General features: G+C 54.9%; 53 protein-coding genes, 2 tRNA genes and 1 pseudogene (2 of these 56 only partly in view). 31 read left to right on the forward strand and 25 right to left on the reverse strand.

Annotated elements, in window-relative coordinates; all coding sequences use genetic code 11:
• From MTP36_RS00550 to MTP36_RS00600, 11 genes are all read right to left on the reverse strand, one after another.
• Nucleotides 1–288: the 5' portion of a hypothetical protein gene (locus tag MTP36_RS00550; protein ID WP_249250852.1), read on the reverse strand. 177 nt of this gene lie to the left of the window's left edge; the window shows 288 of its 465 coding nt (coding positions 1–288); it begins with the start codon at nucleotides 286–288; the stop codon falls past the left edge of the window.
• Nucleotides 289–452: 164 nt separating this feature from the next.
• On the reverse strand, nucleotides 453–737 hold the full coding sequence (locus MTP36_RS00555; protein ID WP_117949378.1) for a hypothetical protein: 285 nt from the start codon (nucleotides 735–737) through the stop codon (nucleotides 453–455).
• A 389-nt stretch (nucleotides 738–1,126) separates the two neighbouring features.
• A complete protein-coding gene (locus MTP36_RS00560) occupies nucleotides 1,127–1,501 on the reverse strand; it encodes a hypothetical protein (RefSeq protein ID WP_249252754.1) in 375 nt (124 codons plus the stop codon).
• Between the two features lie 138 nt (nucleotides 1,502–1,639).
• Nucleotides 1,640–2,605, reverse strand: coding sequence for a hypothetical protein (locus MTP36_RS00565; protein ID WP_249252756.1), 966 nt, complete (start codon nucleotides 2,603–2,605; stop codon nucleotides 1,640–1,642).
• Nucleotides 2,606–2,617: 12 nt separating this feature from the next.
• Nucleotides 2,618–4,153: a relaxase/mobilization nuclease domain-containing protein gene (locus MTP36_RS00570; RefSeq protein WP_249252758.1), complete on the reverse strand. Its 1,536-nt coding sequence runs from the start codon at nucleotides 4,151–4,153 to the stop codon at nucleotides 2,618–2,620.
• Complete coding sequence (locus MTP36_RS00575) at nucleotides 4,125–4,559, reverse strand: plasmid mobilization protein (RefSeq protein WP_249252760.1); 435 nt, start codon at nucleotides 4,557–4,559, stop codon at nucleotides 4,125–4,127. Before MTP36_RS00575 ends, MTP36_RS00570 begins: the two co-directional genes overlap by 29 nt.
• A gap of 1,027 nt (nucleotides 4,560–5,586) precedes the next feature.
• Entirely contained in the window at nucleotides 5,587–7,026 is a 1,440-nt protein-coding gene (locus MTP36_RS00580) for a glycoside hydrolase family 1 protein (RefSeq protein WP_249252761.1), read from the reverse strand.
• Nucleotides 7,027–7,047: 21 nt separating this feature from the next.
• Nucleotides 7,048–7,605, reverse strand: a complete 558-nt coding sequence (locus MTP36_RS00585; protein WP_249252763.1) for a chromate transporter — start codon at nucleotides 7,603–7,605, stop codon at nucleotides 7,048–7,050.
• Nucleotides 7,602–8,183 (reverse strand): chromate transporter, encoded by a 582-nt coding sequence (locus MTP36_RS00590; protein ID WP_249252765.1) that lies wholly within the window; start codon nucleotides 8,181–8,183, stop codon nucleotides 7,602–7,604. Before MTP36_RS00590 ends, MTP36_RS00585 begins: the two co-directional genes overlap by 4 nt.
• 80 nt (nucleotides 8,184–8,263) lie before the next feature.
• Entirely contained in the window at nucleotides 8,264–9,727 is a 1,464-nt protein-coding gene (locus MTP36_RS00595; RefSeq protein ID WP_249252767.1) for a sulfatase, read from the reverse strand.
• Between the two features lie 26 nt (nucleotides 9,728–9,753).
• Nucleotides 9,754–11,226, reverse strand: coding sequence for a PTS transporter subunit EIIC (locus tag MTP36_RS00600; RefSeq protein WP_249252769.1), 1,473 nt, complete (start codon nucleotides 11,224–11,226; stop codon nucleotides 9,754–9,756).
• A gap of 286 nt (nucleotides 11,227–11,512) precedes the next feature.
• On the opposite strand from MTP36_RS00600, the gene MTP36_RS00605 reads away from it, so the two are divergent.
• The 3 genes from MTP36_RS00605 to MTP36_RS00615 all read left to right on the forward strand — a co-directional run bounded on the left by MTP36_RS00605 (nucleotide 11,513) and on the right by MTP36_RS00615 (nucleotide 15,178).
• Nucleotides 11,513–12,259 carry a MurR/RpiR family transcriptional regulator gene (locus tag MTP36_RS00605; protein WP_249252771.1) on the forward strand — a complete coding sequence of 249 codons (747 nt, stop codon included), beginning with the start codon at nucleotides 11,513–11,515 and terminating at the stop codon, nucleotides 12,257–12,259.
• Between the two features lie 27 nt (nucleotides 12,260–12,286).
• Complete coding sequence (locus tag MTP36_RS00610; RefSeq protein ID WP_249252772.1) at nucleotides 12,287–13,414, forward strand: anaerobic sulfatase maturase; 1,128 nt, start codon at nucleotides 12,287–12,289, stop codon at nucleotides 13,412–13,414.
• A gap of 120 nt (nucleotides 13,415–13,534) precedes the next feature.
• Complete coding sequence (locus MTP36_RS00615; RefSeq protein WP_249252774.1) at nucleotides 13,535–15,178, forward strand: recombinase family protein; 1,644 nt, start codon at nucleotides 13,535–13,537, stop codon at nucleotides 15,176–15,178.
• On the opposite strand, the gene MTP36_RS00620 is transcribed toward MTP36_RS00615, so the two are convergent.
• Complete coding sequence (locus tag MTP36_RS00620; protein WP_242821922.1) at nucleotides 15,161–15,334, reverse strand: hypothetical protein; 174 nt, start codon at nucleotides 15,332–15,334, stop codon at nucleotides 15,161–15,163. The two genes, MTP36_RS00615 and MTP36_RS00620, sit on opposite strands and share 18 nt — an antisense overlap.
• Nucleotides 15,335–15,557: 223 nt before the next feature.
• Here MTP36_RS00620 and MTP36_RS00625 point away from each other — a divergent pair, with 223 nt between their 5' ends.
• From MTP36_RS00625 to MTP36_RS00655, 7 genes are all read left to right on the forward strand, one after another.
• Nucleotides 15,558–15,821: a hypothetical protein gene (locus MTP36_RS00625; RefSeq protein ID WP_118658475.1), complete on the forward strand. Its 264-nt coding sequence runs from the start codon at nucleotides 15,558–15,560 to the stop codon at nucleotides 15,819–15,821.
• 57 nt (nucleotides 15,822–15,878) lie between these two features.
• Nucleotides 15,879–16,745: a MerR family transcriptional regulator gene (locus MTP36_RS00630; RefSeq protein WP_118658476.1), complete on the forward strand. Its 867-nt coding sequence runs from the start codon at nucleotides 15,879–15,881 to the stop codon at nucleotides 16,743–16,745.
• Between the two features lie 250 nt (nucleotides 16,746–16,995).
• Complete coding sequence (locus tag MTP36_RS00635) at nucleotides 16,996–17,403, forward strand: hypothetical protein (protein ID WP_249252776.1); 408 nt, start codon at nucleotides 16,996–16,998, stop codon at nucleotides 17,401–17,403.
• The gene (locus MTP36_RS00640) at nucleotides 17,400–18,080 is read left to right on the forward strand and encodes a response regulator transcription factor (protein WP_112146629.1); all 681 of its coding nucleotides are present in this window, start codon (nucleotides 17,400–17,402) and stop codon (nucleotides 18,078–18,080) included. The genes MTP36_RS00635 and MTP36_RS00640 overlap by 4 nt, the downstream gene beginning before the upstream one ends.
• A gap of 9 nt (nucleotides 18,081–18,089) precedes the next feature.
• Complete coding sequence (locus MTP36_RS00645; protein WP_249252778.1) at nucleotides 18,090–19,127, forward strand: HAMP domain-containing sensor histidine kinase; 1,038 nt, start codon at nucleotides 18,090–18,092, stop codon at nucleotides 19,125–19,127.
• 101 nt (nucleotides 19,128–19,228) lie between these two features.
• Nucleotides 19,229–19,912, forward strand: a complete 684-nt coding sequence (locus MTP36_RS00650) for an ABC transporter ATP-binding protein (protein ID WP_147610143.1) — start codon at nucleotides 19,229–19,231, stop codon at nucleotides 19,910–19,912.
• 11 nt (nucleotides 19,913–19,923) lie between these two features.
• On the forward strand, nucleotides 19,924–22,263 hold the full coding sequence (locus tag MTP36_RS00655) for an ABC transporter permease (RefSeq protein ID WP_442900294.1): 2,340 nt from the start codon (nucleotides 19,924–19,926) through the stop codon (nucleotides 22,261–22,263).
• A gap of 73 nt (nucleotides 22,264–22,336) precedes the next feature.
• Here MTP36_RS00655 and MTP36_RS00660 read toward each other — a convergent pair whose 3' ends face one another.
• Complete coding sequence (locus tag MTP36_RS00660) at nucleotides 22,337–22,531, reverse strand: DUF6061 family protein (protein WP_435387736.1); 195 nt, start codon at nucleotides 22,529–22,531, stop codon at nucleotides 22,337–22,339.
• On the opposite strand from MTP36_RS00660, the pseudogene MTP36_RS00665 reads away from it, so the two are divergent.
• From MTP36_RS00665 to MTP36_RS00675, 3 genes and pseudogenes are all read left to right on the forward strand, one after another.
• A pseudogene (locus MTP36_RS00665) lies at nucleotides 22,493–22,594 on the forward strand (DUF6061 family protein); the annotation flags it as partial. The gene MTP36_RS00660 and the pseudogene MTP36_RS00665 overlap by 39 nt on opposite strands.
• 316 nt (nucleotides 22,595–22,910) lie before the next feature.
• Nucleotides 22,911–23,591: a TetR/AcrR family transcriptional regulator gene (locus tag MTP36_RS00670; RefSeq protein ID WP_112091680.1), complete on the forward strand. Its 681-nt coding sequence runs from the start codon at nucleotides 22,911–22,913 to the stop codon at nucleotides 23,589–23,591.
• 28 nt (nucleotides 23,592–23,619) lie between these two features.
• A complete protein-coding gene (locus MTP36_RS00675) occupies nucleotides 23,620–25,572 on the forward strand; it encodes a hypothetical protein (protein WP_249252782.1) in 1,953 nt (650 codons plus the stop codon).
• Between the two features lie 209 nt (nucleotides 25,573–25,781).
• Here the strand turns inward: MTP36_RS00675 and MTP36_RS00680 are convergent, their stop codons facing one another.
• Nucleotides 25,782–25,964 carry a hypothetical protein gene (locus MTP36_RS00680; protein WP_249254452.1) on the reverse strand — a complete coding sequence of 61 codons (183 nt, stop codon included), beginning with the start codon at nucleotides 25,962–25,964 and terminating at the stop codon, nucleotides 25,782–25,784.
• 127 nt (nucleotides 25,965–26,091) lie between these two features.
• Here MTP36_RS00680 and MTP36_RS00685 point away from each other — a divergent pair, with 127 nt between their 5' ends.
• The 7 genes from MTP36_RS00685 (at nucleotide 26,092) to MTP36_RS00715 (ending at nucleotide 37,205) form a co-directional block, all read left to right on the forward strand.
• Nucleotides 26,092–26,802 (forward strand): LytR/AlgR family response regulator transcription factor, encoded by a 711-nt coding sequence (locus tag MTP36_RS00685; RefSeq protein WP_249252784.1) that lies wholly within the window; start codon nucleotides 26,092–26,094, stop codon nucleotides 26,800–26,802.
• Nucleotides 26,799–28,073, forward strand: a complete 1,275-nt coding sequence (locus tag MTP36_RS00690; RefSeq protein ID WP_249252785.1) for a GHKL domain-containing protein — start codon at nucleotides 26,799–26,801, stop codon at nucleotides 28,071–28,073. Before MTP36_RS00685 ends, MTP36_RS00690 begins: the two co-directional genes overlap by 4 nt.
• Nucleotides 28,074–28,337: 264 nt before the next feature.
• On the forward strand, nucleotides 28,338–31,409 hold the full coding sequence (locus tag MTP36_RS00695; RefSeq protein ID WP_249252787.1) for a glycoside hydrolase family 3 N-terminal domain-containing protein: 3,072 nt from the start codon (nucleotides 28,338–28,340) through the stop codon (nucleotides 31,407–31,409).
• Nucleotides 31,410–31,480: 71 nt separating this feature from the next.
• Nucleotides 31,481–33,898 (forward strand): glycoside hydrolase family 3 C-terminal domain-containing protein, encoded by a 2,418-nt coding sequence (locus MTP36_RS00700; protein ID WP_249252789.1) that lies wholly within the window; start codon nucleotides 31,481–31,483, stop codon nucleotides 33,896–33,898.
• Between the two features lie 13 nt (nucleotides 33,899–33,911).
• Nucleotides 33,912–34,466: a GtrA family protein gene (locus MTP36_RS00705; protein WP_097779324.1), complete on the forward strand. Its 555-nt coding sequence runs from the start codon at nucleotides 33,912–33,914 to the stop codon at nucleotides 34,464–34,466.
• A gap of 453 nt (nucleotides 34,467–34,919) precedes the next feature.
• Nucleotides 34,920–36,491, forward strand: a complete 1,572-nt coding sequence (gene rny / locus MTP36_RS00710; RefSeq protein ID WP_097785208.1) for a ribonuclease Y — start codon at nucleotides 34,920–34,922, stop codon at nucleotides 36,489–36,491.
• Nucleotides 36,492–36,662: 171 nt separating this feature from the next.
• Nucleotides 36,663–37,205, forward strand: a complete 543-nt coding sequence (locus MTP36_RS00715; protein ID WP_249252791.1) for a hypothetical protein — start codon at nucleotides 36,663–36,665, stop codon at nucleotides 37,203–37,205.
• Nucleotides 37,206–37,923: 718 nt separating this feature from the next.
• Here the strand turns inward: MTP36_RS00715 and sstT are convergent.
• From sstT to MTP36_RS00765, 10 genes are all read right to left on the reverse strand, one after another.
• Entirely contained in the window at nucleotides 37,924–39,162 is a 1,239-nt protein-coding gene (gene sstT, locus MTP36_RS00720) for a serine/threonine transporter SstT (protein ID WP_249254446.1), read from the reverse strand.
• Nucleotides 39,163–40,028: 866 nt separating this feature from the next.
• Entirely contained in the window at nucleotides 40,029–40,508 is a 480-nt protein-coding gene (locus MTP36_RS00725; RefSeq protein ID WP_249252792.1) for a GNAT family N-acetyltransferase, read from the reverse strand.
• Nucleotides 40,509–40,702: 194 nt separating this feature from the next.
• Nucleotides 40,703–41,101, reverse strand: coding sequence for a helix-turn-helix transcriptional regulator (locus tag MTP36_RS00730; RefSeq protein WP_097779329.1), 399 nt, complete (start codon nucleotides 41,099–41,101; stop codon nucleotides 40,703–40,705).
• Nucleotides 41,102–41,487: 386 nt separating this feature from the next.
• A complete protein-coding gene (gene phoU, locus MTP36_RS00735; protein WP_217296979.1) occupies nucleotides 41,488–42,156 on the reverse strand; it encodes a phosphate signaling complex protein PhoU in 669 nt (222 codons plus the stop codon).
• Nucleotides 42,157–42,175: 19 nt separating this feature from the next.
• Entirely contained in the window at nucleotides 42,176–42,943 is a 768-nt protein-coding gene (gene pstB / locus MTP36_RS00740) for a phosphate ABC transporter ATP-binding protein PstB (protein ID WP_006735359.1), read from the reverse strand.
• A 17-nt stretch (nucleotides 42,944–42,960) separates the two neighbouring features.
• Nucleotides 42,961–43,818, reverse strand: a complete 858-nt coding sequence (gene pstA / locus MTP36_RS00745; RefSeq protein ID WP_117527591.1) for a phosphate ABC transporter permease PstA — start codon at nucleotides 43,816–43,818, stop codon at nucleotides 42,961–42,963.
• Entirely contained in the window at nucleotides 43,811–44,725 is a 915-nt protein-coding gene (gene pstC / locus MTP36_RS00750) for a phosphate ABC transporter permease subunit PstC (protein WP_249252794.1), read from the reverse strand. The genes pstA and pstC overlap by 8 nt, the downstream gene beginning before the upstream one ends.
• A gap of 208 nt (nucleotides 44,726–44,933) precedes the next feature.
• Nucleotides 44,934–45,827: a phosphate ABC transporter substrate-binding protein gene (locus tag MTP36_RS00755; protein WP_249252804.1), complete on the reverse strand. Its 894-nt coding sequence runs from the start codon at nucleotides 45,825–45,827 to the stop codon at nucleotides 44,934–44,936.
• A gap of 242 nt (nucleotides 45,828–46,069) precedes the next feature.
• Nucleotides 46,070–46,585: a twin-arginine translocation signal domain-containing protein gene (locus MTP36_RS00760; protein ID WP_249252806.1), complete on the reverse strand. Its 516-nt coding sequence runs from the start codon at nucleotides 46,583–46,585 to the stop codon at nucleotides 46,070–46,072.
• 37 nt (nucleotides 46,586–46,622) lie between these two features.
• Nucleotides 46,623–47,150: a twin-arginine translocation signal domain-containing protein gene (locus tag MTP36_RS00765; protein ID WP_097779336.1), complete on the reverse strand. Its 528-nt coding sequence runs from the start codon at nucleotides 47,148–47,150 to the stop codon at nucleotides 46,623–46,625.
• 270 nt (nucleotides 47,151–47,420) lie between these two features.
• On the opposite strand from MTP36_RS00765, the gene MTP36_RS00770 reads away from it, so the two are divergent.
• The 11 genes from MTP36_RS00770 (at nucleotide 47,421) to MTP36_RS00820 (ending at nucleotide 55,303) form a co-directional block, all read left to right on the forward strand.
• Nucleotides 47,421–47,495 (forward strand) — tRNA-Glu (locus MTP36_RS00770).
• 41 nt (nucleotides 47,496–47,536) lie between these two features.
• Nucleotides 47,537–47,613: transfer RNA gene (locus MTP36_RS00775), tRNA-Asn, on the forward strand.
• A gap of 220 nt (nucleotides 47,614–47,833) precedes the next feature.
• Complete coding sequence (gene trpS / locus MTP36_RS00780; protein ID WP_249252808.1) at nucleotides 47,834–48,895, forward strand: tryptophan--tRNA ligase; 1,062 nt, start codon at nucleotides 47,834–47,836, stop codon at nucleotides 48,893–48,895.
• A gap of 152 nt (nucleotides 48,896–49,047) precedes the next feature.
• A complete protein-coding gene (locus MTP36_RS00785) occupies nucleotides 49,048–49,821 on the forward strand; it encodes an SDR family NAD(P)-dependent oxidoreductase (protein WP_015537143.1) in 774 nt (257 codons plus the stop codon).
• A 323-nt stretch (nucleotides 49,822–50,144) separates the two neighbouring features.
• Nucleotides 50,145–50,954: a gluconate 5-dehydrogenase gene (locus MTP36_RS00790; protein WP_006735344.1), complete on the forward strand. Its 810-nt coding sequence runs from the start codon at nucleotides 50,145–50,147 to the stop codon at nucleotides 50,952–50,954.
• 97 nt (nucleotides 50,955–51,051) lie between these two features.
• A complete protein-coding gene (locus MTP36_RS00795; protein ID WP_249252810.1) occupies nucleotides 51,052–51,396 on the forward strand; it encodes a cupin domain-containing protein in 345 nt (114 codons plus the stop codon).
• A 43-nt stretch (nucleotides 51,397–51,439) separates the two neighbouring features.
• Nucleotides 51,440–52,075: an RpiB/LacA/LacB family sugar-phosphate isomerase gene (locus MTP36_RS00800; RefSeq protein WP_015537141.1), complete on the forward strand. Its 636-nt coding sequence runs from the start codon at nucleotides 51,440–51,442 to the stop codon at nucleotides 52,073–52,075.
• A gap of 15 nt (nucleotides 52,076–52,090) precedes the next feature.
• Nucleotides 52,091–52,507 (forward strand): DUF1622 domain-containing protein, encoded by a 417-nt coding sequence (locus MTP36_RS00805; protein WP_015537140.1) that lies wholly within the window; start codon nucleotides 52,091–52,093, stop codon nucleotides 52,505–52,507.
• A gap of 237 nt (nucleotides 52,508–52,744) precedes the next feature.
• A complete protein-coding gene (locus MTP36_RS00810) occupies nucleotides 52,745–54,484 on the forward strand; it encodes an ammonium transporter (RefSeq protein ID WP_117554668.1) in 1,740 nt (579 codons plus the stop codon).
• A gap of 259 nt (nucleotides 54,485–54,743) precedes the next feature.
• On the forward strand, nucleotides 54,744–55,016 hold the full coding sequence (locus MTP36_RS00815) for a type II toxin-antitoxin system RelB/DinJ family antitoxin (protein WP_112091363.1): 273 nt from the start codon (nucleotides 54,744–54,746) through the stop codon (nucleotides 55,014–55,016).
• The gene (locus MTP36_RS00820; RefSeq protein ID WP_118658513.1) at nucleotides 55,013–55,303 is read left to right on the forward strand and encodes a type II toxin-antitoxin system YafQ family toxin; all 291 of its coding nucleotides are present in this window, start codon (nucleotides 55,013–55,015) and stop codon (nucleotides 55,301–55,303) included. The genes MTP36_RS00815 and MTP36_RS00820 overlap by 4 nt, the downstream gene beginning before the upstream one ends.
• Nucleotides 55,304–55,379: 76 nt before the next feature.
• Here the strand turns inward: MTP36_RS00820 and thrS are convergent, their stop codons facing one another.
• Nucleotides 55,380–57,128, reverse strand: the 3' portion of a protein-coding gene (gene thrS, locus MTP36_RS00825; RefSeq protein WP_249252812.1) for a threonine--tRNA ligase. The gene runs 36 nt beyond the window's last position; the window shows 1,749 of its 1,785 coding nt (coding positions 37–1,785); its start codon lies off the right edge, out of view — the gene reads right to left on this strand; its stop codon occupies nucleotides 55,380–55,382.

Raw genomic sequence — 57,128 nt, forward strand, 5'->3', positions numbered from 1 at the left:
ATGGAGGTTGCCGTTCTCGTCCACATAAGAGCTGTGTTTCTTCTGCTCTTCGGTCAAGGGCTTCCGCTTGAAATAGATTTCATTTTCGGAGATGTTCACAGTCTCGCTGGTCTGCTCTTTCGGGGCATCATCATACAGCTGTGCGAAAAATGCCAGTGCATCTTCGGGTGGTTCTCCCTCCATGAGCTGCTCGAAAACTCGCTGTTCCTCTGCCGAGAGGTTATTCCATGCGGCTTCCAACTCCTGCTCGTTGGCTGCGTTGACAAAGGCTTCGATTTCTTTTTTCATGGTGCATCCTCCTTTGGCTGCGAAAAGCGGATTTTCAAAAAGTATGGGTTTTCGTGAGAGCAAGAATCGTCCCGTGGCCACAAATTTTCAATTCTTGAAAATTCTTGCCCTTTTGGGACAGCTTCTTGTTGGGGCGTGCCTGCCCCAAACCCTGCTAGGTGATTTCATTCTTGGTGGTTGCTATATTGCTTATATGCCTTTTCAAATCCTGATTTGTTATATATGATAAATTTATAACATTCTCCATCTTTCATGGAAATTGCTGCAACAGGAACGACCATCTGACTCCATGAAAGTTCCCTTATCTCGTTCATGGGCAATACAAGGTTGCGATACAGTGGACTGACTGTGAGCTTTTGAGTTGAATATGTAACGCTCTGTTCATCAATGTACAAACCACCGCCAATGATTCCATTACGGCATAAGCTACACACAAAAGTTTTTCCCATAATATTACCGCCTCCTATTAGTTGATGGTTGGTTAAGTTGAGTATATCATATTGATTTCCAGAAGAACACCCCTATATAGGAGATTTTAGCCGTTTTACTGCGTACGTGCGTACGAGAGATTGGTACGCACGTACGCAGCGATTTGCCCGAAGCGCACCCTATATAGCCGTTTCCCCCTCGGAGAGCCCACTACACTTTGCAGACCGCAGGGCTGAAAGCGTCATAGTGGGTTATTACACTTCCGCAGAAGTGCCTTTTCCTCGCCGCAGACAGCCCGGTGCACCTTTGTGAGAGCTTTCTGTCCGGCGAATCCACATCGCCCACAGGCGATGTGAGCAGGGATTCCAAAGGGGCGCAGCACCCTTGGCACACGACTTTGGTACAAAGTCTAGTGTGTTACACCTTTCCAGAGGTGTATACGTTCCTGAAATGCAAAAAGCCCCATACCCAACACCTTAACGGTGCGGACATGGGACTTGATGCTTCCTCGGCCTAGCCGGGTACTCCGTAACCAATCCTGACAGGCAGTTGCCGTGTCATTTTTCGAAAACTGTTTTACGGATACCCAGCAGTCGGGAACGCTCTGTTTTTCTTTGCCGGAGATATGAGCCTGTTCCGCCTGCCATGCGGCAAACTCCCTCTGGCCTTCCTCGCTGTTCCAGCAGGCAAGGATGGCCGGGTAGAATGCCCGCGCCAGACGGTCGATGACTTCATCGGGATAGGGGGAAGTGTTTGTGGACTTTTTCTTTTTGTTCAAACGCACGCTCCTTTGATCGTCCCACCGTGGCAAAGTCGGGCGAGAAAATCAAAGTTCCAATTTTTTATCAGGCGCAAGGGCGCGGATGTTTTCTGCCCTGCACTTGCGGCTGGTGGCTCGTTGATGGCTTACAGGTGTCTGCTGCTATGCGGTCTTTTCTTCTTCAAGGGCTTCTGCAAGAGCCTTTTCCAGATAGGTTTCGATTTCAGTCAGGTAGTTAGCAGGTCGCTGCATTGCGAAGCGGAGAACCTTCTGCTTTTCCGGGTCAGTGAAATAGCTTGGATTATTTTTGAGCGTTTTCTTCCATGAGTTTTTCATCATTTCGGTCGCACGGCTCAAAGATTTGTAAACCTTCATAAACTCGTCCGGTACATGATAGTACCGAAATTCTTCTGTTTGTGGTGTGGGCATGGGAACGGGTTCTGCTTTTTCAGGTTCAAATTCTGCGCTGGCAGATTCCAACACTTCCAATGCCTCTGGATGCAGGATTTGAGCAAGGACATCTGAACGATGCTCGGCACTTGCCTGCACGAGTTTGGACATTTCTTCGTTGGTAAACTTCACTTCGCCGGAAAAGACTTTCTGCTTGATGCCGGGAGAGAGGTTGTCTGCGATGTCGATGCCTCGTGTATAGTGGCTGGCGCGGAGAACGGAGGCGCGGCTGACACCGTTTTCCTCTGCGATCCGGTCACAGGTTTTCTTCCCGGAGTGGTGGTTATCACCGTGATCACCACCACTTTTCTTTGCTAAAGTGTACTGATTGCCCCGAAAGATTTTTGCAGCTTTCTTCTCGGCTTCGTACTGCTTCCCAAGCAGATAGCGTTTCTGTTCAGGACTCAGGTTTCGCCGTCCCAACTGATTCCGGCAAATCCACGCAACGGCTTCTTCGCGGTTCTCAAATCGGAGCGGCATGGTGGAAAAATAAATCTCAGGATGCTTCTGGAGGATGGCATAACGATTGTGGCCATCAACAAGGGTATTGCCCCAGACAATCAAAGGAGAGAGCAGCTTGCCCTCTTTCAGGATGTTTTCTTCAAGCTGCTTGAATTCATCATCGGTCAGAGGAGGAATCTGGGACTGAAACTCCGGGTCAATTTTCAGATTGATCATTCGCACACTCCTTTATCTCTCCTGCTGCGCCGGTTCGTCCTCCCGGAAAAACAGCGCAACATTCTGCTTTGCGGTTTTCAGTTTGAGCAGTTCCTCTTTAGCTTCCTTGTACTGCTCATAAAACTTTGCCTTTTCGGATGCCATTGCATTGTACTCAGCTTCCAACTTTTTCGGACTGGGCAGCTTCGTGATGTTGTTTGCCTTGAGATAGGCTGCTGCCGTCCGGTATGCTGTCAGTTCTGCACGATGCTGTTCCTCAAAGGCTGCGGGTCGCTTGGCGGTCTTTAACTGCTGTGCGACATTCTTGGTGCTGGTATAGGCTGCGACATGATAGCGCAGCTCTTTGTTGGCTTTCATGCGTCCTTCGAGGTCTTTCACCACCGCCAGTGCGTCGTGATACTTGGTTTCCAGTTCAGCGATGCGCTGGTTCAGGGCGTCCTCATCGGTCAAGCCCTTTTCTTCTAAGAGGATCAAGGTCTGTGCCATGGCTTTGAGGTTGTGCTTCTTCGCCCAACGCTCGTAGCCGATGCCCTTGCCCTCGGTCATCCTCGACTGGATGTCGATCAATTTCCCGATGGTATCCTGCTTGAACTGAACCTGGGGTTTGCGTTCGGCATTTGCCTGCAACGTGGCAAGCACTGCCGCCTTATCGAACTTGTCACCGAGATGCTTCGCCCGGATAAACTTGGTTCTGCCAGCAGGCAGATAGCTGAGCTGCCCACGGCTTTCCTTGACGGTGATGCCGTACTGCTGCAAGAGCCTGTCAGAGAAATCTTCAAAGCTCGTGGCACGGTACAGCACTGAAGAAATCTGTTTCCGCAGGGTATCCTTTACGGTTTCAAACTTCTTCTGCCGGGGCTGCTGTCCAGCTGCGGTGAGGGCTGCGTTTTCACGGTCAAGTTTCAACTGCCCACGCCGCCTTGCCCAATATTCGGCCTCGCTGACACGTTCTTTCGAGCCGTTGAGCAGGTCGATCTGGTACAGTCCGGCACTTTCGCACAACTCCATTACCTCGACACGGAGGTGCCGCATGGTCTGGGCGGTGCTGGAGTGCTTCATGCCCTCGCGCCAATCGCGGGGCTTCTGCATATAGGGCTTACGTTCCACTTCTCGCATTCGGATGCTGCCGATCACGATGTGGACATGGATGTTTCCAGAATTGTTGTGCCCATCCGGGTGAGTGCAGACGATGGCAGGATGACCGGGGAAGTTTTCTTCGCAGAATTTCAGGCCAAGAGCCTGTGCCTTTTCCATGGTCAAGCCGTTGTCGGCTGCATCTCTGGGATCAAAGCTGATGATATATTGATGGCTCTTGATATCGCCATGCTGGGTGTTCTTACCATACTTGCGGTTTGCCAGCAGACAGGCCGTTGCGAACGAGAAATCGCCGCACTCAAGGGTGTCGAGTAGGTACGATTCTCGCAGCAGGGGTCGGCCTTGCTTGTCCAGAATTACCCTGCCGGAAAATTCATCGTGCTGGTAAACAAGGTATGCTTCGATGGCGGTGTAGTCCGAATTCTTAGAGGCGATATGCTTGAGCGTTGCCATACAGTTCACCCAGAACTTTCTCGGCATGGAGCCGGAATGCAGTCAGGTCTGCAAGTTCGTCAAGGATTTTCGCCCGGATCTGCTCGGTGTCTGCACCGCCGGAGTTGAAGTGACGTGCAAGTTGGTTGAGATTGCCGCCCACCCTGCTGCACTGGGCAAGCAGAGCGGAAACGGCGGTCAGGGTTTCTTCTCCGCCGCCAGCAACGACAACAGTGCGCTCGATCTTTGCACTGTGCAGTGCGCGGCGGATGAGAGTGGACAGGGAGAGATGAAGGAGTTTTGCTGTGCATTGAAGTTCCAATTTTTCAGTTTTCGTCACTCGGAACTTGATGATGTGCGTTTTGTTGTTCGGCGTGTCGTGGTGCTGGGAATTGCTAGGGGTCGATTGAACATTCGTTTTGGTCATTGTACCTCCTGTCTGTTCGATAACTCCTCGGTGAAGTTATGTAAAGCACGACACGCCGTTCCATTCGTGCCGAAAGGCACGAATGATGAGCAGGGTTTGGGGCAGGCACGCTCCAACAAGATCACATCAAAACTCGCAAGAGTTGCAGATGTGAAGTCCCGGTGGAGCACAACATTTTCAAGAATTGAAAATTTGTGGCCACGGGACGGTTCTTGCCCTCTACCGCTGCGCTCAAAACGCATAGACCGCGTTTGCGAAGCGCAGCGCAGCAATGAAAGCCCCAGTGGGGCTTTTAAGCGGCAGAACGGTCTGCGATAGCAGATGGAGGGGCCTCGCCCCGACAAGTTCTACAAATGTTTCCGAATTGTTAAGACGCAAAAATAAGTAGAGAGTTCCGCTGCTCGTGTATGTTGATCGCCGTTTGCTCCGAACGAAGTTCCTGCCCCTGTTTGTGCAGCGGCGTTGTCCGGCTCGCCCACACAAAGTGTGAGGTCATGGCGCAGTATCTCGTTCAGACGGCTTATGCAAGATTCAAGGTTCAGTATGAAGAAAGCCGGACGCAGTGCGGATACTACGTTCTGCTTCTTTCAAGTACAAGAACAACACTTTGGAGTTGTGCAGTCAACAACTGAAAATGAATTTCGGAAGATTGAACAACTACATAAGATTTTATTTGTGAAAAAGAAAAATACCGCCCATGCAGCGCAGCGATGATTTTGTCGGGTGAAACAGCGGCAAAATGAATCGGGTGTGTTGCGGGGCGGTAAATCTTTCGGGGATTTTTCCTCACTAAAGTGGTGGGTCTCATGGTGATAACCAACCACTTTCTGTGGCTGTGTTCAAAATGAACACGACCACATTTTGTGGATTGCTTGTGACCAATCCACAAAATCAGTGAGATTTGTGACAGAGAATATCATGGTTTCTAAGATGTGTCAAGATAGCTTTACAAATTCTATTGCAGCAAAGTGAATGAAGTGCGAATTATATGGAAGCGTTGCACAATTCACAATTCTAGAAAAATCAATCATTCCAAATTTTTGCCGTTGGAGGCGATAACCTTCTTGTACCAGTAGAAGGAGTCCTTTTTCTCGCGGCTCAGGTCGCCGGTACCGTCATCAAACTTGTTCACATAGATAAAGCCGTAGCGCTTTGCCATCTCGCCGGTAGAGGCGGACACAAGGTCGATGCAGCCCCAGGGGGTATAGCCCATCAGGTCCACGCCGTCCTTGACCGCCTCAGCCATCTGCTGGATGTGCTGGCGCAGGTAGTCAATGCGGTAGCTGTCGTGGATCTTGCCGTCCTCGCTCTTCACATCGTAAGCACCCAGACCGTTCTCCACCACCATCATAGGCAGGTGGTAACGGTCGTAGATTTCGTTGAGGGTGTAGCGCAGACCAATGGGGTCGATCTGCCAGCCCCAATCGGAAGCCTTCAGGTAGGGGTTCTTCTTTCCGGCAACGATGTTGCCGCCCACATCCTCGGTATCCTTATGGGTGGTGATGCAGTTGGACATATAATAGCTGAAGGTGTAGAAGTCCACCGTACCTTCTTTCAGGATGTCAGCGTCCTCGGGCTGCTGCAGGATGGTGATGCCGTTCTCGGCGAACCAGCGCTTCATATAGCTGGGATACTCGCCGCGCACCTGCACATCGGAGCAGAACCAGTTGGTAATCTGCATCTTCTGCTGGTTGGCGATCACATCGGCAGGGTCACAGGTCAACGGATAACTGGTGATGAAGCAGATCATGTTGCCCATCTTGAACTGGGGATAGTTGTCGTGGGCGTACTTGACCGCCTTGGCGCTAGCCACGAACTGGTGATGAAGTGCCTGAAAACGCTCCTGCTTGTTGTCGGGCACATCGGCGGTGGAGCCTTCAAAGCCTTTGATCGTGCCGGTCTCGAGGATCGCGCCCATGGGCATGGTGCCGCAGTTGATCTCGTTGAAGGTCAGCCAGTACTTTACTTTGTCCTTGTAGCGCTCAAAGATTGCTTTGCAGTAGTTCATGTAGAACTCGATCAGTTCCCGGGAAGCCCAGCCGTTGTACTTTTCCACCAGAGCATAGGGCAGCTCGTAATGGCTGATGGTGACCAGCGGCTCGATGCCGTGCTTCTTGCAGCAGTCGAACACGCGGTCGTAGAACTCCAGACCCTTCTCATTGGGTTCCGTTTCCCAGCCGTTGGGGAAGACGCGGGTCCAGTTGATGGAGGTGCGGAAGGTTTTAAAGCCCATCTCAGAAAAGAGGGCAATGTCCTCTTCGTAGTGGTGATAGAAATCAATGGCCTCGTGGCTGGGGTACAGACGGTCGGGGCGGATGCCGGTGGTCACCCACTTGGGGTTGGTGTGGGAACCGTTGGTGCACATATCCGGCACGCTGGCACCCTTGCCGTCCACGTCCCATGCACCCTCAAACTGGTTGGCGGCACAGGCACCGCCCCACAGGAAATCATCACGAAAAACACTCATGGTTTATTTCTCCTATTCTTTTTAGCAGAAGAGATTTACAAATAAATTTGCGACTCCACAGCAGAGCATTGTTAAAATTGGATTTATTTTGAACATCCGAAGGGCAACAAAAGCGGCAACAAAAATCAAAACACCAGCCCAGTTCACGGAGGCAAGGGCAACAACATTTCCTTGAAACACAACCAGCTTTAAGATAGACAGACCGGCACCTGCGATAAGAGCAACGACTGCTGGACGCAGGCTTGCTAAAACGCTTTGCAGGGCAGAGACATTCTTATATCGATAATAAATATAAGCCAGCAGAGAAACAATGAGAAGCGAAGGCGTAATACAACCCAATGTGGCGACGACGGCACCCAGAGGGCCGGCAATACGGATGCCAACAAAGGTCGCCGAGTTGACCGCAATAGGACCTGGTGTCATTTCAGCAATGGTAATGAGGTCGGTGAATTCGTTCATTGTCAGCCAAGTGTGGCTGGTCACAATTTGATCCCGGATCAGTGGAATGGCCGCATAACCGCCACCGATGCTGAACATGCCTACCTGTAGAAAGCTCAGAAACAACTGCAAGTAAATCATACGGCATCTCCTCTCCGCTTCATGTGGTGAATGACTTCGAGCAGGACGCCAAAAACGGCACAGGTCAGAATGATGAAGATGACGTTGATATTAAAAATGCTGTTTGCAAGGAAGGCAAGCATCATAACCCCGATGTAAACAGGCTTATGCTGCCGGATGATGTTACCGCCCAAGCCAAAAACAACGTCCAGAATGACCGCAGCAACACCGGCCTGCATACCTTTCAGTGCAAGGGAAACATAGAAATTTGTAGCAAAAGCCGTATAAAAAAAGGAAATGCCCGAGAGAATCGCCATGGGTGGAATGATGGTACCGATGACCGATGTCACCATTCCAATAAATCCGCCGACACGCCAGCCGACTAGAATTGCAGCATTGACCGCAATAGCGCCCGGACTGGACTGAGCCAGAGCCGCAAAATCAAGCATTTCATCCTCTTCCAGCCAATGCAGTTCATCAACAAATTTTTGCTTCATGAAGGTGACGATGACGAAGCCGCCACCGAAGGTGAAGGTGCTGATATAAAGGGTGCTTAGGAAAAGCTTCCAAAGTGTTTTTGTATCTGTGCGTTTATTCATAACTTTACTCCATCTCTACAAGGAGAAGCAGGACTCTACAGGGAAAAACAGGACAAGCTGCAATGCCGTCCTGTTTCTGTTTATAATCCCAGTCGGAAAAACTCTTCCTGCGGAGCCTGCACCTGTTTCAGTGCGTTGGTCAGCTTATCCTTCCAGACGGTCTCTTCCGGACTTCCGCTCAGGTTTTTCAGCTGTTCCGGGTCTTTTTTGAGGTCATACAGGCGGTCTTTCGATTTTGCAGTCTGGTATATTTTTACGACCGGATACCGGATGCACGGGATGCCATTGGTAAACCGGGTCCCTTCCACCAGCTCCCCACGGCGAAGCTGATCTTCCGAAAAATACCCACGAATATTCGTCGGCATCAGGGTGTACTCGTACAGCGGCGCATCCTCGTTCTGTTCGGCTTTCAGGTAGGTCATCCGACCATCTGTAATGCCCGTATAGCAGCCATGGACACCAAACAATGCCCATTCCCGAACCGGTCTCCCTTCCAATGCCGGGAGCAGTGACCGACCGTCCATCTCGCCCATCGGGGTCTGGGCACATCCAAAGAGTTCCAGCAGCGTTGGCGCGATATCCACTGTTGTTGCCAGTTGTTCACACCGTCCGCCCTCGGCGATGCCCGGAACATGGAAATAGAACGGGAGATGTACCAATTCGTCATAAGGCGGCGGAAAATTCTTGCCGAGCCATTCGTGTTCGCCCAGCAGGAAGCCGTGGTCGGTGTTGACAATGAGGACCGTATCCTTCCACATATCGTGCGCATCCATGAAGTCCAGAATCAGCCCGAGGTGCACATCGCACATTGTCATCAGAGCCGCATACTCTCTAGCTGCATTTTGCAGATCTTCACGGTAGTCTTCGCTGGCAACTCTGCCGTATCGGGGCCAGTTCAAAGTTTCTTCTTCCGGCAGATCGTACAGGGCACGGTATTTCTGCGGAACATAGAAGGGCTCGTGAGGATCAAAGCACTCTATCTGTAAAAACCAACTGTCTTTTTCCACGTGCTCTTTCAGAAATTCCAGTCCGGCCTGTACAGTTCGTGTGCCGGACATTTCTTCTTCCGTCCGCTGACGCTCCCGGTTGCGGTAATGCTGTGTTACGGAGATACCAGTCTTATTGAGGGGATGGCGTTTCTCCGGCATGTCCACCGGGATATCGTGCGCCACAAAGCGGTCGCCCTCCTGTCCACGGAAGCCTTCCCAGGTGTCATAGCGGTTATGATAGGTGCAGCCACCGTCTTCCCAATAGTGCGAATGGTCTGTACACAGATGGGTATAGACGCCCTCCGCACGCAGGGCTTCGACACAAGAACGATCAAACGGTTCCAGCGGACCCCAGCTTCGATGAAGAAAGTTATGCTTTCCGGTATGTAGTTCTCGTCGGGCCGGCATGCAGGGCAGACTGCCTGCATAGAAATTGTCGAAGGTTGTGCAGCGTTGTTCCAACCGTTTGAAATTAGGCAGTTTTGTCCAGTTACAGCCGTAACTCGGCAAAAACTTTCGCGTCAGCGTATCAAACATCACCATAACAACTTTCACAAAAATACCTCTCTAGATGAAGTGCTTTAGCGGCCAAGCTTCTGCTTTACTGCGGCCTTGGATGCTTTGGCATCCTGAACCGTCACACCATCTTTGTCTTTATAAAAAATCAGCGTTGTGATAAAGCTAAGTGCCATAGCGATGCCAACTGCAATCAGAACGCCGTAGAACGAAATATCAAAACCGACTGCAGGATTGATATAGGCGGGGAATGCAAATAGACCCATGCCACCCATAGTATACATATTGACCCCCAAGCCCCCCATAATGGCACCGCCAACAGCAGAGCAGAACAGCGTGATCACAAAGGGGACTTTCAGAGGCAGTGTAATACCATAGATGGAAGGTTCGCTTACACCGAAGAAGCTGGAGATTGCAGCAGGCAGAGCAGTTTCTTTGATTTTCTTGTTCTTACTTTTCAGATATACCGCAAAGACGACCGCGCAAGTGGTAAAGGGAACCGCCTGCATACAGCAGATGACGTTTTCAAAACCATTGGTCATAAGGTTGTTGATCATAATTGGAGTGATTCCCTGATGGACACCAAACATGACCAGTACCTGCCACAGTCCGCCAACCAGTGCACCGGAAAGAATCGGACTAAAATCGTGAAATACTGCAAACACCATGCCAATAGCATCGCTGATCCATGTTGCGACAGGACCAACGATAATCAACGTTACAGGAACAGCAATTAAAAGTGTGAATGCGGGAACGAGGAACATTTTAACAACAGCCGGGCAGATCTTTTTTATCAGACGCTCTACCTTGGACGCAAAGAATACGGCCAGAACCGCGGGAATAACAGTCGATGCGTAATTCATCATAATGACAGGGATACCTGCAAAGGTCGTGGTCACATTGCTTTCAAATGGTGTGCCGCTGAGAACTGAAAACAGCGCTTCGCCGGATCGAAGGGCTGAAATATTGGGATGCAGGAGAGCGGCACCAACAGCTGCGCCTACAAAACGATTCATACCAAACTTCTCTGCGGCGGTAAAACCGATAAATACCGGAAAGAAGTAAAAAATAGTATCGCCAATAGCATTGATGACCACATAAGTGCCGGACGATGTGCTGATCACGCCCAGTGCACCAAGAAAAACACTCAAACCTTTCAGGATGCCACAGCCGCACATCAGACCAAGCAGTGGAGCAAAAACTCCGGAAATCGTTGACACAAACAGATCAAAGAGATTTTGGTTCGTATTGGTGTTTTCCGCTTCAACCTCACCGCTTGCCCCGATGCCACCAAGCTTCAACACGGCATCATAAGCGTCTTCAACCGCATTGCCAATGACAACTTGATATTGACCGCCTTTCTGAATTACATCCAGGATTCCGTTTTTTTCCTTCAATGCAGTGGTGTTTGCCTTCGATTCATCCTTAAGTCTGAATCGAAGACGCGTGACGCAGTGTGTCAATGAGACGATGTTTTCTTTCCCACCAACATTTTCAACGATGAATGGAGCAAGAGCGTTATAATCGACTTTGGCCATAAAGATTCTCCTTCATTTGCTTTTTACCAATGCAAAAATTCCGGGCCCTGGAATCTTTTCGATGGATTTATTATACGGTCATTCGTTCGTAAAATCAATGTTTTTCTGAACAAATGTTCGTTTTTGTCGTGCTGCACAAGAACATCCGTTTGTTTTTGTACACTATTTTTGGGAATTTCGATTGTTTTACTGCTCAATTCTGGACAATTGTTCGTTTTTCGATTATACTTGAGATAATGATCCTTACCGATACCCCAATTTTTAGACTCCGATGGAGGTAATCTCTATGACAGTTCTGGAAAATATGCAGGCTGTGCTACCCAGTCTCCCCAAAAACGAGCGCAAAGCCGCAGAATATCTGCTGAACTATCCGCACGATATCCAGCGCCGAAGCGCTGAGGTCATTGCACAGGATGCCGGCATCTCACGCAGTGCCATCGTTCGTTTATGCCAGAAACTCGGATATCAGGGATGGTCTGAGTTCAAATATGCCTATCTTCATGAACCGGCTCTGGCGGCTTCTGCACAGGAGCACAACATCCTGACCCGGTACGAAAACATTATCCAAAAGCTCCGTCAAGGGGTCGCCGCTGATCAGCTTCAGACGATCGTTCAGATCATCCACCGGGCCAATCGCGTTATCACTCTTGGCAACTATCACTCTGGCATGTCTGCACAGCAGATGGCTTTTCGTCTGAACCGTTCCGGCATCGACAGCCACTTTATGAATGATACTTCGCAGATGGAATGCTATGTTTCCCTCATCCGATCTGATGACGTTGTATTTATTTTTTCTCTCAGCGGTGATCCGCTTTATGAATCCCTTGTGGAACAATATGTTCAACGAGGAGCATCGGTCATCCTCATCACCATGTCGACCCGTACCACTCTCGCAAAACTTGTTACCCAGACGGTTGTGCTTCCTTTCCTTAGCCACGAGCGATGCAATTATCTTCTAGATGATGCGATTACTTTTTTCATATTTATTGAGATGATCATAGAAGCGCTTCATGAAGAAAGCTCTAAGCAGTAAAATAGAAGATGTTAAGCTGAGGTAACAATGAAAAATTTGAACTTTCTAATCAAACCGGCTTCAAGTCTGTGCAATATGCGTTGTCGCTACTGTTTTTATGAAGATGAAGCAGTCAATCGCACAGAAGCCAGCACTGGTCGAATGACGACTGAAACAGTCGATTGTTTGATTCAACAAGCCTTTGCTGCATTGGATAACAGGAACAGTAGCGTGACGTTCGCCTTTCAGGGAGGAGAACCAACACTTGCTGGGCTGGATTACTACCGTTATTTTGTTGAAAAGGTTTACCAGCATAACGCAAACCACGTCCACGTAAATTTTGCAATTCAGACAAATGGCCTGATGATTGATGAACAGTGGGCTGTTTTTCTGGCAGCAAATCGCTTCCTAGTGGGAATCAGTATAGATGGCACAAAAGCTCTTCATGATGAATTACGCCCAGATGCTTTTGGAAGATCCACATGGGCTCGCGTGACAAAAGCACTTTCTCTTTTGCAAAAAAATAAAGTTGATACAAACATCCTCTGTGTTGTTACACGGTCGTGTGCAAAAAGCCCTGTCAAAGTGTATCATACGCTTCAGAAACTTGGTGGTAACTATCTGCAATTTACGCCGTGTCTTGATCCATTAGGCAAACCTCGTGGCAGTATGCCATATTCCATTACACCGGAACTTTATGGACACTTTTTATGTGGGTTATTTGATGAATGGTATCGGGATTGGCAAGCTGGTCAGTATACAAGCGTCCGTTTATTTGACGACTATATCTATCTTGCTATGGGAATGCCTGCAGGAACATGTGCCACAAGTGGAAGCTGTGGAAATTATCTTGTGGTGGAAGGAAACGGTTCTCTCTATCCTTGTGACTTTTACTGTTTAGACGAATGGAAACTGGGGGTAGTGAAGGATACGTCATTTGTCGAAATCATGCAATGCGATAAGGAGCGCCGTTTTTTAAAGGACGGAGCAGAACATCCTGCTGAGTGTAATTCATGCCGCTGGCGAAGAATGTGCTTCGGCGGCTGTAAACGGGATTGGTATGTAGATTCCACGGGAAATCATAACTATTTGTGTGGCGCTTTCCAGATGTTTTTTGAACATTCATTTCCCAGAATCGAACAAATTGCAAAACAACAGAAAGCTTGTTTATATTGAGATTTCTTGGATTTTTTTAGAAAGACCTTGCATTTATTGAAGTTGCGTGATATATTATACGAAATTAAAGATTGGCAAACGTATTATCGTTCAATGATGTATAAATGAGAGGTGCCCGCCATGACCGCCGTGATCTACGCCCGCTATTCCAGCGACAACCAGCGTGAAGAATCCATCGAGGGTCAGATTCGTGAATGTACGGCGTATGCCGAGAAAAACGACATCACGATCGTTAAGCACTACATCGACCGTGCTATCTCTGCCAAAACGGACAACCGTCCGGAGTTCCAGCAGATGATTAAGGATAGCGACAAAAAGCTGTTTGATATTGTTCTGGTCTGGAAACTCGACCGTTTCGCCCGGAATCGTTACGACAGTGCCCGGTATAAGACCCAACTGAAGAAGAACGGTGTCAAGCTCATGTCTGCCACCGAGATCATCTCCGAGGGGCCGGAGGGCATCATTCTGGAATCAGTGCTGGAGGGCTATGCGGAATACTACTCCGCTGACCTTGCCGAAAAGGTCGTCCGTGGACAGACGGAGAACATCCTGAAAGGCCGCTGCAACGGTGGTCGTGGAACGTTTGGCTACACGCTGGATTCTGAGCGGAAATTTCACATCGACCCGCTTGCATCCCCTTTCGTGCTGGAATCGTTCAAGAAGTATCGGGATGGCCTCACGATGAAAGAGATTCGGGATTGGCTGAATGAAAACGGCATCAAGAACCCGGTCGGCGGCGAATTTACTTACAACAGCGTAGAGCATATGCTCAAAAACCGGCGTTACATCGGAGAACTGAAATTCCGGGATGTGGTCGTGCCGGATGCCATCCCGCCCATCGTTCCACTGGAACTGTTTGAGGATGTGCAAGAAAAGATTGCCAAAAACAAGAAAGCCCCTGCCCGTAGAAAGGCAGAGGATGACTACCTGCTCACCACCAAGCTGTTCTGCGGCTACTGTGGGGCGTTGATGTTTGGCGAAAGCGGCACAAGCCGGACGGGTGAAGTCCACCGCTACTATAAATGTGCCACTGCCAAAAAGCACAAGGGCTGCAAGAAAAAGACCGTCCGCAAACAGTGGCTGGAAGATCTGGTGGTCAACCAGACCATGCAGCTTGTGAAAGACGATGCCGCTATGGAATCCATCATCGCCAAGGTGATGGAACTGCAAAACAAGGAGAATACCAACATTCCCCTTTATAAAAAGCAGCTCCGGGATGCAGAATCCGGTATCCAGAATATGCTCAATGCGATTCAGGCCGGTATCCTGACCAGCTCCACCAAGGAGCGGTTGGAGCAGCTGGAAGAAACCAAGCGTGAGCTTGAAGCACGCATTGCGGAAGAAAAGCTGGCGAAGCCGAAAGTGACCGAAGAATTTATCAGGTTTTGGCTGCTGCGGTTCCGTAAGCTGGACATGAGCCTGAAAGACCAGCGGCAGGCACTAGTGGATACCTTCATCAATGCGATTTACCTGTATGATGATAAGGTTTTGATAACCTTCAACTATAAAGAAGGAACACAGACCGTCACCTTTGGGGAAGCGGCAGAAGCCGCATCAAAGGGAAATGGTTCGGATTTGGATTGCTTTACTGCACCAGAAAATGCCGTGAAATCGAAAGATTTCATGGCTTTTTTGTTTTGTAAGCCATGGGTGCACGGTTTCTGCACGGTTTCTGCACGGTCAGTGTTTTCCATGTCCGATGATGTAGGGCGCTGTATTGCATTGCAATCAGTGCCCTTTTTTTCATCAGGTGAGCAGAGCTAAGCGGAGCTTTGCCTTCATTTCCGGGTCGGCATCCTTGAGCAATTCCAAAAGAGCCGTCATGGAGATGGTGGGTTCGCCTGCGGCGGGTACAGCCTGCGGGCTGGGGGTGTCGGGCTTGGCATAGAAGCCGCTTTCAAACTTCTTGCCCAGCTCCACACGGGAGGACTGCTGGATATAAGCGGCGTACGAAGTGGTTCTATCGATTTATCCAAATGAAAAACATTGTGATTGTGCTATAAATTTTCTTGAAATTCATGTGCAGACACACAAACTTTTGGAAATTTATGGACGAACGAAATAAATTGAGATTAAATTACGTTATTCCAATAAAGATATTTGAAATTATATCCTTTTCAGACGACCGGTAGGAGGGGTATTTATGTTAGAGCAGTTTTTTAAATCGCAAATCGCAACAGTTTCTGATCCTTACCAATGCAATCGCATTACGGATGCGTTGGCGGCTGCGGGAATCAAGTTCTATTGTAAAACGAAAGATGTCAATCGGCGTAATGCGTTCGATCAAGCAAGGATCGGAACGCTGGGGATAAAACCGAAGTATATCACGGAGGTATTTGTGGACAAAGAAAATGCGGAAATGGCATTCCATATCGTACACACCTTGCCCAATCAAGAAAATTTTTGAAAAAGCTATTGACTGTCCCCTTGGGGGTGGGCTTATCATACCAGTGGAGGCGATGATATGCTTATCAATGAAGTCTGCAAGAGATGTGGCCTTACAAAAAAGGCGATTGAGTATTATGAGGAACAAGGCTTAACTCGCCCTCAAATCATGGAAAATGGTTACAGGGTGTTTTCAGAGGATGATGTCATCCAATTAAACAAAATCGCAGTTTTACGCGGGTTTGGAATATCAGTATCGGACATTAAAACGGTTTTGGCAGAGAATGACTATTTGTCTTTTCAAACTATATGCGACAAGAAAGAACTGGAAATTTCGGATATACAAGCGAAACAACAATTACTCCACATGCTTGCGAGAAACCAGAATTGGGAGGATGCCCGGGCGCAATTGAGTCGGCTCGAAATGAAGCGCTCTATTCTTTCAAGATTGCTTGACCGTTTTCCGGGATATTTCGGGAAATTTATCAGTCTCCATTTTGCACCGTACCTGAATGAGAGGGTTGCAACAGACGAACAGCAAGATGCATTTGAAACGATAATTGATTTTTTAGACGGTGTGAATATTGTTATCCCGGATGATTTGAAAGAATATCTCGACGATGCTGCGAAAACCATTGATCTTGTTGACGTGTCAAAAAAAGCTGCTGCAAGTGTTGCTGCTGCAATACAAGACCCTGAACAATATCTGAAAGATAATAGGGAGATGTTTGAGCGGTATAAGGAAGTCAAAGCATCTGACGCGTACAAAAACACTCCGGGTTACAGACTTCAAGAACTATTCGCACAGTTAAATCGAGAAAACGGGTACAATGATGTCTTTATCCCTGCTATGCGGCGATTGAGCAGTTCTTATCGTGAATACTATGAAAAGCTATTGAAAGCAAACGAAGTTTTCTTAAAAAGTTATCGCGGAGTTCGTTTTTAATGCAAGCGTAGATCTGCTTTCGCAGCTTGTCCAGTTCAGTCTGATAGACGGTCTGGGTGGGCTGCTGCCCTTCGGCTTTCAGCCGAAAGTTCGTGAGTGCGGACACTACAACCTGCTTCTTTCAAGCACAAGAATAACACTTTGCGGTTGTGCAGTCAACAACCAAAAACAAATTTTGGAAGATTGAACAACTACATAAGATTTTATTTGTGAAAAAGAAAAATACCGCCCACGCAGCGCAGCGATGATTTTGTCGGATGAAGTAAGCGGCAAAATAGATCGGGTGTGTTGCGGGGCGGTAAAAATTTTCATGGGGAATAAATCCTCGCCGTTCTGTACTTTTCTGAAAGTCCGCGTTTGCATAGCAATGAAAGCCCCAGTGGGGCTTTTAAGCGGCAGAGCGGTCTTGCGCAGCAAGATGGAGGGGCGTTGCCCCGACAAGCTCGGTGGGATTTGCGATAAAGAGCATTACGGATTGCAGCGAGCGCCAAGATGGTTTTGCAAATTTTATTGCAGTAAAGCAGTGACAGTAGGACTTATATTTAACACACGGCAAGAAACAATTTCCGTTTCGCACATTGTAATGTTCGCAGAAAAAACTTATAATGCTTTTGAACCTGTAGGACACACAAAACGCGGAAAAGAGAGGGAATCATGAGAAAACTGTTCCTTTTGGAAGATGATCTGAGCCTGATCAGTGGGCTGACCTTTGCATTCAAGAAACAGGGCTTTGCACTGGATACAGCCCGGACACTGGCAGAAGCCGAGGTGCTGTGGTCAGACAGAAAATATGACCTGCTGGTGCTGGATGTTTCCCTGCCGGATGGCTCTGGCTTCGATTTCTGCCAGAAGGTGCGGCGCACATCCAACGTGCCGATTCTGTTCCTGACTGCTTCGGATGAGGAAATGAATATCATCATGGGGCTGGAACTGGGCGGGGATGATTACCTGACCAAGCCGTTCAAGCTGGGTGTCCTGTTGTCGCGGGTCAATGCACTGCTTCGCCGTGCAAATGCGTCCAGCGCAGGAGAACCCGTACTGGAATCGGGCAGCATCACCGTCCGGCTGTTGCAGGGGCAGGCATACAAAAACGGAGTATTGCTGGAACTGACCGGCGCAGAGTACAAGCTGCTCTGCTTCTTTATGCAGCATCCGAATGCCGTGCTATCCAAGGAACAAATTCTGGATGCACTGTGGGACTGCGATGGGGATTACATTGACAGCAGTGCCTTAACAGTGTACATCCGGCGGCTGCGGATGAAGATTGAGGACGACCCCGGCAAACCGCAGATGCTGCTGACTGTCCGCGGCATGGGCTATAAATGGAATGGGTAAAGGTGCCGTATGAAAGTATTCGCAAACCGGGAGATCCGAAATTTGTTCCAAGCCGTGCTGGCGGTCTGGGCGGTGGCATTGGCTCTCACGCAGGGCATCGTATGGCATACGACGCATGTATTTTCTTTCGGGTTACCATTGGTTTTTCTGCTTCTGGGCGGTTGCCTCTGGGGCGTGCTTTTTCGCTATTTCCAAAGGCAGAGCGCGCTTCTGGAACAGGCAGTCCAGCAAATCCAAAGCTGTCTGGATGGCAACCCGGATGCACGACTGTGCTGCGACCGGGAGGGAGAATTTTACCGTCTGTTTCACTCCGTTAATGCATTGGCGGCAGTTCTGAGCGCACACGCAGACAACGAGCAGCGGGAGAAGCGTTTTTTGAAAAATACCATTGCAGATATTTCGCACCAGCTCAAAACACCGCTGGCGGCGTTGAATATCTACAACGGTCTGCTTCAGGACGAAGCTGTTTCGCCGTCGGAGGTCAAAGAGTTTGCAGACCTGTCCGAACAGGAGTTGGACCGCATCGAAACGCTGGTGCAGAATCTGCTCAAAATCACCCGGCTGGATGCCGGTTCGGTCGTCTTGGAGAAGAAAAACGAAAATGTTGCTGAAATGGTGCAGGACATCGCGCGGCAGTATCACTATCGTGCCAAGCAGGAACAGAAAAAGCTTGTTCTGTCCGGCTCAGAGGCGGTTACACTTTGGTGCGACCGTGACTGGATGCAGGAAGCTGTGGACAATCTTGTAAAGAATGCCCTTGACCACACAAAGAGCGGAGATACGATTCAGGTAGAGTGGAATGCACTGCCGTCCATGGTTCAGATCAAAGTGCGCGACAACGGCAGCGGCATCCACCCGGAAGATTTGTACCATATCTTCAAACGGTTTTATCGCAGCCGCTTTTCACAGGATACACAGGGCATCGGGCTGGGTCTGCCGCTGGCAAAAGCCGTTGTGGAAGCCCATCACGGCACCATTGAAGTAGACAGCGAGCTGGGAAAGGGCACGACCTTTACGCTGAATTTTCCGATTCCTACAAAATTGTAGGCTGCGTGTAGGCTTGCAGTAAGGTTGACGTGTTATCCTTTTCTGCACAGACAGAGAGAATCCGTCTGAATCGAAGGAACCTGCAAAGTGAGGGATACACTATGGAACTATTAGAAGTCAACCATCTCTGCAAGACCTACGGCAGCGGAGAAACCGCTGTCCATGCGCTGAAAGATGTTAGCTTTTCCGTGCCGAAAGGCGAATATGTGGCGGTCGTTGGCGAATCCGGCTCCGGCAAAAGCACCCTGCTCAATCTGATTGGCGGACTGGATACGCCGACTTCCGGCAAGGTGCTGATTGATGGCAAGGATGTTTTTGCCATGAAAGACCGGAAGCTGACGATCTTCCGCCGCCGCAATATCGGTTTTATCTTTCAGGCATTCAACCTCATCCCGGAACTGACCGTAGAACAGAACATCCTGTTCCCGGTGCTGCTGGACTACCAAAAGCCGGACAGGGCATATCTGGAAGAACTGCTGACCGTGCTGAATCTGAAAGACCGTCGGAAGCATCTGCCAAGTCAGCTTTCCGGTGGGCAGCAGCAACGGGTAGCCATCGGCCGCGCCCTGATGACCCGCCCTTCCCTGATTTTGGCGGATGAGCCGACCGGCAATCTGGACACCCAGAACACCAGCGAGGTCATTGCCCTGCTAAAAGAAACATCCCGGAAATACGAGCAGACCATCCTGATGATCACCCACAACCGCAGCATTGCGCAGACGGCAGACCGGGTGCTGCAGGTATCGGACGGCTGCCTGACCGATTTTGGGAGGTGCCGGGAATGAGCAGCACAGAAATGAAAAGCTATCTGAGCCTGATCCCGATTTCTGCCAAGGTACGCAGACGGCAGAACCGCATGACGATTTTGTGCATCGTCCTTGCGGTGTTTCTGGTCACGGCGGTGTTCAGTATGGCAGATATGGCGATTCGGATGGAAACCTCAAACCAGCTGAACAAAAACGGAAACTGGCATATCATGGTAAAGGACATCTCCCCGGAAACAGCCGCAGAGCTTGCCGCACAGGAGGATGTTGCTGCATTTTCGGCGTATAGCGACATCAACGCTTCCCTTACGGAAAACTACTTTGCCGGAGATAAACGTGCCGCACTGGTAGGAGCAGATGATGCGATCCTTCAAATCTTTCCGGGAATGCAGTGCAGCACTGCCCCGGCGGATGGCGAAGTGCTCGTGACAGCAAACATCCGGGATTGGCTGGATGTTACGGTCGGTACAGCGATTCCGCTGACGCTCCCGGATGGACAGACCATTTCGCTTACTGTCGCAGGTTTCAATGAGGATACCTCCGATGCGAACCAGTATGATGCTGTTGTGCTGGTGATGAACCGCAGTACATTTTCTCAGATTGCCGCACAGGCAGAAGAATCCTTTGAAACACAGTATTTCATCCAGTTCAAGCCACGTACCAATTTGCGGCAGTCCATTGTGAACATCGAAAACAAGTACGGAATTTCAGAAGAAAAAATCTCCGAAAATACTTACCTGATGGCGTTGAACGCAAGCAGCAACAGCGATTATATTGTAGGCTTATATGCGGTAGCGGCTGTGTTGGCTGGCATGGTCGTCCTTGCCGGAATTTTTATGATCACAGGCAGCATCAACAGCAATGTAGCGCAGCGTACCAGCTATTATGGAATGCTGCGTTGTCTTGGGGCAGGAAAAAATCAGGTTCGGATGCTTGTCCGGCTGGAAGCCCTTTTCTGGTGTAAAACTGCTGTTCCAGCAGGATGTGTGCTGGGAATCGTTTCCACATGGGGATTGTGTTCCTTTCTGCGTGGATTTATCGGCGAGGAGTTCAGCTCTTTACCAGTGCTTGGCATCAGCCCGGTCGGTGTTCTCTGTGGTTCCGCGCTGGGACTTATCACGGTTTGGCTCGCGGCATCTTCTCCGGCACGGCGGGCGGCAAAAGCTTCTCCGATCACAGCAGCAACTGGGAATGCGGTGGAAAATGCAGCGGCCTCTCCGTGTCATGCCCGGTTGTTTGGAAGTCGTGCAGAGCTTTCTCTGGGTGTGAGCCATGCAACCTCGTCCAAAAAGAACTTGCTTCTGATGACAGGTTCCTTTGCGTTAAGCATTCTCCTGTTTTTGAGCTTTTCGGTTTTGCTTCGATGGGTTGGATTTGCGCTGAATCCGTTGCAGCCCTACACACCGGACTTATCGGTGGCTGAAACATCCGGGCAAAATGTCCTTGACCCGGTGCTGGTGGAGCAGCTGGATGCTCTGCCGGAAGTCAAACACGCATTCGGGCGGATGTATTGCCCGCTCCCGGCGGAATATCAGGGAAAACAGGGGTCCATCGACCTGATTTCATACGATACGATACAGTTTGGCTGGGCGAAAAAAGACCTGATTGGCGGAACCCTTCCGCAGGAGCCGGAGGATGGCACATACCCTGTGCTGACGGTATTCGACAAAAGCAACTCCCTGACCGTGGGTGATACCATCCAGCTGGAGGATGCAAAGCTCACAGTCGTGGGTGTATTGAACGACAGCCCGTTCAGTAGTACCGATTCCCCGATTGTTATCTGCACCGAAGAAACCTTCCATCAGCTGACCGGGCAAAACCGCTATGCGGTGATCGATATTCAACTAAAAGATACCACAGCAGACGCAGCCATTGCACAAATACACACCCTGCTGAGCGACACGTTAAACAAGCAGGTTGTTTTTTCCAACCGAATCGAAGGAAATCGGATGATACAAAGCACCTACTGGGCGTTCCATCTGGTGGTCTATGCGTTTCTCCTCGTGATTGCAGGAATCACCATTCTGAACATCGTCAACAGCATTTCCATGAGCGTGTCGGCACGAATGAAGCAGTATGGCATCCTGCGTGCCATCGGGATGGATGATGCACAGCTGAAACGCATGATCTCTGCCGAAGCTGGCACCTATGCGGTGTCCGGTCTTGTGGTGGGCATTGCGCTGGGTCTTGTGCTGAATCGGAAGCTGTATATCCTGCTCATCACCCATTATTTCGGTGCAGCGTGGCAGATGCCGTGGGGCTGTCTTGCCGTGATTGTCGTAGTCGTGCTGGCGGCTGTGGTGCTGGCAGTATATAACCCGGTCAGGCGAATCCTCATGCAGCCCATTACTGCAACCATCAGTGAATTATAAGCCAGAACAACAGATGCCCACCAGCTTATGGCGAAAACCATAGGTCGGTGGGCATCGTGTTCTTTATAGGGGCTTAATCTTCCAGTCTGCCGTGGTCACAGCCAAGTGACAGATAACGCTCTATCTCCCCTCTCAGTACCATCTGTGCATACTCCAAGGGCTTATTATACAGCAGCCAGTCCAGCTCTGCCCGTTGTGCAGGGGTGTTGCCGTACTCGTCCTCCACGGCACCGGGGTCGAGGATGCACTGGACGTGACCATGGCGCAGAGGTCGGAGTTAGACTATCTCGCCTATAATGACCCGCTGGGCTATGCGGATTTGATTCTGAATTCTGGTCATCGACATGGTGCGTCGGCATCCCCTTGTGTCTGCTGGTTGTCTACGGGCTGCTGCGGGCTTTGCGCTGAAAATACGCTGAAAAGAGGTCACCCCGCTCGGTGGCCTCTTTTTTGCTGCCGCGAACTGTCTGGCTGCGGCAGCGGATAACAGCAATGTCCATTGCGCTTTGTTTTGCCCGGATGCGCACCCGCAGAAAGCGCTCCCTCGTCAAACTGCCCAAAACACGCCCTGAAAAGTCTACTTGACGCAATTTTCAAATCAATATATAATTGGGTCAGAAACCAATTATAGAAAAGGATGATTTCCAATGGCGCGCAGATACGACAGCAAAGAAGCAAAACGGCGGATCCTGACCGCCTGTGTCCGGCTTTTTCTGGAAAAAGGCTACACGAACACCAAGGTGGCAGAAATTTTAAAGGAAGCAGATGTTTCTGCCGGGTCGTTCCAGAATATTTTCCGCACCAAGGACGGTGTGCTGACCGAGCTGATCGGCATGATGTTCAGCAGGCAGTTCGGCGCGGTAAGGCCGCTGGCGGCAAACGCCCCCTCGCCGGTGTACCTCTACGCGGTGGAGACGGCTTTGCAGCTGGCGATGACCGAGCTGAGCGAGAATCTGCGGGATATCTATGTGGAAGCGTACACCTTCCCCGCCACGGCGGAGATCATCCACCGCAGTACCACGGCAGAGCTGCAGGCGGCGTTCAGCGCGTATCTGCCCGGGTGCGCCGAGTGCGATTTCTACGAGATGGAGCTGGGCACGGCTGGCATGATGCGCGGCTACATGGCACGGCGGTGCGACCCCTACTTTACGCTGGAGCGCAAAATACGGCGGTTCCTGAGCATGAGCCTGAGTGCGCTGCAGGTCCCCGCGCAGGAGCGCGAGCAGGTCATCGCTTTTGTGGCGGAGATCGATATGCTTGCCCAGGCGCGGAAGGTGGTAGATGCCGTGCTTGCATCGCTGTCCGTGCAGTTTGATCTGAAAGGATAACAAGGTTTGATGATAAGGAGGGAACAACATGAAAAAATGGCTGATCGGGTGTTTGACGGTGCTGGCAATGGTGTGCCTGATACCGGGGATCATGTTAAAAGCGGCGGCAGAAACAGTCACGAAAAAATGCCCCTCCTGTGGGTATGATGGAGAATATGAGGTCATCGAATATAAACAATATGATTCAAAGCGCCATTCGATCATTGTAAAAAATGGATGCCCGAACTGCGAAATCCATTATAGGTTTGGTGAGAAACACTCCGGCGGCACCGGAACGTTCACCTGCACCACAGGCAAAACCTGTGAAAAATGCGGCGCGGAATACGGCATTCTTGGTCACGACTGGGGCGCGTGGACGCCTAACTACGCCAGCAACGGCACGCACACCCGCAGATGCAAGCGCTGCAACGCAGAAGAGACTGGAAGCTGCAGCGGCGGCTACGCGACCTGCGACACTCTGGGAATGTGCAATACTTGCGGAGGGAGTTACTACGGCGGTCACGCATGGGGCGAGTGGTCATCCGCCGGCAACGGCACGCACACCCGCAGCTGCACGAACTACTGCCGCGAAGTTGATACTGCAAAGTGTACCGGAGGCAAAGCAACCTGCACCACCAAAGCGGTCTGTGAGGTGTGTGATACGGAATACGGCGAAAAAGACCCAAATAACCATGATCTGGTGCATTTCCGTGCAAAAGCCCCCACCTGTACGGAAATCGGCTGGGACGCTTACGACCTCTGCGTCAGCTGCGGCTATACCACCTATACAGAGCTGCCCGCACAGCATGATTTGAAGCAGCACGCAGCAAAAGCCCCCACCTGTACGAAACCCGGCTGGAACGCTTACGAAACCTGCTCCCGTTGTGACTATACCACCTATGCGGAACTGCCCGCGCTGAACCATGATCTGGTGAATCACGATGCAAAAGCCCCTACCTGTACGGAAATCGGCTGGGATGCTTACAAAACCTGCTCCCGCTGCAACTATACCACCTATGCGGAGCAGCCCGCACTGAACCATGATCTGGTGAATCACGACGCGCAAGCCCCCACCTGTACGGAAATCGGCTGGAATGCTTACAAAACCTGCTCCCGCTGCGATTATACCACCTATGCGGAACTGCCCGCGCTGAACCATGCTCTGGTGCAGCACGCAGCAAAAGCTCCCACCTGTACGGAAAAGGGCTGGGATGCTTACAAAACCTGCTCCCGCTGCAACTATACCACCTATGCGGAACTGCCCGCGCTGAACCATGATCTGGTGAATCACGACGCGCAAGCTCCCACCTGTACGGAACCCGGCTGGAATGCTTACGAAACCTGCTCCCGCTGCGACTATACCACCTATGCGGAACTGCCCGCACTGAAGCATGATTATCAGGCTGTTACCGTAGACCCCACCTGTGAAGCAGACGGCTACACCATCTTTACCTGCTCCCGCTGCAAAGACAGCTACACCGCAGACCCGACCGATAAGCTGGGACACCAGTTCGGTGCATGGTCCCCGAACGGAACCGGCTCTCAGAGCGCCGATTGTCTGCGGCAGGGCTGCGCGCACACTGGCAGCACGGATTGCCGGAAGTTTACTTTCCGCACTGCGGAAGGCGAAACGCTGACCTTCTGCCCCGTGTGCGGGCAGGCAGAAAACGCCGCGCAGCTGGAAATGATCGACGCCGCAACGGCATGGCCGCTCAGCGGCAGCCTTTCTGCGGAGGATGTGACTGCGCGGACGAATGGGGAATACCTGAGTGTGGCATTTGAGACCGCAGGCAGCCTGACGCAGCCCACCGGCCGGGTAAGGCTCGCGCTGCCCGCCGGATTGCTGGAAGGCAAAACGCTTGTGCGCATTGCCCCGGACGGCACACAGACCGAGATGCCTTTTGAAACAAAGCGCGGAAAGATCATCCTTACGCTGGATTTTGTAAACAGCGAGCTGCCCGTAATGCTCTTCCGGCTGGTACCCCAGACCGCCGCCCTCTGAATGCTTTTACAGCGGCACGAACAATAAAACGCAAAATGCCCGCCCACCGTGGTTTTCCACAGCTGGGCGGGCATTCTTTTGTGCCTTTTTGGCGTAAAAATACCCCCGGAGGATGCAGCGTTTTTTACGCTGTCTACTCTGGGGGCAGTATATCAAGCGCTGCGCGGCAGCTCCCGGAAGCGGACACTGTATCGCTGAAAAAGCACTTCCTAGCGCTGCTCCTCCGGCGGGCAGCAGCTCTCCCGGGGGATGAGCTTATGCGGCACGATGATCTTTGTGGCCAGAAGGTTCGGGTTCTCAATGTGGTTGATGGTCTGGCTGGCGGCTGAAAAAGACCCAGCTGACCACCCGCTACGGCCGGAAGAACTGGGCGTAACCGCAAGAAACTTCAATACAAAGGGCAGGACGGCCTGTGGGCTGCCCTGCCCTTTGTGCGGATGCCCCTTGGCAAACCGGACGGGATTGCGCTATAATAGAGCCGTAACAGTTCCACAAAGGTGTGGTAAGGGAGGTGCGGTCATGATCCGGGTGGCGATCGTAGAGGATGACGCGGAGGTACAGGGGGTATTGCAGGAGTATGTCCGGCGGTATACCCGGCAGTACGGGACAGAATTTGAAGTGTCGGTCTTTGCGGACGGGGTGGACCTTCTGGAGGATTACCGCGCGGTCTACGATATTATTTTTCTGGATGTGGAGATGAAGCATCTGGACGGCATGGCCACGGCAGAGCGCATCCGGCAGATGGATGCAGACGTCATCCTGATCTTTATCACCAACATGGCGCAGTACGCCATCCGGGGCTACTCGGTGGGGGCGCTGGACTATGTGCTGAAGCCGGTGCCCTACTTTGCCTTTTCGCAGCAGCTGCTCAAGGCCGTTACCCGGCTGGAAAAGCGGGCAAAGCGCTACCTCACTGTGCCGGTGGAGGGCGGGCTGCGCCGACTGAACACCGCAAGCATCTATTACTTGGAAAGTGAGGGGCACCGGGTACACTTTTACACCGACGAGGGCGATTTTTCTGCCCCCGGCGCCCTCAAGACCTTTGAGGAAAAGCTGGCAGACTGCCCCTTTGCCCGGTGCAACAGCGGCTACCTGGTAAATCTGGCGCAGGTGCAGGCGGTGCAGCAGAACACGGTGCAGGTGGGACCCTATGAGCTGCAGATCAGCCGCCCCAAGCGCAAGGCCTTTCTTGCCGCCCTGACCGATTACATCGGAGGTGAAGGCTCATGACCGCGCTGCCGGATATCCCCCGGCTGTACACCGCCCTTGCCGAGTGTCTGGCGGTGCTGCTGGTCACCCCGGCGCTTGCACCCCGCTTTTCCAAGGCAGTTACCGTGGGGGTCACCCTGCTGTGGGCGGCGGTGCTGTCGGCCTTTCTGGGGCTGACCGGCAACGTGCCCGGCGGGTTCTGGATCCCCTGCATGGTGACGGCCATCGGGCTTTCCTACTTATACTTATGGGGTGTGTGGAGCATCACCCTGCTGGAGGCCGGGTATCACTGCGCCCGGGCGTTTATTCTGGCAGAGCTTGCCGCCAGCGTGGAGTGGCAGCTGCACTGCGCTCTCTGGCCTGCCCGCAGCCCGTGGGAGCCGCTGTCTTTGCTGCTGCTGGCGCTGGTGTACGGGGCGCTGTTCGGGGGGATGAGCTATCTGCTGCACATCAGACCCCAGCCTGCCGGGCATCTGGAGATCAGCGGCAGCGCCGCCCTGACGGCGGTCATGCTGGCGCTGACCGCCTTTGCGGTGAGCAATCTCGGCTTTTTGCCGGGCAGCGAGATCAACATGAGCATTTTTTCCATCCGCACTCTGGTGGATTTTTCCGGCGTGCTGATCCTGACCGTGCAGCACGAGCAGCTGCGGGAGAACGCTTTGCACAGCGAGCTTGCCGCCATGGATGAGGTGCTGCACCGCCAGTACGAGCAGTACAAGCGCAGCAAGGAGGGCATCAACCTCATCAACCGGCGGTACCATGAACTGAAAGTCCAGCTTGCCCGCATCCGGGAGGAGCAGGATCAGACCAAGCAGAACGCCGCCATTGCCGCCATGGAGAAGAACATCCGCCAGTACGAGGCCGAGAACAAGACCGGCAACCCGGTGCTGGATACCCTGCTCACCGCCAAGACCATGGAATGCCAGCAGGAGAATATCACCATCACCAGCGTAGCGGACGGCAGGATGCTGGGCTTTCTCACCATCCGGGAGCTGTGTACCATCGTGGGCGTGGCGCTGGACAACGCCATTGCCGCCGTGCGCGCCGAGCCGGACCCCGAAAAGCGGCTCATCAAGGTGGCGGTGTACAGTCAGGGCGGCTTTGCCATGCTGCGGTTCGAGCACTATACAGAGACTGCCCCCGCACTGGATGCGGACGGCCTGCCGCAGCAGGGGTCGGACCTGAAAAGCGTCCGCACCACCGTCGGGCAGCACGGCGGCAGCATGACGCTGCACTGGGAAAACAACTGGTGCACCCTGCGGATCTTATTTCCGCTGTCAAAAAACAAATGAATTTTTACGGCAGGTATCCCCTGCCGTTTTTTGTTGTCTGGCAGGGTGCACAAATATAATGCGGCAATATTTGTGTATGTGCACAATAAAATTTGAAACCTTATTGTAACTTCTGCAAATTATGCATCCAAAACGACAGATTGTGCGGAGAACGGTTCGTTCTGCAGTATATATGATAAAATGACATCAAGCAAAGGAGCGGACGCGCTCCGGAGAACAGCTATGAACCGGGTCGTGTACCCAAAAGAGAAGGAGTTAACAGTTATGGCACAGAAAAAGAAGGACAGTAAGATGATGGGCAAGATCATCAAAACTGTCGTTTCGGGTGTGTTGTGTGTCGCATTGGCGGGCGGTATAGTTGCGGCCAATGTGCTGATCCCGCCCAACGCCAGCAGCGTGCAGAGCATTTTGGGCCTGAAGAGCGGAGGCATCGACAACAGCAAGGCAAAGACCGAAGGCATCAACATGGAGTACGGCAAGCCCGGCTTTGACACAGAGGATGCGCTGGTTGAGGATGAGATCGCCCTGAACAAGCAGATCGCAGCAGAGGGCATCGTTCTGCTGAAAAACGACGCTGGCAAGATGCCGTACAGCACGGATACGACCTTCAGTTTTGTCAGCCATTCTGCTGTCAGCTACATTGGCGGCAATAAGGTCGATATGAAAACTGCTTTTGAAGATGCAGGCTTTGGCGTTAACGAAGCACTCTGGAAATTCTATTCCGAAGGCAACGGCAAGGACTACGGTCTGGGCGCCGGTTCTGTTTCCTACGGTGATGACGAGGACTTTTCCATCAACGAATGCCCCCTGTCTGTCATGAAAGCAGAGCCGGGTCTGACCGACTCCATGCAGGGCACTGTTCCCGTTTTTGTGTTCAGCCGTGTGGCTGGCGAGGGCCGCGATATGCCGCGCTCCATGTACAACCACACCGATGTGGAAGAGGACAAGACCAAGACCTACCTCGAGCCGGATTCCGTGGAACTGGAGATTCTCCAGTACCTGAACGACAACTTTGACGATGTCGTGCTGCTGCTCAACTCCAGTGCAGCGGTCGATCTGAGCTGGGTGGAGGATTATCCCAGCATCCACACGGTCATCTCGGCTCCTGCCATGGGCGACTACGGCCTGTGCTCTCTGGCAGAGATCTTCTCCGGCAAGGTCAATCCTTCCGGCCGCACCGTGGATACCTATGAAGTGGATGCCATGAACAGCCCGGCGGCGCAGAACTTCGGCGACTTTGCCTACTACGATGAGAATGGCAACCTCACCAAGTACAACTACGTCAGCTACAAAGAGGGCATCTATGTTGGCTACCGCTACTACGAGACCCGTTACGAGGATAAAGTCCTCGGTCAGGGCAATGCGGGCGATTACAACTACGACGATGCTGTGATGTACCCCTTCGGCTACGGCCTGTCCTACACGGATTTCGAGTGGTCTGATTACGATACCAGCTGGGATGGCGATACCTGCACTGTGACCGTCAAGGTCACCAACACCGGTTCTGTTGCAGGCAAGGACGTTGTGGAAGTCTACGCACAGAGCCCTTACACCGATTATGACAAGGCCAACAAGGTGGAAAAGGCTGCCGTTGAACTGGTCGGTTACGCCAAGACCTCGGAGCTGGCTCCCGGTGCAAGCGAGACCGTGACGGTCACCTTTGACCAGGAACAGCTGAAGTCCTACGACTACACCAACGCCAAGACCTACATCCTGGATGCCGGTGACTACTACATCACCGCAGCTAAGAATGCACACGATGCTGTCAACAACATCCTTGCCGTCAAGGGCAAGACTGTGGAAGATGGCATGACCGCCGATGGTGACGCCGGGTTTGTGGCGACCTATACCCCGGCCAACGGCACCGTGGATACCACGACCTATAAGAACGACACCACCACCGGCGTGGAGGTCACCAACCAGCTGGATCATGCAAACGGCGGGCTGCAGTATCTCTCCCGCAGTGACTGGACTGGCACCTGGCCGACCGTTGACGGCGAGGTCAGCGACCAGATCAGCACCTGGGGCAACCCCATCAACGGCACCGATGCAAACGGCAACCCCGCTTCCTATACTTACTATAAGACCATCAGCAGCGAGGATCTGGCAAAGCTGGATTCCTTCGATTCCCTGAACCCCACCGATCCTTCTACCCTGACCGATGAGCTTGTCTACGGCAAGGACAACGGCCTCGGCCTGATCGATATGCGTGGTCTGGATTACAACGACCCCAAGTGGAACGACCTGCTCGACCAGCTGACCCCCAGCGATTACCAGACCCTGATCACCCAGTCCGGCTATGGTACGGCAGCCATCAAGTCGGTGGATAAGCCCTCCGCGACCGACCGAGATACTGCCACCGGCCTGATCAACTTCGGTTTCGATGCAAGCGGCAACCTCTACTTCAAGGGCAACATCACGCACTGCGGCGTGATCGTTCTGGCACAGACCTACAACGATGATCTGGCCACTCACTACGGCGAGAACATTGGCGACGAGTCCTACTATCTGGATGTCGATGGCTGGTATGCACCGGCAGTCAACATGCACCGCACTGCATTCTCCGGCCGCAACAGCGAGTATTACTCCGAGGATCCGTTCATCGGCGGTCACATTGCTTCCCTCGAGTGTGAGGGTGTCGCCTCCCGCGGTATGTATGTCTTTGTCAAGCATTACGCCATCAACGATCAGGAGGACCACCGCGGCGACCGTGAAGGCCAGTACAGCATTGCGACCTTCCTGAACGAGCAGGCGGCCCGCGAGATCTACCTCAAGCCCTTTGAGATGTGCGTCAAGTCTGATAAGGTCGAGATGAACTATGCAAAGGACAACGGCGACGGCACTTACAGCAATGCCACCACCGAGATCCCGTCCGTCACCGGCATCATGACCTCCTTCAACCGCGTTGGCTATACCTGGGCCGGCGGCAACTACAACATGATCACCGGCCTGCTGCGCAACGAGTGGGGCTTCCACGGCTTTATCATCACCGACAACGCAAACACCGGTGTCTTTATGGACGCTGGCCAGATGATCCAGGCCGGTGCAGACGGCAAGCTGACCAACCTGCCCACCGGCGCACGTTATACCTTCAATAAGAATGATGTTTCGGATTATCACTATGGCCGTGAGGCAGTTCACAATATCCTGTACACCATTGCAAACTCCAAGGCAATGAACGGCGGTATGCCGGGCAGCCGTTATCTGGCAAAGGTCGAGCCTTACCAGAAGGTCATCTACGCAGTGGATGGTGTCTGCGGCGGTCTGATCGTGGTTCTGGCCGTTCTGACGATCCTCCGCTTCCGCAAAAAGAAAGAGGACGTAAAAACCGTCTGATCAACACATAGGAACAGAAGGGGCGGCGGGCAAACGCCCGCCCCCTTTTTTTTGATTGTCAGGAGAGACCCATGAAACACACAGATATCATCAAGAGCTTGTCTCTGGAACAGAAATGCGCCCTGCTGAGCGGCGGCACGGTGTTCACAACCCGGGCGCTGCCGGGCAAGGGCATCTCGGCCATTACCCTGTCGGACGGCCCTAACGGCGTGCGCAAGCAGGCGGGCGCAGCCGACCATCTGGGCCTGAACCCCAGTGTGCCCGCCACCTGCTTCCCTACCTCGGCTACCGTGGCCAACAGCTGGGACCCCGCGCTGGGCGAGGCTGTGGGCGCAGCCATGGGCGAAGAAGCAGCGGCACAGGGCGTGTCGGTGCTGCTGGGCCCCGGCCTGAACATCAAGCGCAGCCCCCTGTGCGGCCGCAACTTCGAGTATTTCTCGGAGGATCCCTACCTTGCCGGTAAGATGGCGGCGGCCTACGTCCGCGGCATCCAGAAAAACGGCATTGCCGCCTGCCCCAAACACTTTGCCGTGAACAGTCAGGAGCTGCGCCGCATGGCCTCGGATTCCATCGTGGACGAGCGCACCCTGCGGGAAATTTACCTGACCGGCTTCGAGATGGTGGTCAAGGAGGCACAGCCCAAGACCATCATGTCCGCCTATAACCTTGTCAACGGCACCTACGCCAACGAGAACGCCCACCTGCTCATGGATATCCTGCGCAGGGACTGGGGCTTTGACGGCGCGGTGGTCACCGACTGGGGCGGCAGCAACGACCACGCCTTGGGCGTAAAGAACGGCTCTACGCTGGAAATGCCTGCCCCCGGCGGGGACGCCATCCGGGAGCTGATGAAGGCGGTGCAGACCGGCAAGATCACCGAAGCGGACGTGGACGCCCGGCTGGAGGAGCTGCTGGAACTGGTGTTTACCACCAAGGCGGCGGTGGACGCCGCACCCGGCAAGTTCGATGCCGACGCCCACCACGCACTGGCACGCCGGGCTGCTGCCCAGAGCATCGTGCTGCTGAAGAACGAAAACAGCCTGCTGCCCCTTGCAAAAGGGGAAAAGGTGGCGGTCATCGGCGACTTTGCCGAGACCCCCCGCTATCAGGGTGCAGGCTCCAGCGCCGTCAACTCCATCAAGGTGGATTCCTTTCTGGACTGCCTTGCCGAAAGCGGCCTGAACAGCGTCGGCTACGCCAAGGGCTTTGACCGGCAGGGCAAGCCCGATGGGGCACTGAAAGCCGAGGCGGTGCTGCTGGCAAAGAACGCCAATGTGGTGCTGCTGTGCATGGGTCTGGACGAGATCAAGGAGAGCGAGGGCATCGACCGCGCCGACATGAAGCTGGCAGAGAACCAGCTGGAACTGCTGGCAGCTGTGGCGGCGGCAAACCCCAACGTGGTGGTGCTGCTGAGTGCAGGCTCCTCGCTGGAAAGCGCATGGGTCAAGGACTGCAAGGCGCTGGTCTACGGCTGTCTGGGCGGTCAGGCCGGTGCGGGCGCACTGGTCGAGGTGCTCACCGGCGCGCAGAACCCCTGCGGTAAGCTGGCTGAGACCTGGGCGCGCAGCTACGCCGACACCCCCGCAAAGGCGCATTTCGGCGGCGACGGCCCCACTGTGGAGTACCGCGAGGGTCTGTATGTGGGCTACCGCTACTACGACACCGCCGGTGTGCCCACCGCCTTCCCCTTCGGCTACGGCCTGAGCTACACTAGCTTTGCGTACAGTGACCTGAAAGCAGACGAAAAGGGCGTGACCCTGACTGTCACCAACACCGGCAGCTGTGCAGGTGCCGAGGTGGTGCAGCTGTATGTGGCAAAGCCGGATGCAAAGGTTTTCCGCCCCGTCAAGGAGCTGAAGGGCTTTACCAAGGTGCAGCTGGAAGCCGGAGAGAGCAAGACCGTCGCCATCCCGCTGGACGATAAGGCGTTCCGCTACTGGAACGTCAAGACCGACCGCTGGGAGGTGGAGGGCGGCAGCTATCAGCTGCTGGTGGGCGCTTCCAGCGCCGATATCCGCTTGACTGCCGCTGTCACGGTGGCGGGCACCGGCGCACCCGACCCCTATGCGGGCAAAAATCTGGAGCATTACCGCACCGCGCAGGTGCAGAACGTGCCGGACGCGGAGTTTGAAGCGCTGCTGGGCCATGCCATCCCGGAGAACAAAGTGCACATCGACCGCAACATGACGCTGGGCGAGATGGGACACGGACGCAGCCCCATCGGCTGGCTGGCAGCGGCGGTACTGGGTGCCCTGCTGCGCCGCAGCATCAAAAAAGGCAAGCCCGACCTGAACATCCTGTTCCAGTACAATATGCCTCTGCGTGCGCTGGCCAAAATGACCAACGGCGCTATCAGCATGGGCATGGTGGACGGCATCGTGATGGAGCTGCAGGGCTTCTGGATCATCGGCCTTGTGCGGGTGATCGTGGAGGCCGTGAAGAACCTTGTGCTGAACAGCCGCATGGAAGAGCGTCTGAAAAACAGCTGAAAGGAAGCAGGCTATGAATTTCTGGAATAACTTCGCGGCAAAGCACCCCGCCGCTGCCAAGTGGGTGCGCGAGGGCGGTCTGTTCGTCATCGTGTCCAACCTCATCACTGTGTTCAAGTACCTGCTGCTGCAGTTTCTGCCCAAGGCCTTTGCAAGCCTGCCGGTGGTGGATTTCGGCTGGCCGGGCATCGACATTACCCTGTTCGGCGAGACCTTCAAGTGGAATATCCTCGGCTACGATGCCGCCCACGGCGGTCTGCCCTACTTCTGCGCCTACATGATCGCCATGGTCATCGGCGAGTGCATCAACTTCCCCATCCAGCGTAACTTTGTGTTCCGCAGCAAGGGCAATCTGGCAAAGCAGATCGGCTGGTATGTGCTGGCGTTCTGCATCATCACCTGCATCGTCAACTCCATCAACTGCATCTGGGTGGCGGTGGCAGGCCTGCTGGTGCCGGACTTCATCTACAACATCGGCACCACCGTCCTCAACGGCGGTATCTCCATGGTCATCTTCTTCTTTGTGAATAAGATCATCTTCCCGGAGGGCGAAAAAGCCGCCAAATAATAAGCCATTCTCCTTCATTTTCTTCTTTTCATCATAAGCCGAAAGGGCTGCTCCGTTACCCGGGGCAGCCCTTTTGGTTTGGGGGGGGGTGCCTGCCGCAGCCGTCTTATTTTTGTTTTTCTGCACAAAATGTTCTGCGGGCAGGGTTTTCCTCTTGACAAGCGGGCAAATGTTTCGTACTATATTTAGTAGTATGGAATCAAAGACGCTGTACGCAGGTTTCAGTGTGACCCTGTACCCGTTTCAGGCAAAGCGTGCCTGTTTGATATAAAATGGAACCGTAAAGAGAAAAGCCGTATGCTTTTGCCCGTGCCGCCGGTTTTGGGCGGTGCGTATGCTTTTGGTGTCACTTTTTGGATTGAAAGCTCTTTCTATATCATTGCCCGTGTCCTGCTGCGCAGCGTCTCCTGCTTTTAATTTTGCATTGAATTGAAACAAAGGAGAGTGAACGCAATGACCGCGATCGGAGTGATCGTGGCCTTGATCGTTGCTGTTGTCGGTGTGGCTGCGGGCTATTTTATTGGTTACAACAACCGTAAAAAGACCGCTGAAGCCCAGATCGGCAGCGCCGAGGCCGAGGCTACCCGGCTGGTGAACGAGGCGATCAAGACCGCCGACCAGAAGCGCAAGGAAGCGGTTCTGGAAGCAAAGGACGAGGCTTTCCGTCTGAAAGCCGAGGTCGATGCCCAGAAGGCAGAGGCCGACAAGGAAATCAAGCAGCGCCGTGCGGAGATCAGCCGTCAGGAGAACCGCATCGACCAGAAGGAAACGGCGCTGGACCGCAAGACCGAAGCGCTGGAAAAGAAGGAAGAAGAGCTGAAAAAGCGCGCTGCCGAGGCCGAGGAGCGTCTGGCAGAGATCGATGCTTTGCGCGCCAAGGAGATGGAGCGTCTGGAAACGCTGGCCGGCCTGAGCCAGGAGGACGCCCGCGAGGTGCTGCTGCACAAGGTGGACGAGGAGCTGACCCACGAAAAGGCCGTGCGCGTTGCCGCCTACGAGACCGACCTGAAGGAAAACTGCGATAACATCGCCCGCAACCTCATCGGACAGGCCGTCAGCCGCTGCGCTGCCGACCATTGCAGCGAGACCACCGTCAGCGTGGTGCCGCTGCCCAGCGATGAAATGAAGGGCCGCATCATCGGCCGCGAGGGCCGCAACATCCGCGCACTGGAAACCGCTACCGGCGTGGATCTGATCATCGACGATACCCCGGAGGCCATTACCCTGTCCTCCTTCGACCAGACCCGCCGCGAGGTGGCCCGCATGACGCTGGAGCGCCTGATCGGCGATGGCCGCATCCACCCCGCCCGCATCGAGGAGACGGTGGAAAAGTGCCGCCACGATCTGGAACTGCAGATGAAGCGTGAGGGCGAGCGTGCGGTGATGGAGCTGGGCATCCACGGCCTGCACCCGGATCTGATCAAGCTGATCGGTCGGCTGAAGTACCGCACCAGCTTTGGCCAGAACGCCCTGACCCACAGCATGGAAGTGGCTTGGGTGGCCGGTCTGCTGGCAGGCGAGATGGGCGTGAACGTCACCATGGCACGCCGCGCCGGTCTGCTGCATGATATCGGCAAGGCACTGGATCACGAGATCGAGGGCAGCCACGTCCAGATCGGCGTGGACATCTGCCGCAAGTACAAGGAGAACACCCAGATCATCCACGCCATTGAGGCACACCACGGCGACGTGGAGCCCAAGACCCCGCTGGCCTTCATCATTCAGGCTGCCGACGCCATCAGCGCCGCCCGCCCGGGTGCCCGCCGCGAGAACGTGGAAAGCTACGTCAAGCGCCTTGAAAATCTGGAGGAGATCTCCTCCGGCTTCGAGGGCGTGGAGCAGGCCTTTGCCGTACAGGCAGGCCGCGAGGTGCGAATTCTGGTCAAGCCCGACGTCATCAGCGACGATCAGGTCATCCTGCTGGCACGCGCTATCGCAAAAAAGATCGAGGATACGCTGGATTACCCCGGCCAGATCAAGGTCAACGTCATCCGCGAGAGCCGCGCTGTGGAGTACGCAAAATAAAGCCTTTTCCGCAGGCTGCCGTGTTTTTTGCACGGCAGCCTGTTTTTTACGCCGAAACGATTGCATTTCCTGTTAAAAAAAGGTATCATGGATGCAGAAGAAAGCAAAAAGAACTGCGTCCGTGCGGATGCAGACCCGCAACGACCCCGGAACGGAAAGGAGCATCGTTTTATGAAAAACTGGAAAAAACTGCTGGCCTGCCTGCTGGTCAGCCTGATGGCACTGACCGTGTTCACCGCCTGCGATGCCAGCGTGGGTGCGCCCATGGTGCCGAAGCGCTCCACTGCTGAAAGCGCAAAGGCGCTGTGCGATAGATTCAAGGTGAGCTACAGCGAGGAGCTGAGCGACAAAGCCTATACCATCGCAAGCTGGGTCACCGACTCTTCGGTGTCCTGCGATACGAGCAAGGACAAGGACAAGACCGAGCTTTACCGCTGGGCCCATGTAGACAATGTTGTAAAAACCTATCTGGAGAAGAAGAGCTACGCCACTGCGTTTGAAAACATGGGCATGGGCATTCTGGGCACTGATACCTTTACCCCGGGCTTTGACTGGAAGCCGGACGCCGACGACCCCTCGGACATTATCTTTGTCCTGCCGAAGGACGGCACTTATCCCGAAGCTATGACCAAAGCGGCAGAGGGCAAAACCAAGCTGGGCGTTGCCTACGTGGTAAAGGACGGCGTAAGATACGCCGTGGTGCTGTTTGGGTAAAACCATTTTAAATGTGCGCCGCGTTCGCTATGCACATCAATAGCGGAAGTATGATTTAAATTTTGGGGAGCGGAACGTCTGCGGACGTTCCGCTCCCTTGTTTTGGGTAGCTTGAGCGAGCGACAACCACCAGCTCCGCTGGTGGAGTAGAAAATGCTTTAGCTATAAGATTCGAGCGAAGAGAGATGACAAAGAAATTGTCATCTTAGAAGATGCACTTTGCAACATAGCTCGTTAGAGCGGTAGGGCAGGTAATGCAGATGAAAGATGCTTGCTCGTGGCCCCTTAAGGGGCTTTGCTAGTATTATGCCCTTCTAGGGCTTACTCAAGCCACCGGCTCAGCCGGTGGTTTTGACTCACGGGAGGGAGCCTTTGGCATGGCGGGAAAGTTTGCGGCGGGGGAATTACCCCCTCAGGCTCACTACGTTCGCCAGCTCCCCCAAGGGGACGCCTTTTGGCAATGCCGTAAAGTTACCCGTCACCGCTGAAGCCGTCCCCTTGGGGAAGGTGGCATCGCCGCAGGCGATGACGGAAGGGGTTCCCCACCCGTGAAAAAGTGGCTCAGAAACGCCCGCAGGCGTTTCTGAGCCACAAATTATAATAATCTTTCCGCTGATTATGCGCAAAGCAACGCGGAGCGCATTCAAAATCGTCCCACGCAAAAAGCAGCCGCCGCACTTTCTCGTGCAGCGGCTGCTTTGTTTGTGCTATGATGCGATCAGACCTTCAGGAAAGCCGGCAGGGGCTTGCCTTCCTTGAGCCACTGGTGATACTCGGCGGTGGCGGCAAATTCCACGTCACCGGCAGAGTTCAGGGCAGTTTCCACCGAGTCCTGCACCACGCCGATGATGAAGCCCACGCCCACCATCTGCATGGCGATGTCGTTGGAGATGCCAAACAGCGAGCAGGCCATGGGGATCAGCAGCAGGGAGCCGCCAGCCACGCCGGAAGCGCCGCAGGCGCCCAGAGCGCTCATGGCGCTCAGCACGATGGCGGCGGGCAGGGACACCTGAATGCCCAGCGTATTGGCCGCTGCCAGCGTCATGATGGTAATGGTGATGGCGGCACCATCCATGTTGATGGTGGCGCCCAGCGGGATGGACACGGAGTACATATCCTTGTCCAGACCCAGCTTTTCACACAGGGACATATTCACGGGGATGTTGGCGGCAGAGCTGCGGGTGAAGAAAGCGGTCAGGCCGGACTCCTTCAGGCAGCGGAATACCAGCGGGTACGGGTTGCGGCGCAGGTAAACGAACATGATAAAGGGGGAAACGATCAGCGCCATGAACAGCATGGTGCCCACCAGCAGCGCCAGCAGCTTGCCGTACTGGGTAAAGATGGCAAGACCGTTGCCGGAAACGTTGGTGTACACCAGACCCATGATGCCGAAGGGTGCCAGATTGATGATCCAGCGCACGATCTGAGAAACGGCATCGGCGGTGTTTGCCAGAAAGACCTTGGTGCTCTCTGCGCCGATGTTCTTCATGGCAATGCCGAACATACAGGCCCAGAACAGGATGCCGATGTAGTTGCCGTTCATCAGGGCGCTGACGGGGTTGGCCACAAAGTTGGTCAGCAGGGTGCTCAGCACCTCGCCCAAGCCCTGCGGGATCACGTCAGACTGTGCCGCGTCGGCCAGCACCACCGTGACCGGGAACATAAAGCTGGTGACGACCGCAATGGCTGCCGCCAGAAAGGTGGTGAGCATGTACAGCCAGATCACGGTGCCAAAGCGGCGGTCCAGCTTGGACGAGCCCTGTGCCAGTGCGCTTGCCACAATGACGAACACCAGCACCGGGGCAATGCCCTTCAGCGCACCGACGAACAGGCTGCCCAGCTCGCCTACCCAACCCGCGCCCGGCGCAACAAGCGCCAGCACCGAACCGACTGCCAGGCCGATCAGGATGCGCAGAATCAGGCTGGTCTGGTTGTATTTTGCTACAACCGCTTTCAAGGTTTTCATATCGTAACACTCCTCTTACACTGTACGCCCAGCGCGTACATTTTCCTGTTTCTTATACAAGAACAGTTGTCATTATAGCACATACGGCAAAAAAGAGGAAGTGTTTTCAGGCATTTTGACGCCTCAAATCACGTTTTTTGTAACCTTTTGCAAAATTGCCTTGAAAACTGTACTTGTATAAAATACAGTTTTGCGGTTTTGACGAGGGAAACCCTCTCAGTCATCGCTGCGCGATGCCAGCTCCTCCGAGGGGGGAGCTTTAACTCCCTCAGTCAAAACCTATCGGTTTTGACAGCTCCCTCTGGGAGGGAGCCTTTGGCACGGCGGGAAAGTTTGCGCCTGAAGTGCAAAGCTTGCGGGCGTGTCTGCTCCCCCTTGGGGGAGCTGTCGCGCAGCGACTGAGGGGCTACGAATGGAGAAGCGAAAAAAGCGTTAAAGCGATAGCGCCGACTGGCGCAGCGCTAGCTTTTTTGTGCTTCGACTTCTTCTTTAGGATTGTCAAGGGCGTGCAGCCCTTGGAAACGGGTTGCGGCACCCAGCATCCGCTTCGTGCCTTGGGCGGCACTCGCGTCTTGCTGGCCGCTGCCCCAACAACTCCTCCCTGTTTCCGCCGCTGGCGGCGGTCGTCGTCGTTGCTGTTGCGGGGTGGGTGGAGTCCAGAGGTAGGGAGGGGGGAGTCGGAACACCCCTCCCTGCCTCTGGCCCAGCGGAGCGTCCTTGCACGCTGACGGCAGGCAGAAAGTTGCCATAGCAGCAACGCTGCAACTGCCGTTCACCGTTACGACCCCACCCATGAAAAAAGGTTCTGAAAAGCCCGCAGACTTTTCAGAACCACAAAATTAAAATTATTTTCCCGCTTACCCCAGCTGGCTCTGGGTCAGGGACATCCGCTGGTAGGCAATGCGCGGGGTGCCGTCCGCCACATGGATGATGCCGCAGCGGGTAAAGCCCTCGCTTTCCAGCAGGTGCTGCATCACCGTGTTGTCGGCGTGGGTGTCGGCGCGCAGGCTCTCGCAGTGCTCCAGACACCACTCCACCACTGCTTTGCCCACGCCCTTGCTCTCGCCCGCCGAAGCCAGCCGGTGCAGCGTGCCGTAGGGCAGGGTGTCGTTGAGCCACTGCCCGTCCTCAATGACCTTGTAGGTGGGGTCCTCGCCAAGGACAAAGGCAAACACCGCCTGCATCTGGCCGTTTACCATGTACACGAACAGCCGGTTGGTGTCGATATCCTCTTCCAGCAGCTCCGGGCTGGGGTAGTTGTCCCCCCACTGGGTGGGGTTGCCGTTTTTCGCCATGAAATCCCGCGCACGGGCATAGACTTCAAGGATCTTTGCCATATCCGCTCTTACTGCTCCGCGAAACATATCCACTCATCCTCTCTTGCCCGCGCCCTGCCGCGCGGGGTACATTTATTTCAGTATAACACAATTTTCCATAAAGCACCAGATTTTTCTCCATTTTGCGGCAAAAACAGACCGCCGTGCGCGGGGCGGCAGCACGGCGGTCGGGGGCGGCAAATCAAAAGAGGGCTTCATGCGGTGGGGCGGCGAGGAGCGACGCCGGTGCGCACCAGCCGGTACTCCCGGGGGCTCAGGCCGTAGCGCTCGTGGAACAGGCGGTAGAAGTAGCTGGTGTTCTCGTATCCCACCTGCGCAATGATCTGCTGGATGTTCAGATCGCTGCGGCGCAGCAGCCGCGCGGCAGTTTCCATGCGGTGCTTTTGCAGCAGTTCCTTGTAGGTGCGCCCGGTCTGGGCGCGCACGCACTCGCTGACATACGCCAGCGAAACACCATAAGCCCTTGCCACATTGGAAAGGCTGGCCTCACGATAATTTTGGGTGATCTCCTGCAGCGCCGCCTGCACCAGTGCATCGCGGCTCACAGCCTCCATGCGGGCGGGCTGCGGGGAGCGTTCAAGCTTTGCCATCATTGTATCTGTCCTCCGTAACGGTGCGGCTGGCGGGGGACTGGGGGAAGCCGGAACCACCCGCCGCACGATAACTGCGGAGCCCTTTCCGGGCTCTTATACCTTGAATACGAATCACCCGCCGCAAACATTGCAGAAAAGATAAAAATTTTTTAGTCAATTTTCGTTGTAGAGGGAAAGAGGACGATTTTGAATGCGCTCCGCGTTGATCTGCGCATCAATAGCGGAAGAATTATTTTAAATTTCGGGTTTCAGGAAAGTCTGCGGACTTTCCTGAAACCCATTTTCACGGGAGGGGTTCCCACAGAAAAAGGCTGCCCGCCAATTGGCAGACAGCCTTTTTCAGAAGAAAATAAGGAAAACACGCGCCCAAAGGGGCAGAGTGAGTATCAGAACATGCTTTCGTCCTTGTAGCGCCCGGTGCGCACGAACTGCACCCACTCGGCTACATTCACGGCGTGGTCGCCGATGCGTTCCAGATACTTGATGACCATGAGCAGATCCAGCGCGGCGTCCACCTTGGCGGGGTCGGCGGCGATCTCCTGTGCCAGCGTGTGCTTGATGGCGTTGAAGTCGTAGTCCACGGCGTCGTCTGCGGCGATGACGCGGCGGGCGGCGATCTCATCCTCGGCGGTCAGGGCATCCATGGCGTCTAAGATCATCTGGTAGGCCTTGCGTCCCATGGCAATAGCCTGACTGACAGCGGGGTCGCCCTCCTTGCGCACGGTGACGAGATGCGGGATGATCTCCGCGATATCCGAGGCGTGGTCGCCCATACGCTCGATGTCGGTGACTACCTTCATGGCGGTGGAAATGTGGCGCAGATCGCCCGCCACCGGCTGCTGGCGCAGCAGCAAGGTCATGCAGCGGTGCTCAATGTCCCGCTCCATGTTGTTGATGCGGTCATCCCCCTGCACGATCTTCTGGGCGGCTGCGGTGTCGGCGGTGCACAGCGCTTCCAGCGCGTTCTCCACGGCCTCGGCGGCGTTCTGCCCCATCTCCACCAGCGCGGCCTTAAGAGACTCCAGATCGCTGTCGTATTGTTTGCGAATGCTCATTGCTTTGTTCCTCCCTGCATTAACCGAACCGACCGGAGATGTAGTCCTCGGTGCGCTTGTCCCGGGGCGTGCTGAAGATCTGGTTCGTGGGGCCAACTTCCACCAGCTCCCCCAGCAGGAAGAAGGCGGTGCGGTCGCTGATACGGGCCGCCTGCTGCATATTGTGGGTAACGATGACCACGGTGTAGTTCTTTTTCAGTTCGTTCATCAACTCCTCCACCTTCATGGTAGAGCCGGGGTCCAGTGCGCTGGTGGGCTCGTCCATCAGCAGCACCTCGGGCTTGACCGCCAATGCCCGGGCGATGCAAAGACGCTGCTGCTGCCCGCCGGAAAGGCCAAGGGCGCTTTTTTTCAGGCGATCCTTCACCTCGTCCCACAGGGCTGCGCCCCGCAGAGAGGTTTCTACCAGCTCGTCCAGCTCGGCCTTATTGCGCACGCCGTGCAGCTTGGGGCCGTAAGTGATGTTGTCGTAGATGCTCATGGGGAAGGGGTTTGCCTTCTGGAACACCATGCCCACGCGGCGGCGCAGGTCGGTCAGCTCCATCTCGCGGGCAAAGATGTCCTCGCCCTTCAGCCGTACATCGCCCTCGATGCGCACGCCCGGCACAAGGTCGTTCATGCGGTTCAGGGTCTTTAAAAAGGTGGACTTGCCGCAGCCGGAGGGGCCGATCAGTGCGGTGATCTCCCGCTCGCCCACATCCAGCGAAATGCTCTTCAGCGCCTTGAAGTCGCCGTACCAGAGGTTCAGATCCTTTGCCGATATCACCGGCACATTCGTGTTTTCCATAGAGTACCTCTTTATTTTTACTGCTTCTGTTTCAGTTTCGTTTTCGCCAGCCGTGCTGCCAGATTGATCAGCAGCACCAGCACCAGCAGCACTGCGCCGATGCCCCATGCGGAGGTGAAATCGCCGTCCTCAAAGGCGCGCAGGTACAGCAGCACCGACAGGGTAGCGCCATTGGAGGTGTAGGCTTTGAACACGCTCTTGGCGATCACCTCTGCCGCACCGGCGGTGAACAGCAGCGCAGCGCTTTCGCCCACGATGCGTCCCACAGCCAGAATGCAGCCGGTGACGATGCCGTCAATGCTGCAAGGCAGCACGATAGTGCGGATGATGTGCCACTTGCCCGCACCCAGACCCATAGCACCCTCACGGTAGCCCTGCGGCACCGTTTTCAGGGATTCCTGTGTGGTGCGGATGATGGTGGGCAGGTTCATCACCACCAGCGTCAGACTGCCGGACAAAAGACAGGTCTGGAAGCCCAGCGCCTGACTGAACACCAGCATACCCACCAAGCCGTAGATGATGCTGGGGATACCGGCCAGCGTTTCGTTGGTGAACTCAATGACCTCGATGAGCCGCCGGTTGGAGGCGTATTCGGTCAGGTAGACCGCCGCACCCACGCCCAGCGGCAATACGATGAGTAATGTCAGCACAATGACATACAGGGTGTTGAGGATGGCGGGCAGAATGCCGTCCGTCTTTTTCAGCACACTGGCGGTGGTGGAAAGGAATTTCCAGCTGATGTGGGGGATGCCCCGCACCAGCACCATGCCGATGATCCCGGCCACCAGAATCATCACCAGCACTGCGCTTGCCCAGACCAGCACGGTCATCACCCGGTTCCATGCCCGGCGGGAGGGCGAAAAGCCGTTATTCATCGTGGTTTCCTCCCTTCAGTACCACATTCAGCACAACGTTGATAAGCATGATGAACACGAACAGCACCAGCGCGATGCTGAACAGTGCCTGCCGCTGCAAGCCGCCGGCGTAGCTCATTTCCTTGGCAATGGCGGTGGTCAGCAAAGTAACGCTGCGGAACAGGCTGTCCGGCATATTGGGGCTGTTGCCCGCCACCATCATCACAGCCATGGCCTCGCCGATGGCGCGGCCGATGCCCAGCACAACGCCTGCGGCAATGCCGCTTTTCGCCGCCGGGATGCTGATCTTGAACCATGTTTCGGTGTCGGTGGCACCCAGCGCAAGACTTCCCTGCTCATACTCCGGCGGCACGGCGTTGAGCGCCGTCACCGACACGGATACGATGCTGGGTAAGATCATGATGGAAAGCACCACGATGGCGCTGAGCAGGCAGGCACCGGAGGCCTTGCCGAAAGCTTTTGCCACGGCGGGCACCAGCACCTGCATACCCAAAAGGCCGAACACCACGCTGGGGATGCCGGACAGCAGCTCGATGGCGGTGACCACCACGGTGCGCAGTTTGGGATTTGCGGCCTTGGAGAGGAACACTGCCGTCAGCAGGCCGATGGGCACGCCGAGGATGGTGGCGCCCATCGTGCCGTAGACACTGGACAGGATGAAGGGCAGGATGCCGAACAGCGGCTCTGCCGCGGTGGACGCCCATTTTGTGCCGAACAGGAACTTGAACAGGCCAATTTTATGGATAGCCGGCACGCCGGAGACCACCATGTACACCGAGATGAGCACCACACAGCACACCGCCAGCATTCCGCACAGGAAGAAGATGAAATTCATCACCGCTTCCAGCCAGTCGGCGGGGGTGCGGGGCAGCCGCACCCGGCGCAGAGAAGAGGTTGTATTTTTCATAACGCGATCCTATAAAAAGCCGCACCAGCCCAGCCTTTTAGGGCAGGCCGACGCGGCAGTTCTCTTGTTCAGATGCGGGGTGGGCGGTTCACCGGGGAGCTTTCCCCGCGAAATTCGGGGCTTCCAGCTCCCGCCCTATTGCCTGCGGCAACAGGGTCCCACCCTCGGATCATTCGCTGGGGAAACTCCCCGGCAAACCACCCGGTAATTACTCGTTCACGGGCACAGCGCCTGCGGTGCGGATGAGGTCGGCAGCGTCCTTGCTGGTGGCAAAGTCCACAAAGGCCTGCGCCTGCTCAGAAAGGGCAACGCTCTTGTTGGTAACGAACACGAAGGGACGCTGGATCTTGTAGCTGCCGTCCTTCACGGTATCCTCGCTGCACTCCACACCCTCCACGGTGACCATGGCAACGGTGTCGCCCACAGCGGACAGAGAAGCGTAGCCGATGGCCAGCGGGTTTGCCTCCACGGCGCTGATGACAGCGCCGGTAGCGGTCAGCTCCTGTGCGTACTTGCAGCTGTCCTTCACGTCCACGATGCTCTCAAAGCCATCGCGGGTGCCGGAACCGGCCTCACGGCCCACCAGAACGATCTCGCCGTCGTCGCCGCCGACCTCCTTCCAGTTGGTGATCTCGCCGGTGAACATCTTCTTCAGCTGCTCCACAGTCAGGTCGGCGACCTTGCTGTCCTTGCTCACGATGATGGCGATGCCGTCCAGCGCCACGGTGGTGCCGTCCACATCGTTCTTCTCCTCGTCCTTCAGGGCGCGGGAGGACAGGCCGATGTCCAGCGTCTTGTCGGTAGCGCCGGTGATGCCTGCGCCGGAACCGGTGGGGTCGTAGCTGACGGTGACGCCCGGCTCGACCTCGGCAAAGCCCTCGGTCAGGGCAGCGATGACGTTCTTCATGGAAGTAGAACCGCCGGTAGCAACGTTGCCGCTCAGGGTGCCGGCTGCCTGCTCGGCAGCGGAAGAAGCGGTGATGGAAACAGAAGCAGCGGTGCTGGATGCAGAAGAAGCAGAACCGCCGCAGGCAGTCAGGGCGGCAGCCGCAGCAGCTGCACCGCAAACGGTCAGAAATGAACGACGAGAGATCTTTTTCATGATAGAATTTCCTCCATTAAAAACCCGGGCTCCCGCCCGGCACTGTCTTTTTGTGTTTTCCTTGGGAACGGCCTTATTCTACCGCTTTGCCGCCCTTGCCGCGACCATGGACGTGCAAAAAGTGCGTAAAACTTTGTGCACAATGCCAGCCCCAATGTAAAGAACAGGTAACGCGGCACAAAACAAAAAGCCGCCGGGCGCTCCTGTTTCCAGAAGTGCCCGGCGGCGGGGTGTATTCGGTTTTACTCTACGCTGCCTGTTACGTTTTTGCCGTTGTTCCCGTAGAGGAACACAGCGGTTTGACCATTGTAGCGCACACGCAGTTCATAAGTGCCGGTGCTGTTCTTTTCCGGCACAGGTTCCTTGGTTTCCAGATAGAACGCTTTCTTGCCGTTAGTGCCGGTATAGACAGCTGTCTGACCCGGATCTGCGACCAGTTCGTTCCGCTTGAAATACAGCGTTTCCTTGGTGTCCGCCTCCCGGAAGATGCAGGTGATGTCCTCCGGTTTGATGACTACCTTTTCGATGGTGCTGTGATTCTGGATGGTGAACTGTGTCCAGTAGGTCAGCTGCCTGACTATGCCGTCGCCCAGGCCGCCGCCCAGAAACGGCGTTGTACAGATAAAGGTGACATCACCGATCTTCGCCACACCGCTGGTCTTGTCGATCACAGTATCCCCGCAGCCGGTCAAAGCCCCTGCGGCGGTCAGCACCAGTGCCCCGGCGCTGAGCTTGAGAAATGTTCTGCGGTCGATCATAGCAATGCACCTCCTGTATTAGGCTGTTTGGGTTCAATTATGCAAGTTTGGAATCCTTCTTAAAGGTATAGCCTTCATAAACACCGGTATAGGTCTCGGTGGGGTCTACGCCAACCCTAAGCTTGATATCTGCGGTTTGAGCTTCCATTGCCTGATAGAGATTTTTCTGGCTCTCATCCAGACGGAAGGTCAGCACACCCGTTTTGCGCTCGCCCTTTTTCATGACCAGCGTGATATTGCTCAGCAGATTTCCGCCCTGCAGCGCGACTTTCTGACCGTCGATCTTAAGCACAAACACGGATTTTGCGGGGAAACTGAAGCCATTGGAATTATCCAGATTATGAACGCGCACAGTCACTGCGAAATCTGCATACCAGGATTTCCCGGTACCTATGCCCTGATCATGAGGGACGGCACTCCATTCACCCACAGCAACCGTAAAGCCACCCAGATCGGTGCCGCTGTCACTTTCACCGCAGCCGCCCAGCAGTCCGGTCATGGATACTGCCACTGCCACCGCAGCAGAGGTCTTTAAAAACGCACGACGATCCATTTTCATAGCCATAATACAAACCCTCCTCAAATGCTTTTTGCACCCTAAGAGTACCACATTTTACCACATTGTCAACTATCGGAACTTAGGTTTCACCATTTTATCGTTCCTTTATAGTAGATATCGCAGCGCGGCAGCGGGCGCAGTGTCTGCCGCCGTTCCGGGGCTGCGGCGAAAATTTTACTTTTTTCCAATAAAATCGAAATTTGCTGTTGACAAAGGGCACCCGGTATGCTAAAATAGCCAAGTCGGGTGCGAACACCTGATGCAAAATGGACGTATGGCCCGTTGGTCAAGCGGTTAAGACAGAGGCCTCTCACGCCTTTAACATCGGTTCGATTCCGGTACGGGTCACCATTTTATAGTAGTAAAACGGCTGTATGCCGTTTTATATAGATGCCTCTTTAGCTCAGTCGGTTAGAGCACCTGACTGTTAATCAGGGTGTCGCCTGTTCGAGTCAGGCAAGAGGCGCCAGTAAAGCGATGGAAAATTTCCATCGCTTTTTTCTTTTTCCGGCAGTCTTGTTGACAGCACCGCCCCGGGGGGCTATACTTAACACACTATAAAGTATAAAAGGAACCTCCTGCCGCGCAGCTTTACGGTGCAGTAAGGCGAAAAGGCGCCCCCTTGGGGGAGCTGGCAATGCCGCAAGGCATTGACGGAGGGGGTCAAACCCTTGACAAAGGAGAACATCATGAAAAAAGTTATTCTGACCGGCGACCGTCCCACCGGCCGCCTGCACGTTGGCCACTATGTCGGCTCTCTGAAGGAGCGGGTGCGGCTGCAGAATACCGGCGAATATGACGAGATCTTTATCATGATCGCCGACGCGCAGGCGCTGACCGACAACGCCGACAACCCGGAGAAGGTGCGCCAGAACATTCTGCAGGTGGCACTGGACTATCTGGCCTGCGGTCTGGACCCCAACAAGGTGCACATCTTCATCCAGTCCATGGTGCCCCAGCTGACCGAGCTGAGCTTCTACTACCAGAATCTGGTCACCGTCAGCCGTCTGCAGCGCAACCCCACCGTGAAGAGCGAGATCCAGATGCGCAACTTCGAAGCCAGCATCCCGGTGGGCTTCTTCTGCTACCCCATCAGTCAGGCAGCCGATATCACCGCCTTTAAGGCTACCACCGTGCCCGCCGGTGAGGATCAGAAGCCCATGATCGAGCAGTGCTGCGAGATCGTGCACAAGTTCAACTCTGTCTACGGCGAAACGCTGGTAGAGCCCGAGATCGTTCTGCCCCAGAACGCCGCCTGCCTGCGTCTGCCCGGCATTGACGGCAAGGCCAAGATGAGCAAGAGCCTTGGCAACTGCATCTATCTGTCCGAGGAGCCGGAGGAGATCGAGAAGAAGGTCAAGTCCATGTTTACCGACCCCAACCACCTGCGTGTGCAGGACCCCGGCAAGGTGGAGGGCAACCCGGTGTTCATCTATCTGGACGCCTTCTGCCGCCCGGAGCACTTTGCCGAGTTCTGGCCGGAGTACCAGAATCTGGACGAGGTCAAGGCGCACTATCAGCGCGGTGGTCTTGGCGATATGAAGGTGAAAAAGTTCCTGAACAGCGTCATGCAGGCTGAGCTGGAGCCCATCCGCACCCGCCGCAAGGAGTGGGAGCAGCGCCTGCCCGAAGTGGTGGAGATCCTCAAGGAGGGCAGCGCCTACGCCGAAAAGACTGCTGCCGCCACACTGGACGAGGTGCGCAAGGCCATGCGCATCGACTACTTCGACAACGATAACCTGCTGAAATAATATTTATGAGAGAGCCCGAAACGCCTGTGGCGTTTCGGGTTCTCTTTTGCATCGTTTACGAAAATTGCATAGAAAATGCGGTCAAACTATGCTAAAATAGCGGCAACAAGTACAGAAAGCCCCGTTTGGGGGCGAAAAAAAGGAGAACCACCATGCAAAAGACCATCTGGATCACCGGAGCAAGTTCCGGCATCGGCCGGGAGTTTGCCCGCCGGTACGCCGCCATGGGCTGTCGGCTCATCCTGACTGCCCGCCGCGCCGACCGTTTGCAGGCTCTTGCCAAGGAGCTGCACGCAGCCCACGGCACCGAATGCCGCATCGAGACCGCCGACCTCTCCCGCGCCGAGGAGTGCAGCCGCCTGTGCGAGGTGCTGGCTGATGAGCACATCGACATCTTCATCAACAACGCCGGTTTTGGCGTCTGCGGCAGCATTCTGGAAACGGAGGAAGCCCGCGAGGAAGAGATGATCCAAGTGAACGTAGCCGCCATGGCGCGGCTGTTCCGCGCCGTGGTGCGCAAGATGCACGCGCAGGGCGGCGGCACCATCCTGAATGTGGCGTCCTCTGCGGGGCTTCTGCCCGGCGGGCCCTATATGGCGGGCTACTACGCCAGCAAAGCCTATGTGGTCAGCATGACCCGCGGCGTGGCCGAGGAGCTGCGGGAGATGCACAGCCCGGTCTACGTCTGCGCCCTCTGCCCCGGCCCGGTGGATACCGAGTTCAACGACCACGCCGGGGTGGTGTTTGCCCTGCGGGGCATCACGCCGGAGCTGTGCGTGGAGGAAGCTCTGCTGGGCATGATGCACCGCAAGACCATCATTGTGCCTTCTGCCTTTATGCGGCTGTGTACCAGCGCCCAGCGCCTTGTGCCCATTCCCCTGCTGATGCCCATCGTGGCGCGCCAGCAGAAGAAAAAGCTGGGGTAAAAGCCAAAGGTCGCCCAAACTTGTCAACAAGCCCAAATTAAGCCGGGATATCTTGTGCACCGTGACAAGGCACGTCAGCCTGCACAAATTGATGACCGAAAAACAGCAGTCTGACGTGCTGTTTTTCGGCAAAAAAGCGGAAATCTAAAGAAAGTACAACAAAACTTCACAAGAATGTGCCTTGACACTTCCTGCAAAGGATGCTAGACTGGTATACAAGTAAGAGCGCGCTCCGGCACGGCCGGATACGACGCGCTTTGCAAAGCAGCACGGTGCGGTTTTGCTCCGTGTAAAATATGGTTTTTTGACAGGAGGACTTTATTATGGCACAGTGCACTCCCAAATCTTTTGACCTGACCGGCAAGGTGGCGCTGATCACCGGCGCATCCTACGGCATCGGCATGGCAATTGCAAAGGCTATGGCAGCCAACGGCGCTACCATCGTGTTCAATGATATCAAGCAGGAGCTGGTGGATAAGGGTCTGGCTTCCTATGCAGAGGCTGGCATCAAGGCTCACGGCTACGTCTGCGACGTCACCGATGAGGACGCCGTCAACGCCATGGTGGCAAAGATCACCGAGGAAGTCGGCCACATCAACATTCTGGTCAACAACGCCGGTATCATCAAGCGCATCCCCATGACCGAGATGAGCGCTGCCCAGTTCCGTCAGGTCATCGACGTGGATTTGAACGCTCCCTTCATCGTGGCAAAGGCCATCATCCCCGATATGATCGCACAGGGCGGCGGCAAGATCATCAACATCTGCTCCATGATGAGCGAGCTGGGCCGTGAGACCGTTTCTGCTTATGCAGCAGCAAAGGGCGGCCTGAAGATGCTGACCAAGAACATTGCTTCCGAGTACGGTGCTTACAACATCCAGTGCAACGGCATCGGCCCCGGCTACATTGCTACCCCGCAGACCGCACCGCTGCGCGAGATCCAGCCCGACGGCAGCCGTCACCCCTTCGACCAGTTCATCGTTGCCAAGACCCCCGCAGGCCGCTGGGGCGAGGCCGAGGATCTGGGCGGACCCGCTGTGTTCCTGGCATCTGAGGCTTCTGACTTTGTCAACGGCCTGATCCTGTATGTGGACGGCGGCATTCTGGCCTACATCGGCAAGCAGCCCCAGTAAACGCTGAGGGCACTCCGCAGTTCTGGACCCGGGGACTGCCGCACAGCGTTGTGTGGCAGTCCCCTTTTGTTTGTACGGGAAAGGATGTTATGCTATAATGGAAAAAACACATCAGGATCTCCCTTGGGTGCCCCATGCCGAGATTGCCCCGGAGCCCTGCGGCCCCGGGGTGCAGCGCCGCGTGCTGGCCTACAGCAAGGACGCCATGTGTGTGGAAAACACCTTTGAAACCGGCGGCGTGGGCGCCATGCACTGCCACCCCCACACCCAGATCACCTATATCGTCTCCGGGCGATACCGCTTTACCATCGGGGACGAGACCCGGGAGGTAGGCCCCGGCGACACCCTGCTCAAGCAGAACGGCGTGATGCACGGCTGTGTCTGTCTGGAGGGCGGCGTGATGCTGGATTTCTTTACCCCCATGCGGGAGGACTTTGTATAATCCCTGCGTACCGCAGGGAAAAATAAGAAGGAGAACCATTGTTATGAAGATCGCACTTATCAACGAGAACAGTCAGGCCGCCAAGAACGGCATCATTGAAGCCGCCCTGAAAAAGGTGGTGGAGCCCATGGGTCATGAGGTGGTCAACTACGGCATGTACGCCGCCGACGATGCTGCACAGCTGACCTATGTGCAGTGCGGCATTCTGGCTGCTATCCTGCTGAACAGCGGCGCTGCGGACTACGTTGTTACCGGCTGCGGCACCGGCGAGGGCGCCATGCTGGCACTGAACAGCTTCCCCGGCGTTATCTGCGGCCATGTGGAGGACCCCGTGGATGCCTACACCTTTGCCCACGTCAACGACGGCAACGCCGTTGCCATGCCCTTTGCCAAGGGCTTCGGCTGGGGCGGCGAGCTGAACCTCGAGTACTGCTTCGAGAAGCTGTTCGGCTTCGGCCACGGTCAGGGCTACCCCAAGGAGCGCGTTGTGCCCGAGCAGCGCAACAAGAAGATTTTGGACGGCGTGCGCGCCGCCACCTTCAAGCCCCTCATCGAGTGCCTGAAGAGCATCGATCAGGAGCTGCTGAAGGGCGCTGTGGCCGGTGCAAAGTTCTCTGAGCTGTTCTTCGCCTCCTGCAAGGACGAGGAACTGGCCGCCTACGTCAAGACCCTGCTGTAAGCTGCGGAGGAGATCATGCAAGGACTGACCCTGTTCAACCTGAACCTCACCCACCTGTTGGATGCCTTTCTGGAAACTGCAGTGCCCATGATCGCCGGTCTTGCGGAGGTGGTGGGTCTGTTCATCATCATCACCAGTCTGGCCAAGGCCACTTTTTACTATGTCCGCGCCACCTTCTTCAACGACCACCGGGACTTCCACCATGAAATGAGCAGCGGCCTGACCACCGCGCTGGAATTTCTGATGTCGGCAGAGATCGCCAAGACCTTTTTGCTGCAAAATCTGGAGTCGGTGGTGCCGCTGGCGGCTACCTTTGCGCTGCGCGCTCTGATGAGTATGCTGCTGCACTGGGAGATGGAGGGCGGCCACCGCCCGGCAAACGCCAAGGAAAAGGACAAGTCCGGCTCCCCGAAGGACGGCAAAAACGGCTGACAGGCAAAAGATTTGCCAAACTTTAGCAGGGCAGAGTTTCACCGTGTTGTGAAAAACGTAAAACCTTGAGATGAATACTTGACAGGTTTGCACAAAGAGACTATACTCGTGCCATCGAAAGCAAAGGCGCTGACGGAAGCAATTCCGCCAGCGCCTTTTGTGTTTTCGGGGATACTGCCGCACGGAGAGAATAGAGGGCTCCCTGTGCAAAAAAACGACCGTAGGAGGTAGGAAAGTATGTTTAGCTCCGTCAACACCTGCTGGACGCTCGTAGGAGCGTTTCTAGTGTACTTCATGCAGGCCGGATTTGCCTTGTGCGAAGCCGGCTTCACCCGGGCAAAGAACACCGGCAACATCCTGATGAAAAACATGATGGATTTCTGCATCGGCACGCCCTGTTACTGGCTCATCGGCTTCGGCCTGATGTTCGGCGGCACCGGCGCACTGATCGGCGGTTTCGATCCCTTCATTCAGGGCGATTACAGCCATCTGGGTCTGGATATCCCCCTGTGGGTGTACATCGTGTTCCAGACCGTGTTCTGCGCTACGGCAGCCACTATCGTCTCCGGCTCCATGGCCGAACGCACCAACTTCAAGGCCTACTGCGTGTACTCCGCCGCCATCTCGCTGGTGGTGTACCCCATCTGCGGCCACTGGATGTGGGGCGGCGGCTGGCTGCAGAGCATGGGCTTCCACGATTTTGCAGGCTCCGCAGCCGTGCATAACGTGGGCGGCGTCATCGCTCTGCTGGGCGCTTGGATGCTTGGCCCCCGTATTGGCAAGTACGATAAGGACGGCAACCCCCACGCCATCCCCGGTCACAACCTGACCGCCGGTGCTCTGGGCGTGTTCATCCTGTGGTTCTGCTGGTTCGGCTTCAACGGCGGCTCTTCCCTGAGCCTGTCCACCGATGCTACCATGACCCTGACCGGTCTGGTCTGCTTCAACACCAACCTTGCCGCAGCCGTTGCCACCTGCGTGACCATGATCTTCACTTGGCTGCGCTACGGCAAGCCGGATGTCTCCATGACCCTGAACGGTTCTCTGGCTGGCCTTGTGGCCATTACCGCAGGCTGCGATACCGTCTCCCCCTTCGGCGCTTTCTTCATCGGCTTTGTGGCCGGTATCCTTGTAGTGCTGAGCGTGGAATTCTTCGATAAGATCGCCAAGGTGGATGACCCCGTAGGTGCTGTTTCCGTCCACTTTGCAAACGGCGTCTGGGGCACCATTGCGGTGGGTCTGTTCTCCACCGGCTCCAACACCGCCCATGCCGGTCTGTTCTACGGCGGCGGTCTGGCACAGCTGGGCACCCAGCTGCTGGGTCTGGTCTGCGTGGATGTCTATGTTGTGATCGTGATGTTCATCATCTTCAAGATCATTGATAAGACCCTTGGCCTGCGTGTGCCCGCCGAGGTGGAGATCGACGGTCTGGACATCCACGAGCACGGTCTGGCTTCCGCTTATGCAGGCTTTGCCATCTCGGATGCAAACTCCGCTGCCATGACCCCCAACGAGAACACTGATCTGGGCGAGGACGACATCACCAAGGCTTCGGCAAAGCAGATGGATGCTGCCGTGCCGGTGGTGCGCGAGCCTGTGATCCACGATGGCGTCTACGACACCGGTATGCATAAGGTGTCCATCATTGCAAAGCTGGCAAAGTTTGATCAGCTCAAGACCGCCCTGAATGATCTGGGTGTCACCGGCATGACCGTAACGCAGGTCATGGGCTGCGGCATCCAGAAGGGCACGCCTGAAAAGTACCGTGGCGTGCCGGTGGATACTACCCTGCTGCCTAAGATCAAGGTGGAGGTCATCGTCTCCCGCATCAGCGTGGACGCTGTGGTGGAAGCTGCCAAGAAGGCGCTGTACACCGGCCACATCGGCGATGGCAAGATCTTTGTCTACAACGTGACCCGCGTGGTCAAGATCCGCACCGGCGAGGAAGATTACGCCGCGCTGCAGGATGTGGAGTAACCCTCCACAAGTTTCTCCGCTGTTCCCGCTGCGGCGGTAACCCGGCTGCTCCGACACAGTCCCCGCCGCCCGGCGTGACAGATAGATCGTTCTCCTTTTTCCTTTTCCTTTTTTTGTTCGAGTCAGTAAGTCGAAAGCCCCGCTCCTGCGCACAAGGGAGCGGGGCTTTTGCTGTGCCGCAAATTTGTAAATTTTATGTGCAGTGTATTGCAATCTTCGTGCAATGCACTTATAATAAAGGCGAAAGGAGCTGATCTGTATGGCAACTACCAATGTCAGCATTCGGATGGATGCAGACCTGAAGGCGCAGGCCGATGCCCTGTTTGCAGAACTGGGCATGAACCTTTCCACCGCATTCAACATCTTTGTGCGGCAGTCCTTGCGGGAGGGCGGTATTCCCTTCGAGATCCGCACCGAGCGCCCGAACAAGGAGACCGTGGCCGCTATGCTGGAAGCAGAGCATATCGCGGCAGACCCGAAGGCAAAGAAGTATCGGGATCTGGATGAGCTGTTTGCGGATCTGGAAAAATGAGAGAAACAAAGCTGACCATCATCCCCACCACTCAGTTCCGCAAGGACTATAAGCTGGCCAGAAAACGGGGACTAAAAATTGAACTGCTGCAGGATGTGATCGCTTGCCTTGCAATGGGAGAGCCGCTGCCGGAAAAGAACCGCGACCATGCCCTGACGGGTGATTGGGTCGGACACCGGGAGTGTCATATCCAGCCGGACTGGCTACTGGTCTATCGGGTGCAGAACGATGTTCTGGTGCTGACCTTGACCCGCACTGGCACCCATAGTGATCTGTTTGGGAAGTAAATCTCTTTTCTCTGTAATCAAAAAACGAGGGCGCTGCACAAAATGCTGTGCAGCGCCCTCGTTCTTATATTATATCTTACAGGCTGCGGGTGCGGATCTCGGTGGTGACCTTGGCGATGAAGTCCTCAAGGTTCATCTCGGTGGTCTCGCCCTTGCGGTCGCGCACGGAGATGTTGCCGGCCTCGGCTTCCTTGGCGCCCAGCACCAGCATATAGGGCACGCGGTCTACCTGCTGTGCGGCACGGATCTTGTAGCCGATCTTCTGGTTGTCGTCATCCAGCACAACGCGGATACCGGCATCAGACAGCTTCTCGGTCACATCCTGTGCGTACTCCAGCGTCTTTTCGGACACGGGCAGCACCTTGACCTGCGTGGGAGCCAGCCAGGTGGGGAACTTGCCCTTGGTCTCCTCGATCAGGTAGGCCATGAAGCGGTCCAGAGAGCCCAGAATTGCGCGGTGCAGCACCACAGGGGTCTTTTCGGAGCCGTCCTTGTCCACATAGGTCAGGTGGAACTTTGCGGGCAGGCAGAAGTCCAGCTGGCAGGTGGACAGGGTGTACTCGGCACCCACGGCGGGCTTCACGTTTACGTCCAGCTTCGGGCCGTAGAAGGCAGCCTCGCCGATCTCCTCGGTGAAGTGGATGCCCAGCTCGGTCAGCACTTCGCGCAGGGCCTGCTCTGCATGGTTCCACATGGCATCGTCGTCGTGGTACTTCTTCTTATCGGCAGGATCACGCAGGCTCAGCACGCAGCGGTAATCGGTGATGTTGAAGTCCTTGTACACCTCAAAGATCAGGTCGCACACGTTTGCGACCTCGCTCTTGATCTGCTCCGGGGTGCAGAACAGGTGAGCGTCGTTCTGGCAGAAGTGACGGCCGCGCTCGATGCCCTTCAGGGTGCCGGAGGACTCGTAACGGAAATCGTGGGCGATCTCACCGATGCGCATGGGCAGGTCACGGTAAGAATGGGGACGATTTGCGTAGATCATCATGTGGTGGGGGCAGTTCATCGGGCGCAGCACATAGCTTTCGCCCTCCATCTCCATGGCGGGGAACATGTTCTCACGGTAGTGATCCCAGTGACCGGAGGTCTTGTACAGGTTCACGGTGCCGATGCAGGGAGTCATCACGTGCAGGTAGCCGCGTGCACGCTCCTTCTCCTTGATATAGTTCTCCAGCTCCTGCCAGACGGTGTAGCCTGCGGGCAGGAACATGGGCAGGCCGCGGCCCACCAGATCATCGGTCATGAACAGGCCCATCTCCTTGCCGATCTTGCGGTGATCGCGCTCACGGGCCTCCTGCTGCTCCTTCTCCCATGCGTCCAGCTCCTCCTGATTGCGGAAGGCCACGCCGTTGATACGGGTCAGCATCTTGTTTTCCTTGTCGTTCTTCCAGTATGCGCCGGACTGCTGGGTGATCTTGAAGGCCTTCAGTGCCTTGGTGTAGGTCAGGTGAGGTCCGATGCACATATCCACGTACTCGCCCTGCTGGAAGAAGCTGAACTCGGTCTCGTCAGCAAGATCTGCCATGTGCTCGATCTTGTAGTTCTCCTTGCGCTCTTCCATCAGCTTCACGGCCTCGGCACGGGGCAGGATGAAGGGCTTGATGGGCAGGTTCTCCTTGACGATCTTGCGCATCTCTTTTTCGATGTTGGCCAGATCCTCGTCGCTCAGCTTCTGGTCGCCCAGATCGACGTCGTAGTAGAAGCCGTTCTCGGTGGCAGGGCCGAAGGCAAAATCAGCCTGCGGATACAGGCGCTTGATGGCCTGTGCCATAACGTGAGCAGCGGTGTGACGGATAACGTGCAGCTCCTGATCCTGCGGGCA

The sequence above is a fragment of the Faecalibacterium sp. I4-1-79 genome, assembly GCF_023347235.1.
Lineage (GTDB): Bacteria > Bacillota > Clostridia > Oscillospirales > Ruminococcaceae > Faecalibacterium > Faecalibacterium tardum.

What these genes read in the sequence shown, in the direction of transcription:
- MTP36_RS00555 (WP_117949378.1), bottom strand. Translation starts at nt 737, where the DNA reads ATGGGAAAAACTTTTGTGTGTAGCTTATGCCGTAATGGAATCATTGGC.
- MTP36_RS00565 (WP_249252756.1), bottom strand. Translation starts at nt 2,605, where the DNA reads ATGATCAATCTGAAAATTGACCCGGAGTTTCAGTCCCAGATTCCTCCT.
- MTP36_RS00570 (WP_249252758.1), bottom strand. Translation starts at nt 4,153, where the DNA reads ATGGCAACGCTCAAGCATATCGCCTCTAAGAATTCGGACTACACCGCC.
- MTP36_RS00575 (WP_249252760.1), bottom strand. Translation starts at nt 4,559, where the DNA reads ATGACCAAAACGAATGTTCAATCGACCCCTAGCAATTCCCAGCACCAC.
- MTP36_RS00580 (WP_249252761.1), bottom strand. Translation starts at nt 7,026, where the DNA reads ATGAGTGTTTTTCGTGATGATTTCCTGTGGGGCGGTGCCTGTGCCGCC.
- MTP36_RS00585 (WP_249252763.1), bottom strand. Translation starts at nt 7,605, where the DNA reads ATGATTTACTTGCAGTTGTTTCTGAGCTTTCTACAGGTAGGCATGTTC.
- MTP36_RS00590 (WP_249252765.1), bottom strand. Translation starts at nt 8,183, where the DNA reads ATGAATAAACGCACAGATACAAAAACACTTTGGAAGCTTTTCCTAAGC.
- MTP36_RS00600 (WP_249252769.1), bottom strand. Translation starts at nt 11,226, where the DNA reads ATGGCCAAAGTCGATTATAACGCTCTTGCTCCATTCATCGTTGAAAAT.
- MTP36_RS00605 (WP_249252771.1), top strand. Translation starts at nt 11,513, where the DNA reads ATGACAGTTCTGGAAAATATGCAGGCTGTGCTACCCAGTCTCCCCAAA.
- MTP36_RS00610 (WP_249252772.1), top strand. Translation starts at nt 12,287, where the DNA reads ATGAAAAATTTGAACTTTCTAATCAAACCGGCTTCAAGTCTGTGCAAT.
- MTP36_RS00615 (WP_249252774.1), top strand. Translation starts at nt 13,535, where the DNA reads ATGACCGCCGTGATCTACGCCCGCTATTCCAGCGACAACCAGCGTGAA.
- MTP36_RS00625 (WP_118658475.1), top strand. Translation starts at nt 15,558, where the DNA reads ATGTTAGAGCAGTTTTTTAAATCGCAAATCGCAACAGTTTCTGATCCT.
- MTP36_RS00630 (WP_118658476.1), top strand. Translation starts at nt 15,879, where the DNA reads ATGCTTATCAATGAAGTCTGCAAGAGATGTGGCCTTACAAAAAAGGCG.
- MTP36_RS00640 (WP_112146629.1), top strand. Translation starts at nt 17,400, where the DNA reads ATGAGAAAACTGTTCCTTTTGGAAGATGATCTGAGCCTGATCAGTGGG.
- MTP36_RS00645 (WP_249252778.1), top strand. Translation starts at nt 18,090, where the DNA reads ATGAAAGTATTCGCAAACCGGGAGATCCGAAATTTGTTCCAAGCCGTG.
- MTP36_RS00650 (WP_147610143.1), top strand. Translation starts at nt 19,229, where the DNA reads ATGGAACTATTAGAAGTCAACCATCTCTGCAAGACCTACGGCAGCGGA.
- MTP36_RS00655 (WP_442900294.1), top strand. Translation starts at nt 19,924, where the DNA reads ATGAAAAGCTATCTGAGCCTGATCCCGATTTCTGCCAAGGTACGCAGA.
- MTP36_RS00670 (WP_112091680.1), top strand. Translation starts at nt 22,911, where the DNA reads ATGGCGCGCAGATACGACAGCAAAGAAGCAAAACGGCGGATCCTGACC.
- MTP36_RS00675 (WP_249252782.1), top strand. Translation starts at nt 23,620, where the DNA reads ATGAAAAAATGGCTGATCGGGTGTTTGACGGTGCTGGCAATGGTGTGC.
- MTP36_RS00685 (WP_249252784.1), top strand. Translation starts at nt 26,092, where the DNA reads ATGATCCGGGTGGCGATCGTAGAGGATGACGCGGAGGTACAGGGGGTA.
- MTP36_RS00690 (WP_249252785.1), top strand. Translation starts at nt 26,799, where the DNA reads ATGACCGCGCTGCCGGATATCCCCCGGCTGTACACCGCCCTTGCCGAG.
- MTP36_RS00695 (WP_249252787.1), top strand. Translation starts at nt 28,338, where the DNA reads ATGGCACAGAAAAAGAAGGACAGTAAGATGATGGGCAAGATCATCAAA.
- MTP36_RS00700 (WP_249252789.1), top strand. Translation starts at nt 31,481, where the DNA reads ATGAAACACACAGATATCATCAAGAGCTTGTCTCTGGAACAGAAATGC.
- MTP36_RS00705 (WP_097779324.1), top strand. Translation starts at nt 33,912, where the DNA reads ATGAATTTCTGGAATAACTTCGCGGCAAAGCACCCCGCCGCTGCCAAG.
- rny (WP_097785208.1), top strand. Translation starts at nt 34,920, where the DNA reads ATGACCGCGATCGGAGTGATCGTGGCCTTGATCGTTGCTGTTGTCGGT.
- MTP36_RS00715 (WP_249252791.1), top strand. Translation starts at nt 36,663, where the DNA reads ATGAAAAACTGGAAAAAACTGCTGGCCTGCCTGCTGGTCAGCCTGATG.
- MTP36_RS00725 (WP_249252792.1), bottom strand. Translation starts at nt 40,508, where the DNA reads ATGGCAAAGATCCTTGAAGTCTATGCCCGTGCGCGGGATTTCATGGCG.
- MTP36_RS00730 (WP_097779329.1), bottom strand. Translation starts at nt 41,101, where the DNA reads ATGATGGCAAAGCTTGAACGCTCCCCGCAGCCCGCCCGCATGGAGGCT.
- phoU (WP_217296979.1), bottom strand. Translation starts at nt 42,156, where the DNA reads ATGAGCATTCGCAAACAATACGACAGCGATCTGGAGTCTCTTAAGGCC.
- pstB (WP_006735359.1), bottom strand. Translation starts at nt 42,943, where the DNA reads ATGGAAAACACGAATGTGCCGGTGATATCGGCAAAGGATCTGAACCTC.
- pstA (WP_117527591.1), bottom strand. Translation starts at nt 43,818, where the DNA reads ATGAATAACGGCTTTTCGCCCTCCCGCCGGGCATGGAACCGGGTGATG.
- pstC (WP_249252794.1), bottom strand. Translation starts at nt 44,725, where the DNA reads ATGAAAAATACAACCTCTTCTCTGCGCCGGGTGCGGCTGCCCCGCACC.
- MTP36_RS00755 (WP_249252804.1), bottom strand. Translation starts at nt 45,827, where the DNA reads ATGAAAAAGATCTCTCGTCGTTCATTTCTGACCGTTTGCGGTGCAGCT.
- MTP36_RS00760 (WP_249252806.1), bottom strand. Translation starts at nt 46,585, where the DNA reads ATGATCGACCGCAGAACATTTCTCAAGCTCAGCGCCGGGGCACTGGTG.
- MTP36_RS00765 (WP_097779336.1), bottom strand. Translation starts at nt 47,150, where the DNA reads ATGGCTATGAAAATGGATCGTCGTGCGTTTTTAAAGACCTCTGCTGCG.
- trpS (WP_249252808.1), top strand. Translation starts at nt 47,834, where the DNA reads ATGAAAAAAGTTATTCTGACCGGCGACCGTCCCACCGGCCGCCTGCAC.
- MTP36_RS00785 (WP_015537143.1), top strand. Translation starts at nt 49,048, where the DNA reads ATGCAAAAGACCATCTGGATCACCGGAGCAAGTTCCGGCATCGGCCGG.
- MTP36_RS00790 (WP_006735344.1), top strand. Translation starts at nt 50,145, where the DNA reads ATGGCACAGTGCACTCCCAAATCTTTTGACCTGACCGGCAAGGTGGCG.
- MTP36_RS00795 (WP_249252810.1), top strand. Translation starts at nt 51,052, where the DNA reads ATGGAAAAAACACATCAGGATCTCCCTTGGGTGCCCCATGCCGAGATT.
- MTP36_RS00800 (WP_015537141.1), top strand. Translation starts at nt 51,440, where the DNA reads ATGAAGATCGCACTTATCAACGAGAACAGTCAGGCCGCCAAGAACGGC.
- MTP36_RS00805 (WP_015537140.1), top strand. Translation starts at nt 52,091, where the DNA reads ATGCAAGGACTGACCCTGTTCAACCTGAACCTCACCCACCTGTTGGAT.
- MTP36_RS00810 (WP_117554668.1), top strand. Translation starts at nt 52,745, where the DNA reads ATGTTTAGCTCCGTCAACACCTGCTGGACGCTCGTAGGAGCGTTTCTA.
- MTP36_RS00815 (WP_112091363.1), top strand. Translation starts at nt 54,744, where the DNA reads ATGGCAACTACCAATGTCAGCATTCGGATGGATGCAGACCTGAAGGCG.
- MTP36_RS00820 (WP_118658513.1), top strand. Translation starts at nt 55,013, where the DNA reads ATGAGAGAAACAAAGCTGACCATCATCCCCACCACTCAGTTCCGCAAG.